This window comes from Parapedobacter sp. SGR-10 (assembly GCF_011030405.1).
GTDB lineage: Bacteria > Bacteroidota > Bacteroidia > Sphingobacteriales > Sphingobacteriaceae > Sphingobacterium.
In genome coordinates this window covers 57,672-115,342 of the sequence record NZ_JAAJTJ010000004.1, presented here as the reverse complement: position 1 = coordinate 115,342, position 57,671 = coordinate 57,672, and the positions used below count along the sequence as shown (strand labels likewise).

Annotated in this window: 40 protein-coding genes (2 of these 40 cut by a window edge); 23 read left to right on the top strand and 17 right to left on the bottom strand. The window is 43.9% G+C overall.

The features are described from left to right. Nucleotides 1–439: the 3' end of an NAD-dependent epimerase/dehydratase family protein gene (locus G5B00_RS05390; protein ID WP_205966814.1), read on the top strand. Its footprint begins 551 nt before the window's first position; only the last 439 of its 990 coding nucleotides appear in the window; the start codon falls outside the window, past its left edge; it ends in the stop codon at nucleotides 437–439. 5 nt (nucleotides 440–444) lie between these two features. Then, nucleotides 445–1,740 carry an HAD-IB family phosphatase gene (locus G5B00_RS05385; protein ID WP_163872242.1) on the top strand — a complete coding sequence of 432 codons (1,296 nt, stop codon included), beginning with the start codon at nucleotides 445–447 and terminating at the stop codon, nucleotides 1,738–1,740. Nucleotides 1,741–1,770: 30 nt separating this feature from the next. On the opposite strand, the gene uvrA is transcribed toward G5B00_RS05385, so the two are convergent. After that, nucleotides 1,771–4,566 carry an excinuclease ABC subunit UvrA gene (gene uvrA / locus G5B00_RS05380; protein ID WP_163872241.1) on the bottom strand — a complete coding sequence of 932 codons (2,796 nt, stop codon included), beginning with the start codon at nucleotides 4,564–4,566 and terminating at the stop codon, nucleotides 1,771–1,773. Between the two features lie 194 nt (nucleotides 4,567–4,760). On the opposite strand from uvrA, the gene G5B00_RS05375 reads away from it, so the two are divergent. The 8 genes from G5B00_RS05375 to G5B00_RS05340 all read left to right on the top strand — a co-directional run bounded on the left by G5B00_RS05375 (nucleotide 4,761) and on the right by G5B00_RS05340 (nucleotide 15,863). Continuing rightward, a complete protein-coding gene (locus G5B00_RS05375; RefSeq protein WP_163872240.1) occupies nucleotides 4,761–5,342 on the top strand; it encodes an RNA polymerase sigma factor in 582 nt (193 codons plus the stop codon). 78 nt (nucleotides 5,343–5,420) lie between these two features. Beyond that, nucleotides 5,421–6,569: a FecR family protein gene (locus tag G5B00_RS05370; RefSeq protein WP_163872239.1), complete on the top strand. Its 1,149-nt coding sequence runs from the start codon at nucleotides 5,421–5,423 to the stop codon at nucleotides 6,567–6,569. Nucleotides 6,570–6,802: 233 nt separating this feature from the next. Next, nucleotides 6,803–10,240, top strand: a complete 3,438-nt coding sequence (locus G5B00_RS05365) for a SusC/RagA family TonB-linked outer membrane protein (RefSeq protein WP_240894394.1) — start codon at nucleotides 6,803–6,805, stop codon at nucleotides 10,238–10,240. A gap of 8 nt (nucleotides 10,241–10,248) precedes the next feature. Continuing rightward, nucleotides 10,249–11,808, top strand: coding sequence for a SusD/RagB family nutrient-binding outer membrane lipoprotein (locus G5B00_RS05360; RefSeq protein WP_163872238.1), 1,560 nt, complete (start codon nucleotides 10,249–10,251; stop codon nucleotides 11,806–11,808). Nucleotides 11,809–11,844: 36 nt separating this feature from the next. Beyond that, nucleotides 11,845–13,416 carry a DUF5689 domain-containing protein gene (locus G5B00_RS05355; RefSeq protein WP_163872237.1) on the top strand — a complete coding sequence of 524 codons (1,572 nt, stop codon included), beginning with the start codon at nucleotides 11,845–11,847 and terminating at the stop codon, nucleotides 13,414–13,416. Nucleotides 13,417–13,483: 67 nt separating this feature from the next. Next, complete coding sequence (locus G5B00_RS05350) at nucleotides 13,484–14,356, top strand: endonuclease/exonuclease/phosphatase family protein (protein ID WP_163872236.1); 873 nt, start codon at nucleotides 13,484–13,486, stop codon at nucleotides 14,354–14,356. A 52-nt stretch (nucleotides 14,357–14,408) separates the two neighbouring features. Beyond that, complete coding sequence (locus G5B00_RS05345) at nucleotides 14,409–15,221, top strand: endonuclease/exonuclease/phosphatase family protein (RefSeq protein ID WP_163872235.1); 813 nt, start codon at nucleotides 14,409–14,411, stop codon at nucleotides 15,219–15,221. A gap of 384 nt (nucleotides 15,222–15,605) precedes the next feature. After that, nucleotides 15,606–15,863, top strand: coding sequence for a hypothetical protein (locus G5B00_RS05340; protein ID WP_163872234.1), 258 nt, complete (start codon nucleotides 15,606–15,608; stop codon nucleotides 15,861–15,863). 35 nt (nucleotides 15,864–15,898) lie between these two features. Here the strand turns inward: G5B00_RS05340 and xseB are convergent, their stop codons facing one another. Next, nucleotides 15,899–16,183 (bottom strand): exodeoxyribonuclease VII small subunit, encoded by a 285-nt coding sequence (xseB, locus tag G5B00_RS05335; RefSeq protein ID WP_163872233.1) that lies wholly within the window; start codon nucleotides 16,181–16,183, stop codon nucleotides 15,899–15,901. A 5-nt stretch (nucleotides 16,184–16,188) separates the two neighbouring features. Next, nucleotides 16,189–17,445: an exodeoxyribonuclease VII large subunit gene (gene xseA, locus G5B00_RS05330; protein ID WP_163872232.1), complete on the bottom strand. Its 1,257-nt coding sequence runs from the start codon at nucleotides 17,443–17,445 to the stop codon at nucleotides 16,189–16,191. A 983-nt stretch (nucleotides 17,446–18,428) separates the two neighbouring features. Between xseA and recG the strand changes: the two genes are divergently transcribed. Next, nucleotides 18,429–20,534 (top strand): ATP-dependent DNA helicase RecG, encoded by a 2,106-nt coding sequence (gene recG, locus G5B00_RS05325; RefSeq protein WP_163872231.1) that lies wholly within the window; start codon nucleotides 18,429–18,431, stop codon nucleotides 20,532–20,534. Between the two features lie 91 nt (nucleotides 20,535–20,625). Here recG and G5B00_RS05320 read toward each other — a convergent pair whose 3' ends face one another. After that, nucleotides 20,626–20,925: a GIY-YIG nuclease family protein gene (locus tag G5B00_RS05320; RefSeq protein WP_163872230.1), complete on the bottom strand. Its 300-nt coding sequence runs from the start codon at nucleotides 20,923–20,925 to the stop codon at nucleotides 20,626–20,628. A gap of 197 nt (nucleotides 20,926–21,122) precedes the next feature. On the opposite strand from G5B00_RS05320, the gene hflX reads away from it, so the two are divergent. The 3 genes from hflX to lipB all read left to right on the top strand — a co-directional run bounded on the left by hflX (nucleotide 21,123) and on the right by lipB (nucleotide 23,488). Next, nucleotides 21,123–22,313, top strand: coding sequence for a GTPase HflX (gene hflX / locus G5B00_RS05315; RefSeq protein WP_163872229.1), 1,191 nt, complete (start codon nucleotides 21,123–21,125; stop codon nucleotides 22,311–22,313). An 80-nt stretch (nucleotides 22,314–22,393) separates the two neighbouring features. After that, the gene (locus tag G5B00_RS05310; RefSeq protein WP_163872228.1) at nucleotides 22,394–22,750 is read left to right on the top strand and encodes a four helix bundle protein; all 357 of its coding nucleotides are present in this window, start codon (nucleotides 22,394–22,396) and stop codon (nucleotides 22,748–22,750) included. A 42-nt stretch (nucleotides 22,751–22,792) separates the two neighbouring features. Beyond that, nucleotides 22,793–23,488, top strand: coding sequence for a lipoyl(octanoyl) transferase LipB (lipB, locus tag G5B00_RS05305; protein WP_163872227.1), 696 nt, complete (start codon nucleotides 22,793–22,795; stop codon nucleotides 23,486–23,488). 18 nt (nucleotides 23,489–23,506) lie between these two features. Here lipB and G5B00_RS05300 read toward each other — a convergent pair whose 3' ends face one another. The 10 genes from G5B00_RS05300 to G5B00_RS05255 all read right to left on the bottom strand — a co-directional run bounded on the left by G5B00_RS05300 (nucleotide 23,507) and on the right by G5B00_RS05255 (nucleotide 39,969). Then, nucleotides 23,507–25,348, bottom strand: coding sequence for a carbon starvation protein A (locus G5B00_RS05300; protein WP_163872226.1), 1,842 nt, complete (start codon nucleotides 25,346–25,348; stop codon nucleotides 23,507–23,509). 17 nt (nucleotides 25,349–25,365) lie between these two features. After that, complete coding sequence (locus G5B00_RS05295) at nucleotides 25,366–27,360, bottom strand: FAD-dependent oxidoreductase (protein ID WP_163872225.1); 1,995 nt, start codon at nucleotides 27,358–27,360, stop codon at nucleotides 25,366–25,368. 11 nt (nucleotides 27,361–27,371) lie between these two features. Next, on the bottom strand, nucleotides 27,372–28,958 hold the full coding sequence (locus G5B00_RS05290) for a sulfatase (RefSeq protein WP_163872224.1): 1,587 nt from the start codon (nucleotides 28,956–28,958) through the stop codon (nucleotides 27,372–27,374). Between the two features lie 33 nt (nucleotides 28,959–28,991). Then, a complete protein-coding gene (locus G5B00_RS05285) occupies nucleotides 28,992–30,206 on the bottom strand; it encodes a hypothetical protein (protein ID WP_163872223.1) in 1,215 nt (404 codons plus the stop codon). A 7-nt stretch (nucleotides 30,207–30,213) separates the two neighbouring features. Then, nucleotides 30,214–31,575 (bottom strand): glycoside hydrolase family 2 TIM barrel-domain containing protein, encoded by a 1,362-nt coding sequence (locus G5B00_RS05280; protein ID WP_205966309.1) that lies wholly within the window; start codon nucleotides 31,573–31,575, stop codon nucleotides 30,214–30,216. A 2-nt stretch (nucleotides 31,576–31,577) separates the two neighbouring features. After that, nucleotides 31,578–33,242: an FAD-dependent oxidoreductase gene (locus G5B00_RS05275; RefSeq protein ID WP_163872222.1), complete on the bottom strand. Its 1,665-nt coding sequence runs from the start codon at nucleotides 33,240–33,242 to the stop codon at nucleotides 31,578–31,580. A gap of 72 nt (nucleotides 33,243–33,314) precedes the next feature. Then, entirely contained in the window at nucleotides 33,315–34,901 is a 1,587-nt protein-coding gene (locus G5B00_RS05270; RefSeq protein WP_163872221.1) for a RagB/SusD family nutrient uptake outer membrane protein, read from the bottom strand. A gap of 10 nt (nucleotides 34,902–34,911) precedes the next feature. Then, nucleotides 34,912–38,151: a SusC/RagA family TonB-linked outer membrane protein gene (locus tag G5B00_RS05265; RefSeq protein WP_163872220.1), complete on the bottom strand. Its 3,240-nt coding sequence runs from the start codon at nucleotides 38,149–38,151 to the stop codon at nucleotides 34,912–34,914. A gap of 43 nt (nucleotides 38,152–38,194) precedes the next feature. Beyond that, on the bottom strand, nucleotides 38,195–39,337 hold the full coding sequence (locus G5B00_RS05260; RefSeq protein WP_163872219.1) for a FecR family protein: 1,143 nt from the start codon (nucleotides 39,335–39,337) through the stop codon (nucleotides 38,195–38,197). 50 nt (nucleotides 39,338–39,387) lie between these two features. Next, complete coding sequence (locus G5B00_RS05255) at nucleotides 39,388–39,969, bottom strand: RNA polymerase sigma factor (RefSeq protein ID WP_163872218.1); 582 nt, start codon at nucleotides 39,967–39,969, stop codon at nucleotides 39,388–39,390. A gap of 316 nt (nucleotides 39,970–40,285) precedes the next feature. Here G5B00_RS05255 and G5B00_RS05250 point away from each other — a divergent pair, with 316 nt between their 5' ends. The 3 genes from G5B00_RS05250 (at nucleotide 40,286) to radA (ending at nucleotide 44,786) form a co-directional block, all read left to right on the top strand. Continuing rightward, the gene (locus G5B00_RS05250) at nucleotides 40,286–42,025 is read left to right on the top strand and encodes a serine hydrolase domain-containing protein (RefSeq protein WP_163872217.1); all 1,740 of its coding nucleotides are present in this window, start codon (nucleotides 40,286–40,288) and stop codon (nucleotides 42,023–42,025) included. Continuing rightward, nucleotides 42,025–43,185 carry a dipeptidase gene (locus G5B00_RS05245; RefSeq protein ID WP_163872216.1) on the top strand — a complete coding sequence of 387 codons (1,161 nt, stop codon included), beginning with the start codon at nucleotides 42,025–42,027 and terminating at the stop codon, nucleotides 43,183–43,185. The genes G5B00_RS05250 and G5B00_RS05245 overlap by 1 nt, the downstream gene beginning before the upstream one ends. A gap of 215 nt (nucleotides 43,186–43,400) precedes the next feature. Next, the gene (gene radA, locus G5B00_RS05240; RefSeq protein ID WP_163872315.1) at nucleotides 43,401–44,786 is read left to right on the top strand and encodes a DNA repair protein RadA; all 1,386 of its coding nucleotides are present in this window, start codon (nucleotides 43,401–43,403) and stop codon (nucleotides 44,784–44,786) included. Nucleotides 44,787–44,908: 122 nt separating this feature from the next. Here the strand turns inward: radA and G5B00_RS05235 are convergent, their stop codons facing one another. Further along, nucleotides 44,909–45,577 (bottom strand): TlpA family protein disulfide reductase, encoded by a 669-nt coding sequence (locus G5B00_RS05235; RefSeq protein WP_163872215.1) that lies wholly within the window; start codon nucleotides 45,575–45,577, stop codon nucleotides 44,909–44,911. Nucleotides 45,578–45,634: 57 nt separating this feature from the next. On the opposite strand from G5B00_RS05235, the gene G5B00_RS18275 reads away from it, so the two are divergent. The 4 genes from G5B00_RS18275 (at nucleotide 45,635) to G5B00_RS05220 (ending at nucleotide 51,813) form a co-directional block, all read left to right on the top strand. Then, entirely contained in the window at nucleotides 45,635–45,760 is a 126-nt protein-coding gene (locus G5B00_RS18275) for a hypothetical protein (protein WP_255453781.1), read from the top strand. A 93-nt stretch (nucleotides 45,761–45,853) separates the two neighbouring features. Continuing rightward, nucleotides 45,854–46,999: a methionine aminotransferase gene (locus G5B00_RS05230; protein WP_163872214.1), complete on the top strand. Its 1,146-nt coding sequence runs from the start codon at nucleotides 45,854–45,856 to the stop codon at nucleotides 46,997–46,999. Between the two features lie 196 nt (nucleotides 47,000–47,195). Next, the gene (nagB, locus tag G5B00_RS05225) at nucleotides 47,196–49,118 is read left to right on the top strand and encodes a glucosamine-6-phosphate deaminase (RefSeq protein ID WP_163872213.1); all 1,923 of its coding nucleotides are present in this window, start codon (nucleotides 47,196–47,198) and stop codon (nucleotides 49,116–49,118) included. A gap of 223 nt (nucleotides 49,119–49,341) precedes the next feature. Continuing rightward, complete coding sequence (locus G5B00_RS05220; RefSeq protein WP_163872212.1) at nucleotides 49,342–51,813, top strand: TonB-dependent siderophore receptor; 2,472 nt, start codon at nucleotides 49,342–49,344, stop codon at nucleotides 51,811–51,813. A 77-nt stretch (nucleotides 51,814–51,890) separates the two neighbouring features. Here G5B00_RS05220 and G5B00_RS05215 read toward each other — a convergent pair whose 3' ends face one another. Next, nucleotides 51,891–52,832, bottom strand: a complete 942-nt coding sequence (locus G5B00_RS05215) for a helix-turn-helix transcriptional regulator (RefSeq protein WP_163872211.1) — start codon at nucleotides 52,830–52,832, stop codon at nucleotides 51,891–51,893. Nucleotides 52,833–52,925: 93 nt separating this feature from the next. On the opposite strand from G5B00_RS05215, the gene G5B00_RS05210 reads away from it, so the two are divergent. Then, on the top strand, nucleotides 52,926–55,406 hold the full coding sequence (locus tag G5B00_RS05210; protein ID WP_163872210.1) for a TonB-dependent receptor: 2,481 nt from the start codon (nucleotides 52,926–52,928) through the stop codon (nucleotides 55,404–55,406). A gap of 4 nt (nucleotides 55,407–55,410) precedes the next feature. Then, nucleotides 55,411–56,820 (top strand): hypothetical protein, encoded by a 1,410-nt coding sequence (locus G5B00_RS05205; protein ID WP_163872209.1) that lies wholly within the window; start codon nucleotides 55,411–55,413, stop codon nucleotides 56,818–56,820. Nucleotides 56,821–56,883: 63 nt separating this feature from the next. On the opposite strand, the gene G5B00_RS05200 is transcribed toward G5B00_RS05205, so the two are convergent. Next, a protein-coding gene (locus G5B00_RS05200) for an FAD-dependent oxidoreductase (protein ID WP_163872208.1) crosses the window boundary here: on the bottom strand, nucleotides 56,884–57,671 show its 3' portion. 481 nt of this gene lie beyond the right edge of the window; 788 of the gene's 1,269 nt are visible here — the last part of the coding sequence; its start codon lies off the right edge, out of view — the gene reads right to left on this strand; it ends in the stop codon at nucleotides 56,884–56,886.

Sequence of the window (57,671 nt, the reverse complement as noted above, 5' to 3'; positions counted from 1 at the left end):
ATTTGAAATCGTAAACAAAGGTATAAAAATATATCCTCCCGGTTCCGTCGGGGTCGTGGATGTCGAAGACGTAGCCAACGTGATGATAGTCTTAATGGAAAACAAAGACATCTCTGGCGAAAGGTATATCCTGAACAGTGAAAACCTCACCAATAAGGAGTTGATGGAGCGCATTGCCAGACTATTGAACAAGAAAGCCCCAAGCATTGAAGCAAAACCCTATATGCTCAGCATAGGTTGGAGATTGGCTTACATAGCCGCGTTGTTCAAAGGATCAAAACCTAGCTTGACAAAGGAATCCGCCCAGGCGGCCAGTGCTAAACTGGCCTATTCCAACAAGAAAATATCAGAAACTCTTGATTACAAGTTCAAACCGGTCAATAAGACATTGGAAGATATAGCAAATACATACTATAAACAAACACAAACAATACTATAAACATCGTGAAGAATTATTATATCATTGATTTCGACAGTACATTTACACAAGTTGAAGCATTGGACGAGCTGGCTCGTATTTCTCTTAAAGGCGATCCCGATCAAGAAAAAATCTACAAAGAGATCGAACGCTACACCAATCTGGCCATGGAAGGTAAAATCTCGTTCCGTGAAAGCTTATCCGGACGTGTGGCACTCCTAAAAGCCAACAAAACCCACTTACAGAAACTCGTCAGCCATCTCAAAAAGAAGGTATCGAAATCTTTTGATCGCAATAGGGACTTTTTCAAACAACACGGTGATACGGCATGGATCGTATCGGGCGGTTTCAAGGAGTTCATCACACCTGTAGTTTCACCATACGGTATCAAAAAAGAAAACATTTATGCCAATACGTTTAAGTTTGATGAAGACGGCTACATCATAGGCTACGACGATACCAACCCACTCTCGGACGAAGGCGGAAAAGTCAAACTGCTTAAAGAGTTAAGAATAGAAGGTCGGATCTTTGGAATAGGCGATGGATATTCAGATTTCCAGCTCAAAGAATCGGGATTAATCGAAAAATTTTATGCCTTTACAGAAAATATCGCACGCCAGAGTGTGACAGACAAAGCGGATCATGTCACGCCAAGTTTCGACGAATTCCTATACGTCAACGATTTGCCCAGGGCAATCTCTTACCCGAAAAACAGAATATTGACATTGATCGTCGGTGATGTACCCGAGATCTCGGCACATATCCTCAAAAACGATGGCTTTTCCATCCGCGTAAAAAATACATTTGAAGAGAAATACACCAAGGATGTAGGTCTGTTGCTTTTGGGGCCCAATGTCAAGGTATCCGACGAACAATTGTCCAGAGCAGACAAATTAAAAACCATTGGATTTCTCGGTGATATCAAAGGTCACGTCAGCAAAACAATCTGTAACGAAAAAGGCATTGTAGTATTTGACGACAAAAAGAACAAAAAACACAACGCTGAATTTATTCCACGTCGTATGGCCGAATTTATCAACAACGGCGATACCGATCAGAGCCGGAATTTCCCAAATCTGATCTTACCAAAAAAAATAAAGGGCCATCGGCTGCTGCATATCCACCGAAATGTACCGGGTATCATGGCAAAGCTCAACAACGTCTATGCCGAGAACGAGATCAATATCCTATCCCAGTTTTTGATGACACGTGGAGATATCGGCTATGCCGTGACAGACATTGATTCAAACTATGACAAAAGCCTGCTCAAACAACTCAAGCAGATCGAGGATACGATCAAGTTTAGGATTTTGTATAAATAAAATAATGTAAGGGCGAAAGATGTTTCGCCCTTACAAATGCCCTTTCAAAAACTGCCCCGTATAGGATTCCTTGCACTGCACCAAATTCTCAGGGGTACCTGCAAAGACCACATTTCCTCCTTTATTCCCACCTTCGGGCCCGATATCTATGACCCAATCTGCCGATTTGATCATATCCATATTGTGTTCGATCACAAGGATACTGTTGCCCTGCCGGAGCAATGCATCAAAAGATTGCAACAACTTCTGGATATCGTGAAAATGCAGACCTGTCGTAGGCTCATCAAAGATAAACAACGTCTTCTTAGGGTTGTTTCCCTTGATCAAAAATGAGGCGAGCTTAATACGTTGGGCTTCTCCACCGGAAAGCGTACTGGAAGATTGGCCAAGTTTGATGTATCCTAAGCCTACATCGTGTAGAGGCTGTAATTTGGCCAATACCCTAGGTTGTTCCACAAAGAACGCCAATGCTTCATCTATGCTGAGATCCAGCACATCGGCCACAGACTTTTCTTTATACTGTACATCCAAGACATGAGATTTGAACCGCTTGCCTCCACAGGCTTCACAGGGCAGTACGATATCCGCCATAAATTGCATTTCAATCTTCACTTCCCCATCACCCTGACAAACATCACAACGTCCCCCCTCTACATTAAAAGAGAATGCCGCCGGCTTCAGACCTGCTGCTTTCGCTGCCGGAAGCCCTGCATACAGTGCACGGACTTCATCCCAAGCTTTCACGTATGTGACCGGGTTGGAACGCGAGGAGCGCCCTATGGGATTCTGATCGACCAATTCGATCTGCTCTACCTGTGCAATATCGCCTTCCAATTGGTCAAATTTACCTGTCTGCTCCCCTGAATAATTTCCTATGGCCTTTTGCAAGGCAGGATAAAGCACTCGTTTGACCAAAGAAGTCTTTCCCGAACCAGACACACCCGTAACGACGGTAAAGACATGCAATGGAAATTCAACGTTGATACTTTTGAGATTGTTCTCTCGTGCCCCTACTACCTTGATCTTGTCTGTCCATTTTCTACGTTGGGAAGGAACAGGTATCTTTTGCTTCCCGCTGAGGTATTGCCCCGTAAGCGATTTATTGTCTTTGATAATCTGGCCATAATTGCCCGCAAAAACCAATTCTCCACCATTCACACCAGCCTCTGGTCCAATATCGACAAGATAATCGGCGGCCTCCATCATCTCTTGCTCATGTTCGACGACGATCACCGTATTGCCCACATCCCGCAAGGATTTCAGCACTCCGATCAATCGTTGCGTGTCACGGGGATGCAACCCTATACTAGGTTCGTCCAAGACATAGATAGAGCCGACCAAAGAGCTTCCAAGCGACGTTGCTAAATTGATCCGTTGCGATTCTCCTCCCGAAAGCGTGTTGCTGAGACGATTCAAAGTCAGATAACTCAACCCTACATCGCAGAGAAACTGTACACGGTTGGTGATCTCTAACAACAAACGTTTAGCAATGGTCGCCTCATTTTCAGACAGTTCGATCTGTTGGAAGAAAAGCAACAGTTGATCAAGGGGCATCAGCACAAGGTCGATAATGGATTTGCCGGCAATCTTGACATAGGCGGCATCATGCCGCAATCTGCTGCCCTGGCATTCCGGACAAACCGTCTTACCCCTGTAACGGGAAAGCATGACTCGATACTGGATCTTATAGGTTTGTTCTTCCAATTCCCGAAAGAACTCGTTCAATCCTTGGAAGTATTTGTTTCCGGTCCAAAGCAGGGCCTGTTGTTCGGGCGTAAGATCGCTATAGGCCCGATGTATAGGAAAATCAAATTTCAACGCATTGCGCACCAATTGATTCAGCCAAGCGCCCATTTTTTCTCCGCGCCAAGGTGCTATGGCTCCGTCATACACCGACTTGCTCTTGTCCGGGACAACCAGATCAGGGTCTATACCGATGATCTTTCCATATCCTTCACAACGCTTGCATGCCCCAAAGGGATTATTGAAACTGAAAAAATTGGGTGACGGCTCTTCGAACGTCATGCCATCCAACTCAAACTTGTCGGAAAAATCCAGCCGTTGCCCGTCGATCTCAATCGTACATTGGCCTTTTCCCTCAAAGAAAGCCGTCTGCACCGAATCGGCAATACGATGTATGGTGTCCTCTTCTCCATCCCAACGGAGCCGGTCTATCACGATTTCTACCTCATCAGCATCAAGCTTTCCATTTGGTGTATGAGGATCTTCGATCAAGGTTTCGATCTTCTGGATTCCCCCCCGATAATTTACCCGGACAAATCCTTTGTGCAACAGCAAAGAAAGTTCTTCTTTCAACTTTCTGTCCTTGGAGGGAATCAAGGGGCAGACAACGGTAAATAGGGTATCAAGTGGATAACTTGTTATTTTTTCGACCACAGAAGTGACCGTATCCTTGGTGACCTGCTGTCCGGATACAGGGGAATAGGTCTTACCTATCCGGGCAAACAACAGTTTGAGATAATCGTAAATTTCGGTAGAAGTACCCACCGTAGAACGGGGATTGCTCGTGATGACCTTTTGTTCGATCGCAATAGCGGGAGCAATACCTTTGATATAATCTACCTCCGGCTTGTTCATCCGTCCCATGAACTGTCGGGCATAAGAAGACAGGCTTTCTACATAGCGACGTTGTCCCTCCGCATACAACGTGTCGAATGCCAACGAAGACTTGCCAGACCCGGAAAGACCTGTAATGACTACGAGGTTGTTTTTTGGAATATCGACATCTATATTTTTCAGATTATTGACACGAGCACCCTTGATCTGGATCAAGGATTTGGCATTACCCACCGATTTTTTTTGCATAACTTACAAAGTTAAGGATTTTTAAGGAGACGGTGCTCAGGAGAAAGGCAATTATCTACAGCAAAACAATCTATATAGAAACTTAATATTTGCATAATATTCAACACAGGACAAAGTCGTAGCTTTGAATGGTTTAATTTTTGAAATCAATAACTTTTTTCTAACTTTAACATAGCTGATTAAAAGCCTTTGTTTTGGACAATTATAAAACATATAGCGATGTAGAACTATTGGCTTTATGCAAGGCAGGGGACGAAACAGGATTTTCGGAAATATATGATCGATACTGGGCCGTATTGTACCGCCATGCCTATAAATTGCTCAAAGAAAAGCCAACAGCACAAGATGTTGTTCAAGAGGTGTTTGTCACGCTTTGGGACAAAATCCCCAATTTGGAACTGCAAAGTTCGTTGAGTTCCTATCTCTATACGACCGTCCGTAACAAGATACTCAACGTGATCCAAAAAGAAAAGATCCACGAAAGATATATCACATCCTTTGGCCATTTCATAGAAAGGTCCGAAACGGTCACCGACCATCGGATCCGCGAACAGATGCTCAGAGAAAGAATAGAACGGGAAGTGGCTCACCTCCCGACAAAGATGAGACATGTCTTTGAATTGAGCCGCACACAACACCTTTCCTACAAAGAAATCGCTCAGGAATTGAACCTTTCCGACAAGACAGTCAAAAAACAGGTCAGCAATGCGATTAAGATCCTTCGATTAAAATTGAGTGGATTTATTTCATTAGCCATTTGGCTTATCTTATGCTAAAAATATTTTTTCAAAAAAAATCTACTACCACCCTACCCTTAATATTGTCATACCCTATATAATAGCATAAGTATGCGCATGAATGATAGGGAAATACAGGAAATTTTAAAACGGTATCAAGAAGGTATATGCTCCGAAGAGGAGAAAGCATGGGTCGAATCGTGGTATCTGACTCTTCCAGAGGATTCGAACACAACTGAATTGCATGAACCTGAAATGGAATCAGCCAAGCGGAAAATCTGGAAAAGCATTGTTTCCCAACGACCAAATGTATCCCTCACAAGACGCCATATAATAAAAGCATATTATAAAACGGCCATAGCCGCAACAATCCTGCTGACCATGGGCATTACTGTCTATTTCCTAAACAATAACCGTATTTCTTCGGACAGCAAAAGGCCTATAACCGATACAGAAGCTATCGAGCCGGGGGGCAATAAAGCATATCTTACGCTCGCAGACGGCAAAAAGATCAATCTCAGTGACAAAGAAGATGGTACGCTGCTTGAACAGGCCGGAATACGCATCATCAAAAATACGAATGGAGAATTGGTTTACGAAGCCTCGAACATCGGACATACAGACCATCTCCCTACAGGCAACAATACCGTTGAAACCCCAATAGGTGGACAATATCAAGTCGTATTGCCAGATGGTACAAAAGTCTGGCTAAATTCTTCCTCTTCGCTGGAATATCCAATAAGATTTGAGGCACACGAAAGAAGAGTTACACTGCACGGTGAAGGTTATTTTGAAGTAAAATCCGATAAGAGAAAACCCTTTCGTGTAGTGTCAAAAGGACAGATTATAGAAGTATTGGGCACTAAGTTTAATGTCAACACGTATGAAGATGAACCTGCCATAAAGACCACCCTTTTGGAAGGAAGTGTAAAAATCTCTTTAAACAATACATCCAAGATATTACGGCCGGGAGAACAGGCTACTGTCGTAGACCAGAATATACGGGTCCATTCGGCAGATACCGAGCAGGCTACAGCTTGGTACAAAGGGGATTTTGCCTTTGACGGCGTGGAACTGAAAAATATCATGCGACAGATCAGCCGATGGTACAATGTAGAAGTAGTATACCAAGGTGACGTAGGCAACATTAAGTTTGGTGGTTCCATATCTAGAACCAAAGATATCAACGAAGTACTCAACGTACTTTCTATGACCAAAGGTGTCAACTTTAAACTCGAAGGAAGGAGGGTCTGGGTTATGCAGTAAATTACGATATAACGGCAGACTATACAAAAAAAACGGGAACGTTGGCGCGTCCCCGTCTTACAATAGGCTGCTTTGAAATACCAAGAGTGTCTAACAATGAGTATCAAAAACAAACCTAAAAACAAATGTATAAAAATTATGCAAATAGAAAGGGTAGGCAGTCTCTTTTGTCAGCATCCCGAATGTTTGTTTACAGCATGGCAAACCCTTTCCTGGATTTAAAACCTTTGATTATGCGGGTTAAGCTAATTTGTATCTTTCTGTCGGTTGCATTTTTACAGATTTCTTTTGCCGCAAAAGCACAATACATTACTTTATCCAAAAACAATATATCCCTGACCGAACTATTTAAGGAAATCAAAAGACAAAGTGGTTATGATTTTGTGTACAAGCACGATCTACTAAGCAAGGGTAAAAGGATAAGTATAGCCGTGCATAACAAGCCCCTAAGAGAAGTCTTGGACCAGAGTTTCAAAGATCAGCCCTTTAACTATACAATCGAGAGCAAAACGGTTGTGGTATTTCCCAAACCACTACCTCCGTCTACACAAATTTCCCAACCGGGAGCAAATATCAAAGGGCGTGTCGTAGACAGCAACAATGTGCCTTTGGAAGGTGTATCTATCAGTAACAAGCAGGGCAACGTCCTGGGAGTCACCAATGCTTCGGGAGAATATACGGTACGGGTGGATGACCGCAATTCCATTTTGGTATTCAGTGCTGTAGGTTATCAAAGCTTAGACATTGCTCTCAACAACCGAACAACCGTAAATATAGTGTTGCAGGAAAGTATAGAGACGCTGAACGAGGTGGTCGTCACGGCCCTAGGCATCAAACGTGAAGAAAAGGCACTAGGGTATGCCATTACCAAAATGGACAGTTCTGAATTTACCGATGCTCCAGCCGGAAACTGGTTGGATGCCATGTCAGGGAAAGTACCGGGTCTCAACATGATACGCGCCAACGGGGGGCCTACAGGTTCAAATAAAATCATACTGCGCGGCGAAAACAACCTTACTGGGGAAAACGAAGCCCTGATCGTAGTAGATGGTGTGGTGCTGAATAGTAGCAGTGGACGTAGAACGGCCACTGGCGGGAATGCTGCAGGACCTACAGACGGTATCCAACCTACGGATTTCGGTAGTGGAATCAACGATATCAATCCCGAAGACATCGAAAGCGTGACCGTACTGAGAGGTCCTGGCGCATCAGCTCTTTACGGTCAGCGTGGAGCCAACGGAGCTATCATCGTCACGACCAAATCGGGTAGTGGTAAACGTAAAACAGCTATACCTAGCATCACCTTCACCTCCAATGCTTCGTTTGAACAAGCCAATCGCTGGCCCGACCTGCAATACGAATATGGACAGGGATTAAACGGAGCGGCAACCTACACCTATGGCACGAATAGCGGTACCAGTTTGACTTGGGGACCGCGGTTCAATGGACAGTCTTTCATCCAGTACGATCCCGAAACACAACGGGCAGGAACAGAACCCACACCTTGGGTCCCCTATCGTAATCAGATACGTGAGTTTTTTGAAACGGGGAACACCTTTACCAACTCCCTAAGTATCAATGGAAATATCAAAAATACCAACTACCGGCTGTCTGCAACACATGGCAAGAATAGTTGGATCATTCCCAACACAGGGTATGAACGAACCCATATTTCTTTGTCGGCCAATAGCAAGATCACACCAAAGCTCGATTTGTCCGTCAAGGCAAACTATACCAACAAGTTCAGCAGCAATCTACCTGGAATGGGCTATGGAAACCAATCGGTCATGTATTGGTATGTATTTTGGGTGCCCAACGGCGACATCAACTGGTTGAGAAACTATTGGGTAAAGGACAAAGAATACGAAGAACTGCACGATATCTTTACGACAGCTCCCGAAAATCCCTATGCCATATCGTATGAGTTTATCAATGGATCCAACCGCAACGGTATCACGGGTAATGTACAGGCTAATTATGCCTTCTCAAAGGAGTGGAGCCTGCAAGTACGGGCCACATTGGACAAATCGAATGACGATAGGCATCAAAAACGTCCTTGGACGGCAGCCCGTCTACCCTTGGGTTCCTATCGTACACAGGACATCAATATAAATGAGACAAGCGCTGATTTCCTGCTGAAATACGACAAAGAATTAAATAAAGATATTCGTGTGACTTCCACATTAGGAGGTAGCATGCTGAGAAACCGCTATGATAGAGACGAAATACGGGCAGACGGTCTGACCGAACCGAATGTATACAGTTTTGACAATGCAGCGTATGCTCTGGTCGAGATTCCCTATATCTCCCGTTTCAATATCAACAGCTTGTATGCATTGATTTCTACCAGCTACAAGGACTATCTGTTTCTGGATTTGACAGCCCGACAGGATTGGAGCAGTATTCTAGCTACACCTACACGTAAAGATAATGTAGGTTTCTTCTATCCTTCAGCAAACTTGAGTTTCGTTGCGTCGGATTATTTCAACATGCCAAAGGCTTTCAATCTAGCCAAGATACGTGCCTCCCTCTCCCAAACGGGTAGCGGAGGCACGACGCCTTTTCTGACCGCCTATGCTTATCCATTGGCGGCTGACGGTATTTATCCGGACGGATCCTTGCAGAATCCAACAATTCTACCCAATCCCGATTTAAAACCTTTGTTGACCACGACGTTTGAAATAGGAACGGATATACGGATGTTCAAAAATCGCTTGGGATTGGATATTGCCTGGTATAGTGGAAATACCAAAAAGCAAATCCTAACAAGGATAGTAGACCGTTCGTCCGGGTACACTAGGCAGATCATCAACGCAGGACAGGTGAATAATACGGGATTGGAAATCGCTCTGAACGGCACGTTGGTACAGGCCAAAAATTTCAAATGGAAAGCCTTCTCCACATTCTCTACCAACAAGAATAAGATCGTGGCTATGGCCGAACAGGACAGCACGGTCATCTTACGTACGAGTGCAGTCGGAGGAGCACAGATCGTGGCCAAGGTCGGAGGCAGCATGGGCGATATGTACGGCATAGGCTTTCAACGTTCGCCAGATGGACAGGTGATATACGATGCGACATCCGGTCTTGCCCAATTGACTTCTGAGCCTATTTATCTGGGCAACACCATCCCCAGATACAAGGCCAGCATCGGTTCGGAATTTTCATTCAAGAGCTTTCGTCTGAAAGTCTTGTTCGACGGACAACAGGGAGGTGTAGCACATTCCTATACACACGGACGTTTGGCAGATTTTGGTAAACTAACTGCCACATTACCCGGAAGGTACAGTGGCATTATAGGTAATGGAGTAGTACAAAATTCCGATGGCACTTTTAGCCCCAATACCACCATTACCCGGGATATTACCTCTTTTTACAATTTTACTATGGGTACGGCCAATGCCGAAGGAGCGACCTATAAAACCGATTTCATCAAATTCAGGGAGGCGAGGTTAGATTATTCGTTGCCAAAATCTGTACTCGCACCCCTTAAGTTGTCAAGAGCCAGTATCGGTGTGTATGGACGCAACCTATTTATATGGTCTACCTGGCCCATGTTTGATCCCGAGTTTGGAACATTAAGCGGTACGGACATTGTGCAGGGATTTGAAGTGGGACAATTTCCCTCTACCCGCACATATGGGTTTAATTTAGTTGTAGGTTTTAAATAATCAGAAACATGAAAAAGATTCTAACTGTCATCTTAGCCTTATATACCGTTCTGTATTTCACGGCATGTACAAAAGACTTTGAGAAGATAAACACCGATCCTATCAGTATCATAAGTGCTGCACCTGAAAAATTGTTGGCACCGGCTTTGGTCAACATGCTGCGTACGAATATGGTACGCAATCGTAATTTCAACAACGAGCTCATGCAGGTTACAGTCACACGAAGTGAAGACGAAAACGCGGTATTCAGGTACGATTTTAGGCCCAATATAGCCGACTATACCTGGAACGGATGGTATTCCGAACTGACCAACTTCAGGGATATCTATGAAATCGCTTCTACCGAAGAATACCAAAACGATTCCTATAAAGGTATCGCTTTGATCTGCGAAGTTTGGGGCTTCTCTTTATTGACGGATACGTATGGTGACGTGCCATTTATAGAAGCCAATAAAGGGAAACAAGGTATAGTCGAGCCCGCTTTTGACAGCCAAAAGGATATTTATGAGGGTCTATTTGATAAATTGGAAGAGGCCAATACCTTGCTATCGAACAGTACAGCCAACGTGGTGGAATCCAGTGACCCGATCTATAAAGGTGATGTGGCCTCGTGGCAAAAATTTGGCAATAGCCTGTACCTGAGGCTACTGATGAGAGTGTCGGGCAAAGTAGATCTCTCTACGGATGTCCTTGCCAAAATCAAGGAAATAATCGAAGACAATCCGACCAAATACCCCACCTTCACTTCCAATGACGAGTCTGCTGTGCTCAAATGGACAGGCGATATCGTGACTACGGATCCGTTTACAAGCCCTTACGTTACTTTATTGCGCGAACTGGATTTTACGATTCCTTCCTTGTGCAATTTTTTTATCCTTAAACTAAGCGGTTGGAATGATCCACGGATCGATATGGCCACCCCTTACGGTAGCGGCACACGCAACCGCTTAGGAATAGCCCCTGGTTCGGGAGGATTCATCGGCATAGACAGCGGCTATGAGCCCGGGGCAGCAGAGGACAAGCAAGCTTACTTTTACGCTTTTGGTACTTCTGAATTCTCCCTGCACAAAAATCCACTGACAGGTATCCTCATGACATATGCAGAGGTCGAATTTATCAAGGCAGAGGCTGCGGCAAAAGGCTGGATAAGCAGTTCGGCTGCCGAGCATTACCACAGCGGAATAGCCAATGCAATCCACTATTGGGTGCCCACTTTTACGGCAGACATCTCTGATACCGAATTCACGGATTATGTGACAAATGCAGGGATTGAATGGAATGACGCACTGCCATTGGATGCACCCACAGGAGATAGTAAAATGGAACGTATACATGTGCAAAAGTATTTTTGTCTCTTTATGACCGACTTTCAGCAATGGTTTGAGCATAGACGTACAGGCCATCCGATATTGCCAAAAGGGCCTGGACTGAGAAATGGCGGTAACTTACCCGTAAGGTTGAATTATCCAATATACGTGCAGTCGGCCAATTCGCTCAACTATAGAAAAGCCGTAGAGAATATGGGAGGTGATAATATCAATACATTGGTTTGGTGGCAGAAGCCGTAGTTAATTGAATGTTCTATTTTTAAAATATTATTGTATATGAACAGGTTAATAGTAAACATCATGTCGCTGCTGTCCTTTCTCTGGATACTTGGAGCTTGCGACCAAACAGGGAACTTCCCCGGAGCCGAAGTTAACCCACACATTGCGATCTACGATTTACGCAGTTTTTATAAAGGATCAGACTATCCATTGACGGTAGAATCCATGATGGGAGCAAGAGGCATTACAGGCATAGTTGTCTCTGATCATAGCGGAAAGAATCTGCCTCCCGGACTGTTGATGGTACAGGATAAGATGCGGCTAAATGAACTGCGGGGGATTGCTATAACAATCGGAGCCGATGCGGCGCAATATGTTCCTGGAGATTCGGTCACGGTCGATCTAGTTGGTGGTGTGATGAAGCGTGTAGATGGAATTTTGCAGGTGACAGGTTTGGATGGTTCTATCGTAACCAAAATCGCTTCGGGAAGACCCATAGCGGTCAACAGGATACCGAGTAGTTATATTCTGGCAGATCCGGACAAATACGAAAGCACCGAGTTGGTTATTGTAAAAGGAGGGTTTGATCCTATACCCGAGCCGACCGATACATACAGTGGTGACAGACTCGTCAATGATGGTTTTGACAACTTTGTCCTGCACACGGAACCGGAAGCAACTTTTGCCAATGATCCACTACCGGGGATGGCCAATTTTTTTGGTGTGGTGGCTTACGGTAAGGACGATAATGGAAATCTTAAACCCCATTTGCGTATTCGTCGACCGGAAGACATTACGGTACTGAGCTCTACGGTTATCCGCTCGCCTATTGTCATTTCGGGCTATATAGGTGACGTACAGGGCACTGATTTGGACGGTGAGTATATGCAGTTTCTGGCGACACAGGACATTGATTTTTCGGAAACACCATTCTCAGTAGTCACGCACAATACCAGCTCGGGCTATCAGCCGACAGGGGTACCTCTACAAGGTTGGGCAACAGGAGGTACAACAGGGAAACGTGCGTACAAATTTGATCTAACCAGCGGCACGGTCAATAAAGGAGAATATTTTTATATCGGAAACTCGGCCAAACTCATCAATGGTGTAGGGTCTACTTCTATGGCCGACGGCAAATGGATGGTATCCCGCAAAACAGGATCGGTACCGGGCGATGGTATTGGAGCAGTTAGCACAGATCTGTTTCTCAATGGAACAAGTGCCTTTACAGATGCTATTGGGGTCTTCGAAGGAACAACGGTAGACGAATATTCCGTTCCTATCGATGTGATCGTGACGGGCTATAATGGTGCTATTTTGAATGTTGCACAACAGGCCGGACTGCGTATCACCAATACAGATTGGTATGATATGATCAATCCGGTCACATTGGAAGAGCAACCTTTCTATAAGCAAGGGTCCAATACGATTTATTTATCCCGTAAAGGAGCCGGCTATTTTTACAAACTGGGAGGAGAGTACAATATCCGTTTAGGTCGTTGGGTCAAAGCACGGATGGATAGAGCCTTGCTTTTGACATTGGAATCGACATTAGACGAGTTGGAGAAAGAATTTCCCTTGGCAAATGGTACGTCTGAAGGTTGGCTACCGACAAAGGTAGTGGAGTAGTGTATGTAAAAGGGTGTTTGCGAGATACTTCTCCGGACACTCTTTTCCCTTGACTAATTCAAATAAAATGAAGAAAAACCTGTTTTTTATCTTTTTACTATCTATATATCTGGTCAATGCAGGGAACACCTGCAAAAAAGAAAAAAGGGATTTCGAGACGACATTAGACATTATGTCGTTCAATATCCGGATGAACTATAAGGACGATGGCACAAACAACTGGCAGTTTCGGCGGGAGTATATGACAGACCTTATCAAGTCGTACAAGCCTGACCTATTGGGCACCGAAGAGAGTTATTATCCTCAATATAAGGATATGAAATCATTGCTTACCGATTACGGGACTTTTGGTCCGGCAGAAGGTTGGCAAGGTGCAGAGTCAGTCGCTATTTTTTACCGTAAAGAACACTTGACAAGGATAGATTCGGGTATATTTTGGCTGTCGGAAACACCCGATAAACAAAGTATAGGTTGGGACGCCAGTTTGAGGCGAACGGTCTGTTGGGGTGCATTTAAGGTCAGATCCAGCAACCAAAAGGTATATTTTTTCGTCACACATTTTGATCACAAGGGTAAAAAAGCCCAAGAAGAGAGCTCCAAACTCCTCTTAAAGAAGGTACAGGAAATAGCTGGAGATGCCCATGCTTTTATTGCAGGAGACTTTAACATGAGAGCAACGAGTCCATACTATAAGCTACTCACTTCCGGATATGATACTGTTCCTCCCTTGTACGACACCCGTATATTGGCCGAAACGTATCAAGGTCCTTCCTGGACGTTGCACGATTTTGGTTCCATACCGGTAGAAAAACGGCCAACCATTGATTATATCTTTACGAACAAAAAAGTGAAAGTAACACATTACGTCAATATTGCAGAGCAACGAGGAGATCTTTATCCTTCAGATCATAATCCACAGATGGCTACAGTTGTTTTTTAAAACAAATAAATATTATGACGTATATTCATCCTCATCAAATACCACAAATGATATGAAAATTTTCTCAGATTTACGGCTATTCGGCTTAATAGCAATATTTACCATGCTGCATACTGCTTGTAAAACGCAAAAGACCAACCATAACACGGATACAGACCACGAGTTTAAGATATTGACATACAATATCCATCATGCCAATCCCCCTTCCAAACCGGAAGCGATCGACATTGAGGCAATCTGCAAAGTGATCCAACAATCCGATGCAGACGTAGTCGCTTTGCAGGAAGTCGATATACAGACAGACAGGAGCGGCAAGATCGACCAAGCAAAGCTTATCGCTGAAAAGTTGGGTATGAGCTACCATTTTTTCAAAGCCATCGATTACGACGACGGTGAATATGGTCTTGCTTTTTTAAGTAAACTGCCGATCCGGAATCCGGAAAACATCTCCCTACCTCAAGTAGTAAAAGCGGAAGGAAGAACACTTGCTTTGTTACAGGTCAAAGTAAAGGATAAGTGGATATACATCGCCAATACACATCTGGACGCTTCCCGATCGGACAAGAACAGGGTAGCACAAATGAAGTTTATTCTGGAGAAGACCGCAGGACTAAATCTTCCGGTCATATTGTGCGGCGACCTAAACAGCATACCCACTTCCGAAACCATTCGCCTCCTCGATACGCAGTTCAAACGCACTTGTATGGACGATTGCCTTCCGACCTCTCCACAAGCAAATCCCCGGCGAACGATAGACTACATCGCGACCAAAAATCTATCGTGGAAACAGAAAAGCATAGAGGTCATCGCGGAGACTTATGCCTCTGACCATAGACCCGTCAAGGTCGTTTTTGGAATAGATTGATAATCAATACACAAACGTTGGCAATTGTTGATCGTCAGTACCATCTGATCACTGAAATATGCCGTTTCAATGTTACGTAACAAGGGTTCAAACGCAACTGCCTTTGTCAATAAGTCATTTGCTTTTTTGATAAACGCAGGGCACATTACGACGAACACAATCTCTTTTTTAGGGCAGTAAAATGCGTTTGTGTCAGACCGAAGTGCTTTTTTAGCGTTGTACATGTGTTTGTTGTGAAAAGTAACCAGTTTTGCGTCGAAGTATGATCGATCTGCTAGAACAGCAACATACATTATCGCAAGATACACTGTCATTGGCACAACTCAATTGTTCTTTGGAAGAAACTCATGTTCCTATGAAGTAAAGCTCGATTTCTTTAAAAGCATGTTACGTAGCGAGGGTATATTGTTGATGCAGATTGAGCCAAAGTATATACACTTAGGTTCGATGTATATAGACTTTGTCTTCATGTACGTAGACATCGTCAGTATGTATATGGACTTTGTCACCATGTATGTGGAGTTTGTCTTTATGTATACAACAGTTGTCCCCATGTCCGCATACATCGTCAGCATGTATGTGGACTTTGTGCCCATGTATGGGGAGCTTGTCTTTATGTATACAGCCGTTGCCTCCATGTAGATGGACTTTGTTACAATGATATAGGATGACTCTCTTTAACCTTCTTCATCCATAAACTTTTCCAAATCATCGTCATCCTCCTCGGTATCTTCCGGATCCTCTTCCGCATCTTCCTCTTTGTTACTTTGGGACAGTTGACTCAATAGACGATCTACTTCTTCTTCCGAAGCGGTCAGCTTGGCTTTACAGATGGCGATCAGCTGTGAAGCCCTCTTGATTTTCTCTGCAAGTACATCCACAGAAACCTCTCCTGTCTCGATGTCATGAACGATAGTTTGTAGCTCTTCGAATGCGTCTGTATAGGTATAATTCTGTTCCATATCCTCTAATTTTTGGAAGTCACTGTACTTATTATCCTGCCCTCAAAGAAAGTTGTTTCGATCTGATCCCCCTCCTGGACTTGTGCAGTATGCGTGAGGGCTCTGCCATTGAGATAGGTGATGCTAAACCCTCTTTTCAACAAAAGTGTGGGATCAGCCATCTTTACCATCCGGCTGAGATGCGCCAGGCTGGCATATTGTTCTTTCAAAAGATGTTGGCTGAACAGGTTCAGCCGTTGTATCAGTATCTGGATACTGTGGCTTTCATTCTTCAATAGTGCTTTACTGTTCCACGACATTTGTTGCGCAAAAAGCTGCAATTTCTCGTTTTCCTGCGAAAATTTGTTTTTGGCCGTCGTATGCAATCTCTCCTGCGCCTGATCCAATGGAATGGCAAAGTTATGGTATTTTTGGATCAGAAAATCGGCCAACTCACTAGGGGTGATCGCATTTTTGTACGATACCATTTCGCTGACCGTTTCGTTGGTCGAATGGCCGATTCCCGTCAATACAGGTATCGGAAAGATGGCAATTGCTTTGGCCAGATTATAATTATTGTAACTGGAAAGACCGACTTCTCCACCTCCGCCGCGGATAATAGCAACCGCATCATACTCCTCGATACGCTCGGCGATCACCGCCAGCTGCTTGATGATCGAAGGAATGGACTTGTCCCCTTGAAGGAGCGCAGGATAAAGTGTAGTTTCAAAATAATAATCCCAGGGATTGTTTCGAATGATCTTATAAAAATCAGATAGCCCTTTACTCGTTTCTACGGAGATAATGGCCAGTCTTTTCGGAATAAGTGGAAAGGGTAACCGCTTATTGGCATCGAAAAGTCCCTCTTCCTGCAACCGTTTGATACTCTCCTTCTTTTCTTTTTCCAATTCGCCCAATACGAAAGTGGAATCGATATCCACAATCCGAAGGCTCAGTCCGTGTAAAGGATCGTACGAAATTCCTGCCTGAAAAAGGATGGTAATACCTTCCCGCAAAGGTTCGTTCAACAGATTGATAAATTGTTGATTAATGCGTTCAAAGTCGTTACGCCATAAAATGGAGCGAATCTCGGCTACGATCTTGCCATCTTTCTTCTCGACCAGTTCCGGATAGCAATGTCCCGAATGTTTGTAATAATTGAGCTTGTTCATTTCCGCCTTGATCCAATATAGACTCCTATAACGATCGGCAATCGTCTTTTGGATACTCTTCGTGACCTCCAATAGCGAAAAAACAGTTCTATCATTGACAACTTCAGGCATAACCCAAACTTAAATAAATTTATCTTTAAATACAATTGAAAAATGGCTTTATCAGCAGGAGGTATAGCTAAAGGGGATTGATGGAATAAAACGAAGGTTTAATTTATACAGTTTTAATGCGCCTCTGTCGCCGGCGCATGGCGACTTAGTTATGTGTTCGTGTTTGTTTTCATAGGTACACATGCTTTCGCTTCGCTCAGGTTGGTTTGCCCCAAAGTAAGCAAAGGGCAAGACTGTGATTAATTTGTTCCAGCCGCCAAGCTCCAATCCCGAACCGCCATACACCGCGGAGCAGCCATCAGGGTCGAGTGCGGGCATGTGGGGCTGATGAAACGTCTCCGACACACAACCCTCCGCGCTGGACTGCGTATGGCTTGCATACTGCAAATTGTAAGGCCGTCAAGACGGGATCTTCACGGGCTTGCTGTCCAAATGAATCAAGGTCGATGGAGGATAGTGCTTCTTACTCTGGTTTGCAGACAGCGTATTGATGTGCAGGTAAAGCCAAGCGTTGTGGACTGCGCACGTCCATTTCACCAGCATCGGCAGGAATAGCCCTGCAACGGGAGGTTGTGCGGTGGGATGCCCCTAGCTCCGTTCAGTTTTGTCTATGGGATTGAGGGCAAAGGCCCTAGGGAGACAAAACCAAGGGCAGCAGTTGCAGGGCTATTGAGCAATGGGCCTGTGTGACAAGATGCATTGAAATGGACAAGCCTTTTGGTAGTTATGGATCAGTGTTTGTTTTCAATGGAATCCATGAGCTCGCTCCGCTCGGTTTTGGGCTTCAAAAGTCACGAGGCCGTCCGCCGGTGAGGACGGAAAGGCGGTGGAATGGAAAAAATACAAATCATCGATTAAATTAAACCTTCTATTTTTCACCTCAACACATTACCATAACATACCTATAAGTACATTTGTCTTGAAGGCGCATCGGTACAAATGCTTTTATTTACTAATATTTCGTAAATTGGCCTTCCATAGGAATGACTGCTTTATCACTCATAACACCCATAGAATACCTTAAAGGTGTAGGTCCTCAAAAAGCCGATGTGCTCAAGAAGGAATTGCAGATCTTTACAATAGGCGACCTATTGCAGCATTATCCCTTCCGTTATATAGATCGTACAAAATTCTACAAGATCCAACAGGTCTATCCCGATATGGTCGGAGCGCAGATCATCGGACGGCTCGTCTCCTTACAGGAAATCGGCGAAAAACGCGCAAGGCGGTTGGTAGGAGTCTTTAAAGACGATACCGGTCAGATGGAACTCGTTTGGTTCCAGGCTGTAACCTGGCTCAAAAAAAGCCTCAAGGTGGGAGGCGCCTATATCATCTATGGCAAGCCTTCTGAATTCAACGGGATGCTGTCCATGACCCATCCCGAAATGGAACTGTATCAAGCATCGGAAAAAAAGATCGGCAACATGACCATGCAGCCTGTCTATTCAACAACAGAAAAGCTCAAAAAGTTCAACCTCGACACCAAAGGATTGCAAAAGCTCCAACAAACAGCTTTAGAAGCTGTCTATCCTACTCTGACAGAGAGTCTGCCTGCTTATATTTTGGAGAAACACCGATTACTGGATTATCAAAAAGCACTCTTATCCATACACTTTCCCCAAAATACGCAGGAACTCGAGGCGGCGACACGTCGTTTGAAGTTTGAAGAACTCTTTTTCATCCAGCTAAGGCTATTGCGCAACAAACAGCTCAATACACAGAAATACAAAGGGCATGTCTTTGGGCAGGTAGGCGACAAATTTAATAGATTCTTCAACGAAAAACTTCCTTTTCCATTGACCAAAGCCCAAAAAAGGGTCATCAAGGAGATACGACAGGATACCCATACCGGAGCACAGATGAACCGGCTCGTACAAGGAGACGTCGGCTCGGGCAAAACCGTCGTTGCGTTGATGAGCATGCTACTGGCTATCGACAATGGCTATCAAGCCTGCATGATGGCCCCGACGGAAATATTGGCTACACAGCATTACCACGGTCTGAAAGAATTGCTGGGAGAGGATATCTGTCGCATCAAATTATTGACAGGCTCTACCTCCGCCAAAGAGCGGCGCATCATCCACCAGGAGCTGGAAGAAGGCTCCTTGGACATCCTCATCGGTACCCATGCCTTGATCGAAGACAAGGTTAAGTTTAAGAATATCGGTTTTGTGGTCATAGACGAGCAGCATCGCTTCGGGGTAGAGCAGCGGGCCAAGCTATGGCGCAAAAACCGCATCCCGCCCCACATGCTCGTCATGACGGCTACCCCTATCCCTCGAACCTTAGCCATGACCATGTACGGTGATCTGGATATTTCGATCATTGACGAGTTGCCCGCCGGCAGAAAACCTATCAAGACCGTACACTTTTTCGAAAACCAACGTCTACGCGTCTTTGGTTTCATGCGCGAAGAAATCGCCAAAGGAAGGCAGGTCTATATTGTCTATCCACTGATCAAGGAAAGTGAAAAAATGGACTTGCTCCATCTGGAAGCAGGATTGGAAAGCCTACAACGGGAATTTCCCCTACCCCAATACCGTATATCCATCGTCCATGGCAAGATGCGTGTCAAGGACAAGGATTTCGAAATGCAGCGTTTCGTCAAGGGCGAGACACAGATCATGGTGGCCACGACGGTCATCGAAGTAGGGGTCAATGTGCCCAACGCCTCTGTAATGGTCATCGAAAATGCCGAACGATTCGGATTGTCGCAGTTGCATCAGTTGCGGGGACGTGTCGGACGGGGCGCCGAACAATCGTTCTGCATTCTGATGTCCAACAATAAACTCAGCAAGGAAGGGCGAACAAGATTAGAGACCATGGTACGTACCAACGATGGTTTTGAAATCGCCGAAGTAGACCTACAACTACGTGGTCCCGGCGACATATCCGGTACCCAACAATCTGGTGTGCTAGATATGAAAATCGCTGATCTGGCCAGAGATCAGCAGTTGCTGGTGGAAGCCCGTCAATCAGTCATTGCCATCTTTACCGAAGACCCGACCTTGGCTTTATCACAAAACCAACTGCTTGTGGATTATCTAAACCAACGCTCGCCCGGTATCTCCTGGGATAAGATTTCGTAATTAATCGTCATCTTGAGCGGAGTGAAACGCAGTCGAAAGATCTCATCTAGGAATATTTCACTTATAATTAAAGTACCCCTTTCCTAACACCTTAAAAGTCCTTTATTTCATTCCACAAATCCTCCCATGCTGAATTCATGGATTCGATTAGCCTTATTTTCTTCTTTCGTGTCCAACCTTTTAGTTGTTTCTCGCGAGTAATAGCCTCTTCTATACTATTGAAACATTCATAATAAACACAAAACCTTAAATTATATTTGGCCGTAAAAGAATCAGGATATTCATGTGTTTTGTGTTCATACACCCGAGCACGCAGGTCTGAAGTAACACCAATATACAAGATGCTATTCTCTTTATTCGTCATTATATATACACAACCTCCTCGTTCCATATACTCAAATATATAAAAAAGAATTCCTCTGATGATGAGATTCTTCCACTCCACTTCGTTCCGGTCAGAATGACGTTGATGTTTTATTTTTCAGACAACTTCTACCCACAAAAACATTTATCTTTGTACGTTTGTTCCTAAACTAGGAAACAAAGAAGATTAATTGGGACTTTTCTCCCCTATCTTTAATATTATACATGGCAAAAACAAAAATATACGATACCGCTCCCAAACGCGAAACTGCTATTTTAGTCTCCGTCATCAGCCCGGCTGTGTCCGAGCAGATGGCAAAGGACTATTTGGAAGAGCTGGAATTTCTCGTGTCGACAGCAGGTGGTGAGACAAAAGCAATATTCACGCAAAAACTGCCCAAACCCGAACACGCAACTTTCGTTGGAAGCGGTAAATTGCAGGAGATCAAGGAATATGTGGAGGCGGAAGAAATCGACATGGTCGTCTTTGACGATGAGTTGTCCCCTTCACAATTGCGGAACATCGAGCGGGAACTTAAATGCAAAATCCTAGACCGTTCCAACCTGATTCTGGATATCTTTGCCAATCATGCGCAAACCGCACAGGCAAAAACACAGGTCGAACTGGCACAACTACAATATCTCTTACCGAGATTGACACGGATGTGGACACACTTGGAACGGCAACGTGGAGGGATCGGTATGCGGGGACCAGGGGAATCCCAGATCGAGACCGATAGACGTATTATCCTCAATAAAATATCCTTACTGAAGGAACGCTTAAAAATCATTGACAAACAGAACGAAACCCAACGCAAAAACCGTGGGGAAATGATTCGTGTGGCTTTGGTCGGCTATACCAATGTGGGCAAATCGACCATCTTGAATATGATCTCCAAATCGGATGTACTGATCGAAAATAAGCTCTTTGCCACTTTGGATACTACTGTGCGCAAAGTCGTCATCGACAACCTCCCCTTCCTGCTTTCTGATACAGTAGGGTTTATCCGCAAGTTGCCGCATCATCTCGTCGAATCCTTCAAATCCACCTTGGATGAAGTCCGCGAAGCAGATGTGTTGATCCATGTCGTAGACATCTCCCATCCCAATTTTGAAGACCATATCATAGCGGTCAACGAGACATTGAAAGACATCAAAGCATTGGACAAACCTACCATCACCGTCTTTAACAAGATCGATGCCTACAAACCCCCGGTCGAAACAGACGAATATGGCGAAGAGATCAAGGTTACCTTAGAAGATTTCAAAAACTCATGGATGGCCAAGAATTCAGATCCCGCCATATTCCTCTCTGCTACAAAAAAAACCAATGTCGAAGAGTTCAAGCAGAAATTGTACGAGATTATTTCCGAGCTACATACCGCACGATATCCGTATAATAATTTGTTGTATTAGCTATAGGCTATAGGCAATAAGCTGTAGGCCAATATAGCCTATTGCTTACGGCCTAAAGCCTATCTCCTAAAGTCAAAACAATGAGAGATTTTAAACGATATGAAGTATGGGAAAAGAGCCATAGGCTCACTTTGCATATATTCGAAGTGACTAAATCTTTTCCATCTGATGAAAAATTTAGAATAATATCTCAAATGCAACGTGCGGCTTATTCTATTCCAAGTAATTTTGCAGAAGGATGTGGAAGACGTTCTGACAAAGATTTCGATCGGTTTATACAAATAAGTTTAGGCTCGGCTCACGAATTAGAGTACTTTGTAATTCTATCGAAAGATTTAAACTTTATTGATATAACCGTATCTTCAACATTAATAGAAGAAATAAATATGGTTAAAAAGCAATTGTTTTCATTAAGTCAAAAATTAAAGCAGTTATAGGCTTTAAGCCTATCGCCTACAGCTTAAAGCCTACAGCATAAAATGAACAAAAAAACAACATTCATCGATTGGGGTTTGGTCGATTACCAAGAAGCTTGGGACAGGCAAGAAGAACTGTTTGCACAAACCGTAGCCATCAAAAATGCAAACAGAATCAATAATACGGAAGAGCCTACCCCCAACTTCCTTATATTTACCGAACATCCCCATGTCTACACATTGGGCAAAAGCGGTCATGAAGAATACCTGCTACTGGATGAAGCCGGGCTGAAGGAAAAAGAGGCCACCTTTTACAAAATCAACCGAGGCGGGGATATTACTTATCATGGTCCAGGGCAGATCGTTGGTTATCCCATATTGGATCTGGACAATTTTTTTACGGATATCCATCTATACCTGCGTACCCTCGAAGAGGCCATCATATTGACCCTCGCAGACTATGGCATTGCTGCAGGACGCTATCCTGGATATACAGGCGTATGGCTAGATGCGGACAACGAAAAAGCCCGTAAAATCTGTGCCATGGGTGTGAGAGCTTCCCGATGGGTCACCATGCACGGCTTTGCTTTCAATGTCAACGCAGATTTAGGTTATTTTGGTCATATCGTACCCTGTGGCATAGATGATAAAGACGTCACGTCAATGGAACGTGAATTGGGCCGAAAATTGGACATCAACGAAGTAAAGGACAAACTGAAACACCATATAGCCTCCTTATTCGCGATGGAGTTGGTATAAAGATGTCCATGCTATCTCCTACCTTTCTACTAATTCTTTGACCGGTTCGCCATATTCGTCCATTTTGTCTGCCTTCATGCCCATTAGTTGGAACCATTTACGGAATGCGAAAACAAAGACAATCGACATCAGCACTAATGCCAATACGGCAAGTGAAGCCAGCATATACTGTCCATTCGGAATATAGATGTCCACCACCTGAATATAACCTGCCCAATAGGTAATAACCGACATGAATACTCCCGGGATGGCTGAACACAGCGCATACTTCCCTCGGTTCAACCGCAAGAGCATCGTCGTACAGACAATCAAGCCACAGGCGGCCAACAGCTGATTACTGATGCCGAACAGTGGCCAGATGCTACTCACGTTGCCCGTAAAGACCAGATAACCCCATGCCGAGGTGAACAGAAAACTACTCATCATGACGCCTGGCCACCAGTTCTTGTCTCCAAATTTGGGGATGACCGTTCCCAGCATCTCCTGAAGGAAAAATCTGCCCACACGAGTACCCGCATCGATCGCTGTCAGAATAAACACCGCCTCAAACATAATGGCAAAATTGTACCAATAAGCCATCAACTCATCCATAAAGGGGATGCTGTTGAAGATGTGTGCCATCCCCACAGCTAAGGATACCGCACCACCGGTACGTCCCTGTAGTTCAACTCCAATCTTGTCCACATAGCTCTGCAACTCTACCGCATGAAGTCCGGGATTGCTCGCCAGAAAATTTTCATAAGCATCCGTGGGCACGTTGATCGCAAAATAATCGCCCGGCATCAGCGTACAGGCTGCAATCAGAGCCATTAGCGCAACGAATCCCTCCACCAACATCGCTCCGTACCCAACAAACAGAATCTCCTTCTCGTTGCCCAGCATCTTGGGCGTCGTACCTGTGGCAATGATCGCATGGAATCCGGAGATAGCACCACAGGCGATCACGATAAAAATAAAAGGCCAGACCGCTCCGCCGATTACAGGACCACCACCATGAATGAACTGCGTAAGCGCAGGCATTTCCAAGCTCGGATTGACGAATATGGTGCCCACGGCAAGCATCAGAATCGTGCCGATTTTCAAGTAAGTAGAGAGATAGTCTCTCGGCACGAGCAGAAGCCATACCGGCAGAACCGAAGCTAAAAAGCCGTATACTGCAATAGCGATAGAAATTGTCGGTACGCTCCAGTGGAAAAGATTGCCAATGTACTCGTGCTGCATGAGGTCATGTCCACCGATTATCCCGGCCAACAGCAACAAGCCTCCGAGTATACTGGCGAAGGTTACACTATCCCTATGATAACGCATAATGAGTCCCATGATCACAGCGATGGGCATCGTAATGATCACCGTAAAAAGAGACCACGAAGCCTCGTGCATCGCACTGATACAGGCTAAGGAAAGCCCGGCTAAGGTCAGAACAAGGATAAACAAAATAGCTAACCCTGCGATAAGACCCGTTCCTTTTCCGATCTCTTTACGCGCTATAGTTGCCAAACTTTCCCCTTTATGTCTTACCGATGCAAAGAGTACGACCATATCGTGCACTCCTCCGCCTAACACACAACCAATTAATATCCACAGGGCACCGGGAAGATAGCCAAACTGTGCAGCCAATACGGGTCCCACGAGCGGACCTGCTGCTGCAATCGCTGCAAAGTGATGGCCGAATAGTACGTTCTTATTGGTCACCACGTAATCTTTACCATCGGCAAACTCCACTGCAGGTGTAACATTCTTTGCATTGAGGCGCAACACTTTATTCGCCATAAAAATGCCATAAAAGCGGTAAGCGATCGCAAATAATAATAGCGCTACAAACACTAGGGTAAGGGCATTAACGCCGTTTAAATATTCCATGTATGTTTATTAATCAGTTATTCAACTGGAACCAACAAAATAGCATTCGCAGGAACCGTACCGTCTTTTTTACTCGAAAAAACCTTCACATACGGATTACGCTCAAAATGGAAGTCAAATTCTCCTACCTTAACCCAAGTACTCGTTGTCTGCCCCGAAATTTCAACTTCTTTTAGATTCAATGATACGGGTTTCGCTTCCCGCCCATTAAACAATTCCATGTTAACCAGCTCCACATCATCAACCGTTCTCGGGTAATAATAGTAAACATTATATTTTCCTACCGATGCTTCCGTGTCGAAGTTAAACTTAATAAATTCATTATCCGTAGCCAAACTATTTTTAAAATAATGTTTACCGTACCCTTTTAACGGTACCGTTTCCCATTCGCCAACTACTTCAATATTTTCCGTATCCGTGACCTGCACCAAAACGTCGGGTTGTCGATAATCTGCTTTTGGATTTTCTTTCAATACCTTTTTTATATCTGCTACTTCCACATCTTGAACCGCGATTTTTTGGTCTATGGCCAAGCTGGCCGCCACCGCAGCAGATTGTGCCAAAACCATAAATACAGGTTCCATGCGGATAGAACCAAAGGCAATATGCGAAGCGGAAAGGCAAACCGGCACCAACAGGTTATTTACCTCTGTTTTTTTCGGGACAATGGCGCGATAGGAAATCGGAAACGGTGGGAAACCTCCTACTTCTACGTTGCCTTCGTTCTTCACCATACCATCGACCACCAGTCGGTCGCAATTGTGCGAATCCATCGTATAAGCCGCATAGCCGATATCATCCGTAACGACTTCTCTGCCCTGACAATGGTGTTGCGTCATGACCACATCACTGATCATTCTCCTGGCTTCGCGGATATACAACTGTGGCGACCAATGCTTATTCTCTAAATACTCATCTTTTGGATATCCCCACTTCTTCATCTCTTTTCGGATAAATTCTGGGACAGCAGGATCATTCCCAACAAAATACAGCAGCCCTTTGGTATAGTCCTCATGCTCTTTAATGATCTTTTTACGGGTATGGTAATCTGCCTCCGGATATTCCCAATTGGCACCGATCATATCCGTCGACATGCCATTACGATTATTGATGTCCGTCTTGTTGTTGGGCATCAAACTCCAAATAAATACATCTTTTAGTTCTTTCCATGGATGGATTTCCTTTTGTCTTACCAAGAGCTCATATCGCTTCGGATCATAGTTGTCCGGCTCTGTAATCGGCACCATATTGTCCGGGTCATTCGTCAAAGCGATGCGGAAGTTATAAGCCTGTACTTTTTTGTCCCCTGTTCCGTTCGGCTTCAACGTTTCGTTGCTGATGCCCCACAACAGTCCACTGGATGGATCACCTTTGACTTTATAAGGGTCTATTCCATCTGGAAATTGATGTCCTTTTAGTAATTGCACACCGTTTAAGGTTTCATTATAGACGCTGTTATCTTCACGGCCTACATGATAGCTGACACCGGCCATTGCCAATAAATCTCCTTCATACGTACAGTCCATAAACATTTTGGCTTTCACGGTTAGCGTTGGACTATTTTGCTCATCCAGATTGGTGACGGTAATTTCTCGAATATACCCCTTCTCCTTCTTTACATTGATTAGCTGCCGGTTATAAATAACATTAATATTGGCGTTTCGGATGTACTCTTCAAAAACAGATAACGCCACTTTTGGCTCAAAAATCCAGTTTTCCAGATTTCCATAATAGGTACCCAATTTTCGGTAAAAATCCAGTGCCAAGCCGGTGACGACATACTTATTGCCAATATCTGTCATGCCCAATCCACCCGAGCTCAAACCTCCCAATCTCTTTCCTGGTTCAATAATGACCACTTTCTTGCCAGCTTTAGCAGCCGTGTAGGCAGCTATTACCCCTGCGGAGGTGCCACCATATATACAAATATCAACAGAGACCTCCCTGATTTCTCCAAAACCAAATACCGGTATTACAAATAATAAAAGAAAGAATGTCTTAATTTTTCTCATGTGTTATATCTTTAGCGCTGGTCATTATTGCCATCTATCCATTTAACAAATCCATCCGGTTGTCCATAATGTACCAACGTTTTGTGATGTGTCTCTTTAAACTGCTTCCGATGCTGCTTTAGGTGCTCGGTGTAGCTTGGGTCCAACGCATCATTCACCATTTGCAAAGGCCTTTTCCGCATGTCATATAATTGTTCGTTATTGTCTTTTCCGTTATAATATATTCCATAATAAAAATCGTTGGTAACAATTCCCAACCCTGTAGAAAATTCTATAGGAACAGCCTTTCTATCCATCCGAGCATTTGTCCGGTATAGTAAAGGAACAATGCTTTGGCCCTCTAGTCCAGGATCCTTATCTACTCCTGCAAGCTCAAAAATAGTAGGAATGATATCCAAGCCGTTAGATATGAGGTTCACGGAGTCTATGCGACCACCTTCTAGGTCAGGATGAATCACGACAAATGGAACATGACACACTTCATCGAAAAAGAGCCCTTTTCCGGCCATTTGATGACTTCCTAATGATTCTCCATGGTCGCTTGTGAAGATAATACAGGTGTTTTCTGCCATTCCACTCGCTTCCAGGCCATCTAATAAGAGACCGAGCTCTTTGTCAAACTCTTCGACAAACCTACAATACGCATAGCGGTGGAGCAGCCATTCCGTATCGCTGTACTGTCCCCTATATCTTCCGAAAGCGGGTGCCATTCCTTTCTCCTCTCCTATACCCGAGATGACACTCGGTTCATCAGTTTGAGGCAAATAATTATCTGGCAAAGGGGGTGCTTGACGCAGGTAGTAATCAACGGGCTCATATCCACCGGCACCCGGATGGCCGATAGGAATTTTAAGTGTCTCTAATACGGATGTCCTTAACTTTGCCTTCCAGCCCTCACCTTTTGTGCGTTGCAGAATTTTCTCCATATCAAATCCGTTGTTCTGAATATGTGCATAGCAGATATCATGCGGATTCATCAACGAAGTTACCATGAAAAAAGGGTGGTGTGGATAATTGCTTCGATGTCTTTGCAACGTGTTAATAGCTTGTGGTACACAATCCATCCCTCGATACTCGTATTCACCAGCGTACACCTCGAATCCCATATCTTCCGGTGTAAATTTGTACCCACGCGGGCCAAAATGCGTTTTACCTCCATAGTAGGTTTTATACCCTTGTTCCTGTATTTTATGCGCTATTTTCTTTTCTTTTGCATACGCTACCATGTCCGTTCGTTGTATGTCAATTCCTTTGGGTACATGCACACCAAACTTGCTCGGACGCCCCCCTGTAAACATACTTACTCGTGATGGAAGACACGCTGGATTGACAGTATACGCCTTGTCAAAGCGGATGCCTGCGTTTAACAACCGATCTATATTCGGTGTCCGGACATACGGGTTACCCATCGCCGACATATAATCCCAGTTCAGCTGATCACTGATAATCAGCAATATATTCGGCTTTTCCTTTTGCCTCGATGATATCGAACTTTCCTTTTGAGCGTGTCCGTCAAAAATGATCCCGATTAAAATCATCGTTGCTATGCCGGCTATTTTAAGCCGTTTAGTCAATGATGAGGTTTTCGTTTTTACCATATCTCTATATTTTTATCTCTATAGCCCATTCTCTTATTTCTGCATCTTAATATCTACGATTAGATAACCTGAATTGGCGTTTGCTGACCTATTAACAACATATAAAACACCATATTTTCCATCAGCCGTCTTGAACGGAGCAACGTGACCGTTCCCTAGTCCGCCAGAAGACTCACTCGCTGTCGCGCTTGATTCCTCATATACAGCTTCAATATCCGCCGCAGAGGCCAACAAATCAAATTCTTCACGGGTAAACGTGGTTATTTTCTTCAATAATGTTTGGTTCCGGACAGGCCAATTTTCTAGCCCATCATCACCAAATCTGGCGATAGTATAGATATTCGACGCAACCGTAGCCATCGTAGGTGAAGTTACGTTATACCCTGTACCTGAACTATAAAAGACGACCAAATCAACATCTGCTGATTTCGCAGCAATTCCTTCTGCCACATAAGTCTCCCCCGTAGCGGTGTTAAAAAAATGTCCGTGGACCGTATTAAATTGTGCTCCCATGTTCACGCCGTAGTAGGCAGTAAAATCAGCTTCCACAGACCGCTCGACGAACAAGGAATAGGGTTGTCGGTGAATATTACCCAACACATCCATCACCTCTATCGTAAAAGACAACGTTTTGTCTGCATCTGCTACTGTCGGCTGATAGGCAAAGTCGTAGTTATCCTCTTTCGGATCATCAAAAGTCTCTTTTGTTAAATCCGTCAATTCAGTTTGATCTAACAGCGTTTTGATATACCTGATTTCGTTCTCAGACGTCACTGACACTGTAAATGCGACCTCTTCGTTATCTTTCACCTCATTGGGTGCTTCCGCGGGAATGCTCACCTGGATATCAGCAGGAGCAGATTGTACATATATCGTAAAATCTTTATCTACCGACTTGCCTTCGGCATCTATTATGGTCAACCGGAATATTAAGCTCCTTCCGACATCCGCTGCTGTTACTGTGTACGTATATTTCAGATCTATCGCATTCGCCGTTGCCGACGCAGTCTCTAAATCCACCTCGTCAAGACGTAATATCGCTTCCTGAATCTTTGCTTCAGCTTTTGCACTTATCGTCAGGTCAAATACGATTTCGTCCTTTGAAGTCACCGCATACGGAATATCGACATTCTGTTCAACGTTCACCGCAAACCCATTCGGAAGTTGCAATTCGCCTTCATCTTTTTTACAGGCTCCTAGAGCCAGTACGAAGATAAGGACGTACCATTTTGTCAATGTGTTCTTCATAACTTCTTTAATTAACGTAAAATGGAATGACACCAGTTGCTACTTTCTTATTGGCATCGTCCCGTACAAATACGATAAGGCGGTAGCCCCCTGTGGCTGAAGGTGCCTTAAAAGAGATAGTTGCCGCAGTATGGTCGGTTATCAGTCCTTCCATTGGAGGTGGAAGACTTCCATCCGAACTAAATGTCCCTTCTTTCATAATCATCCAATCGTAGGTCAGTGGGTCCCCGTCAGGATCCGATGCGACTACCGAAGCCGTATTATCCGAATTTTTCGCTACTTTAATATTTTCCTCCGCCTTCTTCCCATTCATAAGGATATCATCTCTATCTTCAATAATAGGTGCGCGATTAGCCGGGTATGCCCCCGTCCACGCATATTGCATCGCATCTACGGCCGGGGATGTGTAGCCCTTCTTATCCAAGAGACTATACCAGGTCAATACTGCTCCATGCGTTTGATACCCCCATAAAAAGACAAAGGATCCAATACAGCCATTTGACTTGTTTGCAAAAATATGGTCTTGATACGACTGTAAATAGATCGTGGCCTTTTCTGTACTTGTCTGTTCGACAAGCCCGCCCCAGTCCAGTATTCGGGTTGGCTCAGGAGCCATCTGCCAGGTTCCTCTCGGACCAAATTCAGTAATCATATAGGGTTTTTCCCAACCGGCTGCTGCAAGGTTATTGATTACGTTGGGCAATGTGGGAGCATACACATTTATCGATAATATGTCTATTTCGGGTGCCATATCGATGATGTGTAGAATCTTGGCCGGGTCAGAATTAGACAAGGCAACCGTTGTCGGGTGATTTGGATCTACTTCGTGAATAAATTTTGCAACATCATTAATAGCTGACCATAGCTTTATATTGGTATAGCTTGCTTCGGCCTCATTACCAATCGACCAACACAACAATGCCGGATGATCTTTAAACCTGATCACATCATTTTTCATGGCTTCCAATTGCTGGGCGACGGCTTCTTCATTATCATAATCAAACCCATCTGCTTCTTTTTTCATATACAATCCGAAATTAACATACAAACCAGCCTCATAAGCCTCGTCCAATATTCTACGGCTATCATCACTAACGCCATAGGTTCTTATCACGTTAGCGCCAAATTCAGCAGGCATACCATAGAAACCATTTGTACAGGCTCCTTTTATATAAAACTCTTCGCCGTCCACAAACATTTTCCATTCACTGCTCTCCTTCGAGAGCGTTACCTTCACCGGTGGCGGGAGCACGGTCTCTTCAAAAGAAGCCGGAGGTATGGGGTAGTCGTAGCGGTCTGTACAACTACATAATAGCATAATCAATACAGAAAATACGGTAGTCTTTAGATGTATTACTAAATATTTCATGACTAATGGGGTTTAGTGTTTCCGGGTATAATAATCTGATCCAAATCGAGTAACTTTTGCTCAAGAAGTTCATAGGAAATGTCCTGAACCGATTGCCTTGCATCAATGGCCATAGAAGCAGCGACTGCTGCCGATTGTCCTAACACCATATAAACAGGCTCCATCCGCAGCGAACTGATCGCTACGTGGGAAGCCGACAAACAGACCGGCACCAATAGATTAGTGCATTCTTCTCGCTTAGGTGTGAGGGAGTAATAACTGATCGAATACGGTGTAACCGGTTCAAAAATCGTTCCCTCATACCTCAATTTTCCGTTTTCGTCCAGTACTTTCGACACATAATGGCAATCCAGGGGATAAGAGCCTACACCTATCGGATGAGATACACCCACTCTATTTTTCTTGGTCACGTTCTTCTCAACCATTACATATTCGCCAATCATTCTTCTTGCCTCACGGACATACATATGGTGCGGAAAATTGCCAGTTTCTTCAAACTCATCTTTCGCTAAGCCCCAGTCTTTCATTTCATACCGTATATGTTGAGGAATACGTGGGTCATGCTCCAGCAGCCACAACATACCCAGTGCATAGTCCCGGTGCAATTGCTCAATTTCTTTCCGCTGCTTATAATCCGCTTCCGCATAATCATAGCTCGCACCAAAGAAGTCGAGATGATTGGTATCCGTCTTGCGATTGGGCATAGGTGTCAACGTGATAATCTTTTGCAGCGTTAAATCGGGATTTGATTGAATGCGTCGTACCAATACTTCGTACCATAATGGATTATAGTTCTTCGGCTTTTGTACTTTAACCCTATTCGTCGGATCATCGGTCAATGTTACCCGATAACAATAAGCCTGAACTCTTTTATCCGCCTGTCCTTGTTTGATTGGTACGTTAGCGTCGATATACGGCAGCAAGCCCGAACTCTTATCACCGGGAACGACGTAAGGATCAATAGCCGTCAAATCCGTACCGTTTGTAAAGTTCACGTGATAGCCATTATATGTTTCGTCGTACGTATCATTGGATTCCCGGCCCACTGTATACGATACACCAGCCTTTGCTAACAAATCGCCTTCATAAGAAGCATCAATAAATACTTTAGCGCGAATTGTTTTCCCGCTCTCTAAAAAGATCTGTTTGATTTCCCTTCCACTTTTCTGGACACCTTTGTCCAGATCCAGGCGCTCGTTGGTCCAAAGTTTGGCACCCGCTTCTTCGAGCATATCCAGCATAATCTGTTCGGCTACTTTAGACTCATAGACCCATTGCATACGTCGTTCGTCATTTTTGCCCCGATACGTCCTTTTGAACGCTCTTTCGAAAAAGACCTCCCTGTTTTCATTTCGCCAAACAGCTGGGTTAAGATAATAATCGTATACACGTTGATAAAACTCGCGGGCAAGACCACCAACCATGTCGTTTCTATTCATGTCCGTCGCGGTAAGTCCGGAGGTGGCCAAACCACCCACATGCTTGTTTTTAGAAATCAATACGACACTTTTACCCATACGCGCTGCCTGAACGGCCGCGATAACGCCAGAGGCCGTTTCTCCATAAACACAGATATCAAAAACGTTTTCCTTGCTGGACGCGAATACCTGCATATTACTACCACATATTGTTACCCACACCAACATCAATACCGTTATTTTTCTCATTTCTATCTCAATTTTAGTTTGTTATCGTTTTAAATTATAACTGTCTTAGCTTTTATACATACATCCGATACGCTAATTATATCCCGGATTTTGTGCAAAATTCTCCGGTCCCATATTGATAATCTCCGTTTCGGGGATTGGCCAGCGTATAAAATGCGGGTTGGCAGGTAGATTCGTTCTTCCACCCAAAGAACTGGCTATCTCCGGATGTCCGGCGTAATTTTTAACCTGTGGGATTAGGATACCCAACCTCTTCAGGAAATACCAGCGCTCACTATGTCCTTCAAAGGCCAATTCACGCGCCTGCTCATCAATAATATCTTTGATGGTCAATGTGCCGGTAAACTCATCGTTCCCCGCCCTTTCCCAAGTTTTGTTGAAATATTTCTTTGCCAAAGCCTGGTCACCATTCATCAGTGCAGCTTCCGCGCCGATAATATACGTCTCTGCCAGCCTGTATAAGATGAAGTCTTTATAACTTCGGGTTTCTGCTGGATTGCTCCGGGTCCATATATCGCCCAGCTTCGTGCTGCCCGGGTAGACGAATCTATTCAGTGTTCCATTTTTATACAAAGGAAAATAATCGCCCGGTTGAACTGTAACAGATCCATAAGCGATGGGTTGGTCGGTTGTATTTTTATACCGATGGATATAATACGAATTGTACCTTTTATCCTTACTTTGGTCATATAAAGAAAACAGATACGGACTTGGCAAACACCGTCCGTAGGTATAACCCCAGTTTTCATAGCTACAGGCATACTCTGCTGTTCCACCGATTTCCTGCCGATAAGATGCAATAAAATACGCTCCAAAGTAGTTACCCAAAGGCGTACCTGTTGATAGATTTCCGCCCGGATTCCGACTCCATTGCTGCACCATCAGGGCCTCCCTATGGTTGAGATCCGCACCTCGGAAAACGTCATCGAGCGCAATCAATTCATAGTGCCCGGACCGGTCTATCTCATCGACCTGCTTCAATGCTTCATCCCAGTCCTTTATCCACAGCGCAGCCATGGCTTTGATATGGCGGGCAGTAGCCTGATTAAACCTACCTGGCTCTTCCGATTGCCAATCCAAATTTTCGATAGCATAATCCAGATCCCGATACAGCAAGTCGAACACCTCTGCCGTACTTGCTGCCCGATAGGTCTTCGGATCGTCGACATTTTGCCAGGTCGTAGGTTCTGTATTTAGCCAAATTCTGTCGTAGGTCCGGTATAGGATAAAATAGGCATGCGCTCGGAAGCACCGTGCTTCTGCAATCGTCGCCCGCAAAACATCCGTATCTGGCAGCTGTTCGCCGGCATGGATGATTTCGTTGGCTTTTCCGATAATACCATACATGGTTTTCCACATGAATGCGACCTGAGAAGAAGAGGGCCTGAGGTTGTTGGGGTCATAAATACCGAAATAGTTCCCTGTTCCGCCATTGGTCACAGCAAGGTCAGTGCCACGCTCCAGGGCAAGAACGGTAGGATCATCACTTCCGTAATCGCGCAACAGTGTGTATACCGCATTCACGGCCAACTTCAGACCGCCTTCCGTACTGTAAATATAATCCGAAGAATATTTCGTTCTATTTTCTTCCTCCAGCCATTTGGTGCAGGAAGTGAATAGCAGTGCTAACGATAAAATATAAAATATGTTCCTGTTCATTGTCTTGATGTTAGAATGAAAAATTTAATCCGAATAACCATGTTCTGGGCTCAGGATAAGCACCTGGATTTTGTTCGGGTCCGTACCCCTGTACTTCCGTCCATGTCCACACATTACTCATGGTGGTAAACAAGCGCAGGCTCTCCACGCCAATCCCCTTTACTACATTTGCCGGAAAAGTATAGCCCAACGATATATTCCGCAACCGGATATAGTCTGCCTTTTCATAGCCTAATGAACTCAAATACGCAGGTGGCTGTATAAAATTTGGTGCTGGTGCCTCATTGGACGGATTATTAGTCGTCCAATAGTTTCTACGCAGACCATTTCTTTTTCCCGTTAGATCTCCACCATTCCCAAACGCCGTCAGATAGGAATTATACAAATACCCACCCGCTAAATAATAGACATCCAAGGACAGGTTGAAATTTTTGTAATCAAAGCTCGTAATAAAAGAGGTGATGAACTTCGGATCCCTTGGAATGATTTCCCGATCGTCTACCGAGATGACATTATCCCCATTGATGTCCCGCACGCGGATACTACCGGGCGTAGCTGTGGGCATATGTGAATTCGCGATATCATCGTCCAATTGCCAGATGCCGTCGAAATGATAATCGTAATACACGTTCATCGACTGGCCGATGAACCAGTTGTTATTCAAGTCGTTCGCTGGATTTCCTTCTTCATCCAGCTTACCGTCAATTTTTTTGATTTTATTTCTGTTTGCGGTGAAATTCACCCCTACATTCCAAGTAAAATCATTCCTATCAATTGCAATCGTATTAATTGCAAGCTCGACACCCCGATTTTGCACATGCCCCAGATTAATCAACTGGGAGACATACCCGGAGGTTGTAGGTAATGAGCGCTCGACCAAAAGATCAGTCGTCTGCGTATCGTATAGTTCCAATGCTCCGGTAACCCGGCCCTTGAAAAAGCCATAATCCAAGCCAATGTTTGTCGAAGTTGACGTTTCCCATTTGAGGTTCGGATTAGTCAATTCTGTATTCGGCAGATAGCCGATGGCACTTTCTTCGCCAAATTCGGTCAGATATCTGGTCGCCAGACCCAATGTCGTATACGGACTGATTGCCTGGTTTCCCACCTGACCATAGCTCAATCGCAGTTTCAGATCCGATAGAAAACCGACATCTTTCAGAAATGCCTCTTGTTTCGCACGCCATGCAAAAGCTACCGACGGGAAATAACCGTATTTATTATTCGCACCGAAAACAGAAGAACCGTCGACACGTATTGCTGCTGTAAACAAGTAGCGGCTATCGTAATTATAACGCGCCCGCATCAAATACGACAACAATTTTCGATCTGAAAATTCATACACCGGAATAGCGTACTCATCCGCCGAAGCAATAGCATGATAATACAGGTCATCGTTGGGAAATCCAAATCCCGTATTCGCAATACGTTTCCATTGAATACCGTTCAAACTCGCCATAGCTGTTCCGTCAATATGGTGTACGCCAAAATCTTTTGTATAATTCAAGATATTCTCCACCAGATAGTCCGTGTACGTACTTTCCCCCAAAGTAGCCCTACCTCCGTTGTTTCGACCCGTAAAATGATTGATTCCCAGATACGAGTTCTCCTGCACTTTCCGTGTATTCAGACTCGTATTTAATCGATAAGACAACCCCTTTACTATTTTCCAATCGGCAAAAAAATTGAAGTTCAGTCGGTCTGTAATATTATCGTTTTTTGCATTCATATTGTTCCATAGCGGATTATAGTGTGATTCACCCGCCTCGGTGACATCTTCCCGTAGCGAACCGTCATCCTTATATACCTCCGCCAGTGGTGGCATGGTAATAAATGAACTAAATGTCCCGTCTGCAATCGTCCGAAACGACTTTGTATAGGCAATATTCGAACCTAACGTTATTTTTTCCGATAGCTTCTGGTCTATATTCAGTCTTCCTGTAAACCGTTTAAAATCCGATGAAGGGACTATACCATCTTGGTAGAAATGTCCTAAAGACAGGGCATATTTTGTCTTTTCATTTCCCGATTGAATGAGTACATCGTTTTTATTCTGCCAGGAAGGGCTAAGCATCACGTCTTCCCAATCCACATAATCCTTGGAATGATACACCTTCTGCATGAGACCCCGAAAAGCCTCACTTTCATTATAATAACCGTACGCATTGTAGAAAGCCTCTTTTCGATAAGCTGCCCATTGCTCGCCATCATAAAATTCAAAATTGCGATAGAGGTTCTGCACTCCTCCGTAGGAATTGACGTTCACTTTCGTCTCACCCGAAATACCTCTTTTCGTCGTCACTAATATGACGCCGTTGGCTGCCCGTGCTCCATAAATAGACTGCGCCGAGGCATCTTTCAAAATTTCAATAGACGCCACTTCGTTTGCGTTGATATCATCTATACTGGCCATGGGAACACCATCGACCACATACAAAGGGTCATTCCCTGCCGAGAGCGACCTGCGGCCCCGGATCAGTATATTAGAACTCCCGCCTGGCGCGGCACTTCCCATCGTCACCTGCACACCGGGAGCGGCTCCCCGTAACATCTCGTTGATGCTGGTTGTCGGCATCTTGTTGATCTGTTCGGTAGTCACCGACGATATCGCTCCTGTGATATCGCTACGCTTTTGCACGCCATAACCGACTACCACAATTTCATTCAGCGATTCAACAGACGGCATCAACTGTACCGTATATTCCGTATTCACACCTATTTTTATCGTTTCCTTACCAAAGCCCAACATACTGAATACAAGCTCAGTATCTTCATTGTCAATAGGAATGGAAAAATGACCATTCACATCAGTGGCTACCGTCTGATTGGAGGCGTTTGTTTTCACAACTACAGCTTGGATGGGCATGGACTTATCGTCAACGACGCGCCCCTGTAAAATCCGCTCCTGTTGCGCTTTTTTGATGATAACGGTATTATCACGGATGGTATACGATACCTTCAAGTCGGCTAAGACGCGCTCCATCACCTTTTCCAAAGGCACATTCTTAAACGTACCGGTCACCTTTTTGCTGTCGTTCAGATCGAGCGGAGAGTAGATAAACTTGAGCCCCGTCCGCTGATTTAACTCTTTGAATACCTCTTTGATCGTCAAGTTATTAAATGATATGGAAATAACTTGTTGATGAGCTGACACCGTCTGAAGATGAAGCAGAAATGTCAGCAGTGAGAGGCAAAAAAACCTCCCTACAGCTCCCGATAGAGCTGTTCCTATGCATTGTACTTTTCGCATTTGACTACGTTTTTAGATCGTTTTGTTTATGATGGTTACTATTTTATTCCACATATATCTTCCCTTCCTCCCTATGATATTTTACATTATTGGTCAGTTCGATAAGCTCTAACACTTCCTCGATACGTTTGTACCTACTGATCATACCGGTAATAGGTATATCTTTGATAGCCGGGTCGACCGTAACTGTCTGCCCGTACCACTGGGATATTTCGGCCATGACGTCTGCCATCTTTTCGTTTTCAAAATGGAAGAGTCCCTTATGCCAGGCTTCTATTTTATAGTTATCGGTTGATTTCGTTACTAATATGTTCGCTTCAGCTTCTTTCAACGATGCTTTTTGATTCGGTTTCAGGACAACGGCGGTCTTATATCTATTGTGTGTCAGACGTACCTTTCCTTCCAATAACAAAACATCCTCCAATGTATTCACCGAATTGACAATGAATTTGGTTCCTAAAACTTCTATCGTCTGTAAGGCTGTCTTCACGACAAAAGGTTTGTATCCCTGTTCTTCTTTAATCTTTTGTACATCAAACAACACTGTCCCTTCAATGCGGACCAGACGTTTTCCGTCTGTTTCAGGAAGAATATCTAAGGTGGAATTCGGATTCAGCCAAGCTGTCGTTCCGTCCTGCAAGCGGAAAGCAAATACTTTATCCGTCGGATTCTTGATCTGACTTAATTTTTGTCGGCTATCGTCTGTTATCGGAAGGTCATCCGGGAGTATAAATACACGCTCTCCATCGATAAGTTTATAGGACAGTCTTTCGAATGCACTGTCTAATAAGGTATAACTTTGTCCATCTTCCAATACGAAAACAGGTGTTTCCGGTGCTGTATTAATTTCCGTTGTACTGCTCTGCATGTCCTCAAGGGGGACTACGTTTGATTTCTGATTAAGGTTATTATAGATATAGAAAGAGGAAACGATCAGAACAACAGCCGCGGATGCTATTTTCAGGTACATCATCCGTCTTTTTAGCCTGTTCTCTTTTTTTATACTTCGGTCTATGCTGTCTTTCAAATCTCTTTCGATCGCGGAGAGTTTTGTCTCCGAAATATCTTCATCGGGAATGGAGTCATAGAAGTAGTCCACCATCTTCTCCTGCTCCACAGAAGACGTTCCTTTCAGATATTTATCGATAATAGATCGAAATCTATTTTTTAGAAATCTATTAGACATACACTTCAGATTTATAAATGCGCTCTATTACTAAGTCGTATTGCACAGGATCAAATCCCAAAAAAAATCAAAAAATAAATAAAAAGAGCTCGACGGAGAAGCCTGTGTAGTTCAGAGGAGGAGTTAAGAACTTGATTTTGAACGGTTTTTTGTGAAATATTCAACCGCATTGAAATCTCCTTATTAGATAACCCTTCTTCATATTTCAGGTGAAATATTTCTTTTCTTTTATGCGGTAAAGTATCGATCCAGTTATGTAAAGACTCAAAAAACTCTTTATCAGTCACTCTTGTATCGGTAAGATCGCTTGCTTTTATTTCTTCTACAAACTTATCTATCTCTACAAAGTCATAGCGTGCCTTACGGAATTCATCCAACACTTTGAATTTTACGGATTGCATCAAATAGGCTTTCACATTATGTATTTCGAGGGCAGCTCGCTTATTCCAGACATCTACAAATACGTCCTGTATGATGTCCTTAGCCAGATCCTCTATTTTTAACTTACTGTAGGTTTGAATATAAAGATCTTTCCAGGTTCTGGCATAGAGCTCATCAAATGCCTTGTTGTCATCAGCTTGTATGCGATGCCAAAGTTCCTCTAATGTACATAAGGAATACGGAAACTTCATAAACCAACAATCAACATTATAGTGTAATACAGGGTTTATAACTTTATAACAGACCTTACCTATATGGTCTACAACGGCTTTAACAAACTTATAAAAGTTTATCCAAACTCACAACTCAAAAAACTATTCTAACACATAAGAGTTCAATGGCTCATAACTTCCCTTCACATAGTAGTCGGTTGAGGTAAGCAAAACTCCCAAAATTATTTCAAAAAATTGTAAATTCCTGTTTTAACCTGAGCCCGATATAGGGAAAAATATTAAAAACACCGTTTTAGAGCTTAAAAAAAGCTTGATTTTTGCATATCTTTAACAAATGAAAAACACACTAAAACCATTCATTCTGCTTTTCGCAGGTTGGATCGTTTTGATAGGATCATCGTATGCTCAGCGACAACGTATCTCAGATAACCATACCATACTGCTGTACAACCGAAACGGTATTATCCCTTTCAAACGTTTGGACACCATGAAAATAGCGGTTGTGACACCAAACAAATCGGCTTATCCCTGTCTGGTGCGGATGTTACAGAAATATGGAGAAGTCACATCTTTCGATTTTTCAAACGATGCAGAAAACACCAAGGCCTTCAACACCATTATCCTTGTCGGCAGTGCTCAGGAACTTAACCAGAACATTTTGTTGCGCTATCGACAGCTAGCCAGCGCTGGCAAAAACGTTATCGTATGCTCCTTTCTAGAAAATAAATATGCCTTGTACGGTCAAAACCCCCGATTTGGAGGGCAAATGACGGAGATGGTATCGAACGGAAAAGACTGTGTAGCACAAGAAAACATGGCCATGAGTATATTTGGCGGCATGTCGATTACACAAGGGCTGTCCATCAACCGAACCGAACAAACCCGTTTGCAGTATGCGCAAACAACCCTCCATATCCGCAATAAAGAAGAACTGACAAAAAAGATAGATGCTATAGCAGCTGAAGCTATCCAGGCCAAAGCTACACCAGGCATGGTGGTGATGGCTTTAAAAAACAATCAGGTTCTTTTTGAAAAATCCTATGGATACCATACCTATGAGAAAAAACAGCCCACACAATTGGATGACATTTTTGATCTGGCCTCCATCAGCAAAATCGTGGGTACCACACCGGTCATCATGCACCTACAGGAGCAGGGAAAAATCGATCTGGAAAAGACCATAGGCGATTATTTAGAAGATGCCGCAGAGACTAACAAAGCCGATATTCCACTACGCACCGTATTGCTGCACGAGGCCGGATTCACACCCTTTATTCCTTTTTATAAGGATTTGAAGAAGGGAGATCTACAGACCTATTTCTCCGACACACATCAGACAAAGGTGGCCGATGGCGTCTACCTGCTGACCGACTACTACAAGAATGTCATGTGGCCCGAAATGCTAAAATCGAGCGTAAAATCAACGGGCAATTATGTCTATTCGGACATCAGTATGTATGTCATGAAAGAAGTGGTCGAACAGGTCAGTAGCACTCCCTTGAACAAGTACGTCTCCGATTTTCTATACAAACCCATAGGGATGAAGACCGCCGGTTATAATCCACGCGACCGTTTTGAAAGTAGTAGAATCGTCCCTACACAGCAAGATATGGTCTTTCGTAAAGTACTGTTGCAAGGGTATGTACACGACGAAGGAGCCGCCATGGCTGGAGGTATAGCCGGACATGCAGGGCTTTTTGCAACGGCCAACGATCTGGCTATCTATGGGCAGATGCTATTGAACAGAGGAGAATACGGTGGCGTACGATACTTTCAAGGTACAACGATCGACCTTTTTACTTCTCGCCAATCTTCACGTAGCAGAAGGGGGCTAGGTTTTGACAGATATGATCCAAACAGCAAAAACGGGTACCCTTCCAAACTGTCCAACAATTCCGTATATGGACATACTGGATACACAGGCACCTGTATTTGGATAGATCCCAAAAACCAGTTGGTCTATATCTTTCTGTCCAATCGGGTACATCCGCAGGTCACAAACAAATTGATCGACTTGAATATAAGAGGACGTATTCAAGATGCTATTTATGAAACCATTTTAAACAAAAGATAATGATGAAAACAATCCGTTTAGCTATTTTTCTTGGCCTTTCCTATGCAGGATTAGCAAATGCTCAAGATTACCAAAAAATTCATAAGGACATGATCGTCGTCGACGGACACAACGATGTGATATATAGTTCTGTCTTGAAAGGAAAAGACATTGGGAAAAAAATGTCCTCAGGTCATACCGATATCCCACGCTTGCAAAAAGGTGGTGTAGACGTGCAGGTATTTGCTGTATTTTCCAATGATGAAAGATGGAGAACAGGCGCTTTCAAACACGCCAACGATCAGATTGATTCGCTCGAAAGTGTAGTACGGCGCAATAGTTCCAAGATCGAGATAGCTAAATCTACACGAGATATCGAACGCATCGTAAATGAAGGCAAAATCGTGGCCTTAATAGGTGTGGAAAGTGGCAATATGATCGAAGAGTCCATCGAAAACCTCGAAGCACTGTACCAAAGGGGTACCCGCTACCTGACCCTCACGTGGAACTACAACCTACCTTGGGCCACTGCAGCAGCAGTAGAAGACAAAAAACCAGCCGATCTGCAAAAAGGTCTTTCAGAACATGGCAAAAAAATCATCAAGAAGATGAACGAACTGGGTATGATGGTCGATCTGTCACATGCCAGCAAAAAGACTTTCTACGATGTCATGGCTATTTCTACAAAGCCCGTATTGGCCTCCCATAGCAATGCAGCAGCCCTGACACCACATTTTCGCAACCTTGACGACGATCAGTTGGCCGCACTAAAGAAAAACGGGGGTGTTGTAGGCGTCAATTTTTATTCACCTTTTTTGGACACCGCCTACGATAGCCGTGTAAAGGATCTGTACCGGAAGCAATTTGGTCAAGAACCCGAAAAGAATAAGAGCGTATCTTTCCTTTATCGCAAATTAAACACCGAAAATCAACACTTGGCCAATACTCCTTTTGAGAGAGTTTTGGAGCATATCGACTATCTCGTCCAAAAAGCAGGTATAGACCATGTGGCTATTGGTTCGGACTTTGATGGCATTGAATCTCCTCCCCAACAATTGGAAGACGTATCCAAATTCCCGGTTTTGACGCAAGCACTATTACAAAGAGGATACACGGTGGAGGATGTATCCAAGATCATGGGGCTGAATTTTCTAAGGGTTCTGAAAGCAAATGAGAATTAAGGCACACGTGCACTAAGATTGATCTAGCGCACGACAAATTACCGTTATTGTGGAAATATATCGTCATTTCGACGACGTTAGGAGGAGAAATCTATGGACATATTCCTGTCTAACCATAGATATCTCCTCGTTCCTCGTCGATATGACGTGAACGGATTTTTGTCGTGTGCTTAAAATTTATCATGCATCAAGACGAAATTCCCTATTTTCGTAAAATGGCAAAATCAAAATCAGCATATTTCTGTCAGTCCTGTGGGTACGAATCACCCAAGTGGCTAGGGCAGTGTCCCTCATGCAAACAATGGAATACCTTTGTGGAGGAAGTGGTGGAGAAAACCTCTTCACGTGTACCCGAATGGCGTAGCACAGCTCCAGCCGGAACACAAAAACGTACCAACAAGGCCGCTATTATCCATGAGATCGTCTACCACGAAGAGCATCGTACATTGACCCCGGACAAAGAGTTCAACCGCGTATTAGGGGGCGGAATAGTTCCCGGATCGTTGGTGCTGATCGGAGGCGAACCCGGCATAGGTAAATCCACACTCATGTTGCAACTGGCCCTTTCCATCCCTCATATCAAGGTACTGTATATTTCGGGAGAAGAAAGTGAGCAACAGATCAAAATGCGGGCAGAACGCCTGTCGCAAAACTCAAAAGCCAATTGCTTCATCCTCACCGAAACCTCCACACAAAATATTTTCAAACAAGTGGAAGTGGTCGAACCAGACCTGATTGTCATTGATTCTATCCAAACATTGCATTCGGCGCAGATCGAATCAGCCCCTGGATCGGTATCTCAGGTCAGGGAATGTACAGCAGAGCTCTTGCGATTTGCCAAAGAGACAAATACGCCTGTATTCATCGTAGGGCACATTACCAAAGATGGTTCCATTGCAGGACCAAAAGTACTGGAACACATGGTGGATACTGTCTTGCAGTTTGAAGGAGATCGTCATCATGTCTACCGCATACTGCGTGCGATCAAGAATCGCTTTGGGTCATCGTCCGAACTGGGGATTTATGAAATGCAAGGATCGGGATTGCGTGAAGTATCCAACCCATCCGAAATCATGATCTCGCAACGTGATGCCCCCACGAGCGGTGTCGCTATTGCCGCAATGCTGGAAGGTATGCGTCCGTTGATGATCGAGGTACAGGCGTTGGTTTCCAATTCAGCCTTTGGTACGCCGCAGCGCAGCTCTACGGGCTTTGATACGAAACGTTTGAATATGTTGTTGGCCGTATTAGAGAAGCGTTTTGGCTTTCGGCTGAGTGTACAGGATGTATTCTTGAATATTGCAGGAGGCCTACGTGTAGAGGATCCAGCCATTGATCTAGCTGTAATTGCAGCCATTATCTCCTCCCAACAGGATATCCCACTAACCACCGGCACTGCATTTGCAGGAGAAGTCGGATTATCGGGCGAGATCCGTGCTGTCAACCGTATAGAACAGCGTATTTCCGAAGCCGAAAAACTGGGATTTGAAGGTATATTTATTTCCAAGTACAATACCAAAGGGCTCGATGCAAAAAAATACAATATCGCCATACGTCCGGTAGCGACGTTGGAGGATGTCTTTGGGGCTTTATTTGGGTAAGATTTCAATTGCCAGGGGCTTAAGCCCAATGCTGGCGCACGAATCCTTTCGTGTGCCATAAAAGAATAAGCACACGAAAGGATTCGTGCGCTAACATAAGAGAAAAAACAATACCACCCCTCTTACTTTACCAACTCCTGCAATTTATTCCGCAACACCTCACCTTGCAGATTTCTCGCCACAACAATCCCATTCGGATCCACAAGCACATTCTGGGGGATAGCTTTGATACCATAGCTCAATGCTGCCCCATTATTCATATTCTGCAAGTCGGAGACATGTTTCCATCCCAAACCATTGTCATCGATATATTTCTTCCATACCTTGAAATCACTGTCAAAAGATACGCCCAGAATCTCGAAGCCTTTATCTTTAAATGCAGCATAGATCTCTTTGTAAAAAGGGATTTCTTTACGGCTCTGTGCATTCCAGGAAGCCCAAAAACTGACCAACACATATTTCCCTTTAAGGTTTTGCAATCCATACGGCTCCCCTGCCAGATCAAATTGTGTGATGCCAGGAGCTTTTTTGCCGGGAGAACTTTTTTCCAAAGACGCTATATAATGTTGTAAAAACTTACCTTCGGTTGTTTTTCGTATTTTTTTATCCAACGTCTTGAACAGGTTATCAAGCTCTTTGTAATCCGGATTCTGCACATCTATCCGTTGGATCAAGCGGATACTCTCTTTTTCTCCGGGATTGGACTTTATCTGTTCGATGAGTTCCGCTTTTGTCTGTGCAAACAATAGGGAAGGCAATAACCCGATTAGGCAGACCAAAAATGTTTTCATATTCTGTATTTTTATTATTCAAAGATAAATTATTCTCCTACATTAGCTTTTTAAAACATGAAAAATTGCATGATAGATGGCAGGAACAACGTCAGAAGTTCTACTATTGTCATTCTGAGGCCTGCCGACTGCGAAGCAGGCATCAGGGTCGAGTGCGGGAATGTGGGGCTGATGCAACACTGAATCTGTAGACTGTATAGCAATTAGATTCTTCATTTCATTCAGAATGACAAATCGCAATCTATCGCACACCTTTATAAACAAGTTTGAGCACGTATGAAACCTTTTGTTTCCAAATTGCCGGCGACACCTGTCAGCATTTTTTCCCGAATGAGCCAGTTGGCACAAACGCATCAAGCCGTTAATCTTTCGCAAGGTTTTCCAGACTTTGATCTTGCGCCTGAGCTTATACAACTTGTGACTACCTATATGCAAAAAGGGTTTAATCAATATGCGCCAATGCCGGGTACATTCCCCTTGCGCGAATGTATCGCCAAAAAATATCAAGTCCTTGCACAGACCATAGTGGACCCTGAGACGGAGATTACGATTACGGCCGGAGGTACACAGGCTCTTTTTACGGCTATAGGTACGCTGATATCACCGGGAGATGAGGCGATCATCTTTGAACCGGCATATGATTCGTACCGTCCCAGTATCGAAGCCTTTGGCGGTAAGGTCATCCCTTTTTCATTACAGGCACCTGCATTCCGAATTGATTGGGAAGAGGTGGAACACAAAATTACAGAACGGACAAGAGTAATCATCATCAACAATCCGAACAATCCCACGGGCCGTATTTTGACAAGGGCAGATATTATTGCACTAGAACATCTGGTCGTCACCCACGGGCTTTTTGTCATCAGTGACGAGGTATATGAACATATCACCTACGATGGGCAATCCCATGAAAGTGTCCTCCAATCACCGATATTGCGTGAAAGGGCTTATGTTGTAGCCTCCTTTGGTAAGCTGCTACATGCCACAGGCTGGAAAATAGGTTACGTCGTCGCCAATACACATCTAACAGCAGAATTCAGAAAGATCCACCAATTCAATGTATTTTCTGTCAATACGCCCATGCAGATGGCCATAGCAGAATATTTGTCAGATATAAACTATTATTCCTCCTTACCCCTCTACTTTCAGGAAAAACGTGATTATCTGGCCAAAGCATTGGCACAAACACGATTTAAAGTATTGCCTTGCGAAGGTACTTATTTTATGCTATTGGATTATTCCTCCATCTCTGACCTCTCCGAATTGGATTTTGCAGTGCATTTGACCCAAACAGCCGGCGTGGCCATGATTCCGGTTTCTTCATTTTATACAGACAATCTCAACCAAAGTCTTTTGCGTATATGTTTCGCGAAGAAAGAAGAAACCTTGGATGAAGCAATCGACCATTTGTTGAAAATCTAAATCTAAAAGAGACACACGCAGCACGTCTACCTACCGGTAGGCACGTGTGCCGCGTGTACTTAAACCTAGTTCTTAATTTAGCGCAATGGTTTGCATTGAAAAAAAATTATTAAAAAATTTTAATAATTGTATCTTTGTTGGTTAGAGCCTGATATTATTTTACTTTTTTATAGATACACCTCAATCAACACATAACATGGCAAGATTAAACTTATTAGAAGAAACACGTTTTGAAAAAGTTCCTGTAAAGGTCTATCCAAATCAAAATACCGCTTCTGTCGATGTTGCCCATCGCATCGCTTCCATTATCAAGAATAAACAAGCTAAGGGGGAGACAGCCGTATTAGGTTTGGCTACAGGAGCCACTCCTGTGAAAGTCTACCAAGAACTTGTAAGATTGCATAAGGAAGAAGGACTAAGCTTCAGGGATGTCGTGACTTTCAATCTGGATGAATATTATCCTATGCAGCCGACAGATGATCAAAGTTATGTGAGCTTCATGAAGAAACACTTATTTGACCATATCGATATCCCGGCAGCAAACATCAATATTCCCGACGGCACATTGGCTCCCGAAGAAATACAAGGTTATTGTGAAGCCTATGAGCAAAAGATTTCCAATTTGGGCGGTTTGGATATACAGATTCTGGGGATCGGTCGTACCGGACATATCGGGTTTAATGAACCTGGCTCGGCACCCAACTCCGGAACCCGTCTAGTCACATTGGACGATTTGACAAGACGTGATGCTTCCCGGGACTTTGGTGGAAAGGAAAATGTACCAACCAAGGCTATTACGATGGGGGTGGGCACAATTTTCAAGGCCAAGGAAATCATTTTGATGGCCTGGAACGAAAAAAAGGCAGAGATCATCAAGAAAGCCGTCGAAGGCGAAATCTCTCCCGAAATACCAGCTACCTACCTACAATTGTCCGATCATGTGGAATTCATACTTGATCAAGATGCGGCAGGTATGCTGACACGCTTCGATACCCCTTGGTTGGCTCGTGATGTAGTATGGGACGAAAGCCTGACCAAAAAAGCTGTTGTCTGGTTGTCTTTAAAACTGGGCAAAGCCATCCTCAAGTTGACTGACGATGACTACAACAACAACGGTATGGCAGAGCTTGTAACCGAACAGGGGCCTGCTTACAGCATCAATATCAAGATATTCAACGACCTGCAACGTACGATTACCGGATGGCCTGGTGGAAAGCCGAATGTAGATGATTCCAACCGTCCAGAACGTGCCGAGCCAGCCCGCAAGAACGTAATCTTATTTTCGCCTCACCCGGATGACGATGTGATTTCGATGGGTGGTACGTTTATCCGTTTGGCGGATCAGGGACACAATATACATGTCGCTTACCAAACTTCCGGCAATACGGCCGTGTGGGATGATGATGTACTGCGTTACTTGGAGTTTGTCCAGGATTTTGCCATAGCGATCGACGATGATAAAGGGTTGACAAGCAAGATCTATGCTGAAGCACGTGAGTTTTTCAAGACCAAAAAACCCAACCAGGTTGATCCCGAAATCATTCGTATTGTCAAAGCATTGATCCGTAAGGGCGAAGCTATTGCCGGTGCTCGTTTTGTAGGTCTTCCGGACGAAAACATACATTTCCAAAACCTTCCGTTCTATGACAGAAGCAAATTTTCCAAAGACGTATCTTTTGAAGATGACATACAGCAGACTATGGAATTGCTACGTCAGGTAAAACCTCATCAAGTCTTTGCTGCAGGTGACTTTGCTGATCCACACGGCACGCACAAGGTTTGTTTTGACATTATACTGAAAGCTCTCTTACGCCTTCGCGAGACGGACGAATGGACCAGGGACTGTTGGCTGTGGCTGTATCGTGGCGCATGGCATGAATATCCGATTCATGAGATCGAAATGGCTGTACCGCTTTCGCCGCAAGAGGTCAAACGCAAACGTTTGGCTATCTTCAAGCACCAATCCCAAAAAGATGTTCCTGTATTTCCTGGTGATGATCCTCGTGAATTCTGGGTACGTGCCGAAGACCGTACAAGTGAAACGGCAGGACTTTACCACAAACTGGGGCTAGCCGATTATGAAGCTATCGAGGCTTTTGTACGGTGGAAGTTTGATTAAAAAAATGATCCTAGCGCACGCGTGTCGCGTGAACTTATAGAAACGTAGGCACCCCCGCGCCAGAATTATGTAGAGACGTTGCATATGCAACGTCTCTACAATTATTACCCTACCAAAAAAATTTCCGATTATAAACCATTTTTGACTTTCCGCGTCTTCCACGGTGTACACAATTGATCTACCTTTGCAACCAAATATTATTTATAATTAGTTTAAATAAGATATGGATTTAAAATTTTTACTATCTTGTGTAGGTATGGGCTTAGGAATGACGTTTGTCCACGCACAGACAAACCTCAAGGGCCGTGTAGTGGATTTGGAACATAAACCCATTTCAGCAATTACCGTCAGTACCGGAAATAAATCGGTGACAACCGATCAATCGGGTACTTTTGAAATTTATGTTGATAGACCGGGCCGTTTTAAGGTCTCCTTTTCCGCCGTCGGCTATCCGAAGAAACAATTGGTGATTGATCCGGCAGGTTCGGAAACAGTATTAGGCGAAGTCATCCTTTCCAAACAGGAGTATAATATTGATGAGGTAGAAGTGTTTGGCGAAAGGGGAAAACAACCCAAAGGTCTGGAAGATATCACCCGTATGCCGCTCAAACCCTCCGATCAGATTCAGAGTATATCAATCATTTCGCATAAAGTGATCGAGGACCAAGGCGCACTTACCTTGACAGATGCCGTACGCAATATTCCGGGCGTAACCCTATTCGGTAGCTACGGAGGGGTAAAAGAGTCCATGTCTACACGTGGATTTCGTGGTGTACCGGTATTGAAAAACGGTGTCCGTATGGATTCACAGTTTCAGACAGCCTCCGGTGTAGTCGATATGCAGGGAGTGGAATCTATACAGATGATCAAAGGTTCAGCAGCGATCACACAAGGCGTCATCAGCGACCTGGGCAATGCGGGTGGCGTCATCAACGTCGTCACCAAAACACCTAATTTCACCAACGAAGGTGAAGTCGGTGTACGTGCCGGAAGCTGGGGACAGTTCCGTCCGGTATTTGATGTACAGTCCGTTCTGGACAAAAAAGAGTCTTTGGCGATACGTTTCAACGGCTCTTATGAGCGTGCCGACAGCTACCGCAAGTACGTATCGTCGAATAGCGTATACTTCAATCCCGCTCTGAAATGGAAAGCGTCGGATCGTACCATTATTACTTTAGAGGGAGACTATCTAAATAGCAATAAGACACCGGTCACTTCGGCAGTCAACCTCAATAGCTCTCAAGGAGTGAATGCCCTGTATCTATTGCCCAATGACAGAATTATGGGCCTTGCATCGGACAATAACAATACCGTCATGTCCAGTTTCATGGCGACGATCAATCATTCGCTGACAGATCATTTTCGGTTGCGGGCAGCGTATGCATCGTCTTCGTACCGGGTAGACAACCAGTCTACAGGTGTCTCCCTACTGAGGGGGGATAATCCGAATTTCGAGCTTTTCAGCAGATCCATGTCCAGAAGCCTTCGCGACGATAAGAACAAGACCGTACAGTTTGACTTGATCGGCGAAGATCTCTACACCGGAAAAATCAAACATACCCTGCAAGCTGGCTTTGATTTTCGGATAGTAGATGCCAACACGACTTCCTATAGCGGGAAGCTCTCACCCATTGAAAGCGGTGTGGCGCTAGGCAATACAAATATAATTGATACCATAAATATACATGGAAACTGGTCTGCCGACCTGGCATCGGTCAGTTATTTAGATTTTAATGGTATCGCACGCACAGGAAAGAAAATTGCCTTTGTTGCAGGTACGCCGGTAGATGCAGACTACGATACATTCGGTATACTGGCACAAGACGTCGTGGAGTTTAACCCTTATATCAAAGTGGCTTTAGGACTCCGCTATTCGGAGATCAACACAAAGAATATGGGTGACAACAACTCGCAGAGACACTCTGCCTGGAACCCTAGCATAGGTTTTATCGTCACTCCGATCAAACATACCAATGTGTTTGCATCCTACACCAATTCCACCAGTCTCCGAAGTGCGGCAAACAAGATGGTCGGCGGCGCCGAAATAGGACCATCTTCGACCGAACAGTTTGAAGCTGGTATCAAGTCTGATTGGTTGGATGAGAAGCTCCGTTTTAACTTCACTTATTTCCATATCTATACGTCGAACCTGTCCAACGCCGAATACGAAGAGGGTACCACTACACAGACAGGTTACTATTTCAAGGCCGGGGATCTGCTTCGGGACGGTATAGAGGTCGAATTGAATGGTCGTATATTGGACAATCTGACCGTCATGGTTGGGTATGCCTATCTGGACGCACGTTACAAGAATTCTCCTTCGTATGTAGATGGCTCCGCGCCAATGAATGCTCCCGACCACACAGCAAACGGATGGGTACAGTATGTATTCAACCAAGGTTTTTTGAAGGATCTGAGTCTCAGTGCCGGTGTGTACTATGTGGGCAAGCGTCCGGTCAATGAGTATAGCAACAATTACGACGGACATACGTACAATCCGGGTATAGAACCGTTTGACATGCCAGCCTATACCACAGTGAATGCACAGTTGGGATATAAGCTCAATAAATGGCAGGCACGTGTATTCCTCAACAACCTAACGGATGAGGTCGGGTTAAACTCTTACTTCCGCGGGGGATTTATCAATCAAATCGATCCAAGAAATGCAGCATTTTCTTTGAGTTATAAATTCTAGGGATAAATCGTATTTAATACAGCTTCTCAACTCTTCCAAAGTTTTGAACTTTGGAAGAGTTTTCTGCTTTATAAATACTACATACTGATATACTGTTCCATCTCGGCAAAGAATTGCACCCCTTCCTGCGCTACCATGAAAGTATAGCGCAAGGAATTGGGGATAAAACCAAAAAATCTCTTGAATGCAGAAGAGAAATGCGTAGAATGCTTGTACCCCGTCATTCTCGCCACATCCGACACCCGATACTCCCCTGTCATGATGAGGTTTTTAGCATGTTCCATCTTTGCTTCGGTAATGTAACTCATGACCGTCTTGCCAAAATATTGCTTGAAATATTTCTTGAGGTACTGTTCATTTGTACCTACAGCCTTTGCCAATTCATGGATCGTATAATTTCGTGATAAATCCGTATCGATAATCTTTTTCGCCTGTAAAATCTTATCATAGTGATTTTTATTGACAATGATCTCGTGCTTCGCATTTTCGGCATAGAAGCCTTCAATCTGATGTATCAATATTTCTGTAATCAGAGACTGTATACGCAATCTTTCGAGATGACCTTGCTGTACGGAATGCTCCAAAATCTGCCTGGCCATGAGATTGATACGTTGATCGCTCTTGGTCAAGAAACCATGTTCAAACCGTTCCTCCTGTGTCAGCATCTTGACATAAAATTCTTCCAATACGACCAATGGCACAAACAAGAGAATGGCAACATTTTCTTCACACAGGTTCTTCCATTCAAAAAGCTGACCTTTTCGGATAGGGTGCAGTATATTCTCACAGCACCGGATGAGATAAGATGTCTGATCTACAAAATAAGTACTCGTGCCGGTCCCCTCAACCAATAGCACATTGACAAATCCATCGACCGGACTAGCATGGACTACGAAATCACTCCCCCTCAGAATTGTGTAGTGTGCTTGGAAATTGAAATTTGTCAAATCCTCCTTGTAGGACAAGGCAAGCGGTGTATTTATTTCCGAATTTGAATCTTTTTTTTCGTTTCCCGTCATCTTCGTATTTAGAATAATTCTAGATTTGCAGCGTCGAAATTTATTTAGACTTGTTCTAAAGAATATTCGAAGATAAAATATTAATCTGAGATAATGAAACAATTTTACCTGGTGCTGTTGTTATTTATGTTTTCTCTGCCGGTATTTGCACAAAATATCTTCAGCATAAAGGGGAAAGTGCATAAGGAAAATGGGGAGCCGGTATCGCATGTAACTTTAAAAATCGAGGGGACTTCTCTGGAAACCGTATCCGATGAAAGGGGCCGGTACACCTTTGAGAATGTGCCTCAAGGCAAATACAATCTACTCGTATCCTCAGTGGAGATCCAACCGAAAAAACTGGCGCTCCAAGTCAACAAAAACTATCCTGATCTACATATACACATCAGTCCCAAAGGGGATCTGGCCTTGGACGAAGTACGGGTACAGCGCAATACCGTGAAGCGGGAGATGGAGACCAGCGGATTTGCCGTAGCCGTGATCGAGACCAAAGAGGCTTCTTTAAGGAACCTCACCACCAATGAACTTTTGGACCGTGCAGTAGGTGTAAGGGTAAGGCAAAATGGAGGAGAAGGAGCACCGATCGAATACAACCTTAACGGAATGTCCGGAAGTACTATCGGTATTTTTATCGATGGAATCGAAATATCGACTTACGGGTCTTCTTTCAATCTGAACAATATTCCTCCGGCCATGATCGAGCGTATCGAGGTCTACAAAGGTGTCCTTCCGGCACATCTGTCTGGCAATTATATTGGCGGGGCGATCAACGTCATTATGAAAAAAGATGCTTCGGCCAATAATATTACCACCGCGGTTTCGTATGGATCATTCAATACGTATCGAGCAGACATAGGTGGACTATATCGTAATCAAAAAAACGGGTTAACAGCGCGTGTATCTGGATTTTACAGCCATTCCGACAATAACTACGAAATGTGGGGTAAGTTCTCCAAATATACGTTGTCAACGGGACGTGTCGAACGGTATAACAGAACCCGTCGTCCAAATGATAAGTTTGAAACGGTAGGCGGACGTTTTGAATTTGGTTTTACAGATGTGAAATGGGCCGATCAGTTTTTCTTGGGGTATAATATTTCGGATTCTTATAAAGAAATTCCACACGGACTAACAATGACAAAGCCCTATCTCGGTCGGTTTAACGAGTATCAGGCAAATGTCCTCAGTTTGAATTACAATAAACGTGACCTGCTGATAAAAGGTTTGTCGCTCAATGTCAATGCGGTACACAGCATGCGTAACACCTATCTGCAAGATACAGTCAGTCAAAAGTACAATTGGAGTAAAGAAGGTAGCGGCAGTGATCAATTAGAATTGATATTGGCTCCGCCAAATTCGGAGGGAGAAGTCAAACCTTATCCACATCAACCCGGCAAAGGACAGCAGGATGATGCTGTAATGTTGGATAGTTACCGGACAATTACAAATATTCGTTCGAACTTATCGTATACACTTTTTTCTGGTCATCGGATCTCATTAAATCATAAGCTGGAAAATTCGGGTAGAGACGATAAAGATCTGTTGAGGCCCGATCGTAGTAAATGGATCACCCAAAACGATGTCTTGACCAATATCTGGGCGATGAATTATGAGTTTGAGGCATTAAACAGGAAATTGAAAACGAATATATTCGGCAAACATGCCACTATTAAAACTACACAAAACAAACCTATCCGTGAAGTAAACGGTGTGATGGAGTACGAAAGACCTGTCAGCGAGAGAAGCAATCAAGGGTTTGGCGGTACCATTTCGTATCAGGCTATACAAGACGGCTTTATTATCCTGTCTGCAGAGAAGTCATTCATTATGCCGACCGACCGTCACATCTACGGAGAACCCGAAAACAACTTATTGCCCAACACCGATATTTTACCCGAATTGGCCATCAATTATAACTTAGGTGGAAGATACGGAATATCCCATACAGACAAACACAAAATCAATCTATACGGTAATTTTTTCTGGCGTAATGGCTATGATAAAATCACCTTACAAACTCGTGTCGATCCTGTCATAGAAGGACGGGAAGCACAGGTAGAAGATATACAGGTATCGCAATATGTCAACCTTTCTAAGACACAGTCTATCGGTTTTGAAGGCGAGATCAATTATATCTATGACAATAAGCTAAATGCGATGCTCAATTTTTCCAAATTCAACTCCTTATTTAAAGTAGCATTGGATGAAATAGGAAATCCACATAGCTTATACGATATGCAGATCCCGAATGAGCCTTTCTTCACGATAAATGCCAATATTCAATACAGATTGGACAATATTTTCCAACAAAAATCAGTATTGAATTTATATTACAATACAGGCTATGTAGCACCATTTAATACAATCTGGTTTGATTCGGATTGGTTCACGACACCTACACAATTTTCACATGACATAGGCGCGAGCTACCGATTCCCAAGTAGCAAGTTGGTAGTGAGTGCAGATGCCAAAAACATTTTGAACGCAGAGATGTACGACAACTTTGGTGTTCAAAAACCAGGAAGAGCTTTTTATATTAAATTAAATTACACAATAAATAATTTTAACAAATAACAAGATGAAAAATAGTTTTTTAAAAACAGTGCTATTTGGCTCCGCATTAGCTATGGGAACCTTGGTTGGGTGTAACAAGGATAATGGACCAGATACTATTCCTCCCTCCGGACCGGACATCTGGGACAGACAATATATCACACTGACAGCAACATTCCCAGATGATGAAGGAACTGCCGGAAATGGAGGCACAAGAGCGTATGCTATCACGCCTGAACAAGCGGCTAACCCTAATTTTGAAGTAGACGCATTAGGCAAAGGCTATACATTGCGGTCGCAACGTACAGCACGTGTACAAGGTTCAAAAAATGGCAACTTCCTCTACAACATTCAGTATGTAGGTAATGATGGTGGTATCTTTAACAAATACCGTGTGAATGGTGCTGCTGCATTTGAAGATACACGTGAAGAATTGGATACTGAACCTATTCTGGGTACTGCACCTCGTTGGGTCGTGGCAGCTGAGGGAATAGGTATCGGTGTATATGCCTCTTCCAAGATTGAAGCTAGCGGAGAAGGTGCCGATGCTGATTTTATTAATGTGAAAAGCACAGCATCAATTGCCGTTCTGAATCTGGACAATCCTGAAATAACTCGTCAAACACAAAATTTCACTATTCCTTTTACACCGGAACAAACACTCGACGGTTATCAAATCGGCCGTATAGATGTACCTGTGCTTAATGCCGCAAAAACTAAAATTTTTATTGGGTGTAACCTAACAAGAACGGATGTGACCAAAAAGTCTACATTGAACAGCCAAGGAAATCAGGCTTGGTCAACTGCTACAAATCAATTAGGTACAGCTACATTGGTGGTAGATTATCCTTCATTAACTAACCCTAAATTGATATATTCGTCAAATAGTATCGTCAATAATCACTCTTACCGTACAATGACCCAACATTTGGCTGAGGATGGTTATATTTATCAGGCTACAGCTAATTCCGGTTCACAAATTTTGCGTATCGATGGTGCTACCGGTCAATATGATAACACCTACAACTTTGATCTGAAAACGGATCTTGGCGGTGGCAGCAACATTTCTATCAGAGCATGGAGATATATCAAAGATGGAGAGGGCATCGTATTGTATACGATCACAGGAACAAACGGTGGTTTTGTCGCCCATGTGGATCTGAACAGTAGAACAGCTACAAAGCTGACAGGGTTTGACAACGAAACAGATTCCGGGTTTTCCGGACTTACTGCTGCACAAAACGGTGGTACAGCTTTGACAGGTACGTTTGCCCAATTCCAAAATATTGGTGTTGTCGGAAATAAAGCATACATCCCGTTGACACCGAACGGAAAAGATGGCAACCTATATATCATCGATGTGCCAACAAAAACCGTCACTAAAGGTGCTAAATTAAAAAACGCTTCCGGTAGTTTCTACTTGGGAGCTTACTAAGAACAGCTCACAAAAAAAGACATCCGAAGTTTGCGAAAAACTTCAGATGTCTTTTTTTCCCTCTTACCGCAAAATATCCCCTTGAAGGGTAACAGTCTTGGTATAAGGGCTGGCATAGCGATCCACTAAGACCATAAACTCATACCGAGTCACCTTACGCTCGGGATCATACACACCTTCAAATTTCAATTTCTTTGTCCAGTCTTTCTGCACCTGATCATCTACTTCCTTGCCTCGGAAAGATACAAACTTGACTAATGACAATACATCTTTTAAAGCAAAATAATCAGTCGCATTATCTGCAAACCACAACTGGCTTCGGGAATACAAACGGTTAAAAATAATTTTGACACTTTCTACCTGTACACTATCTCCCCTATCGAATAGCAAATTGTCTTCCTTACCTTCCAGTATCGTGGCCAGATAGCACCTTTGAACAGCTCCATAATGTGTATCCTGTTGAGAAACATCTTTCCAGGGCAACAGTCTTGCTCTAAAGCTCATCAACTCCGTCTGCAGCTTACGTACATCCACCTTATCTGCCGTAGTCTTGAAAAAAGCACAATACGCCGCTACAGCACCTACTGCCTGTCCCACATGTGCCCGAAAAGGGATACTTTCTGCTCCTTCGGTAGCCGGTACAAGTGCGTGTACAAAAAAAAGCTCATGAAAACTTTGATCCAGTACATCTTTTGCCAATACAGTATAATCTGTTCCCTCATATGATCCTAATGCTACCGTCGTTCGGATCTGTTCCGGAGTCAACATCTCCGTTTTCTGAAGGGTCACTTCTGCTACAGAAAATGCATCCTTTACGATCTTGGTACCCAATTCGCCCCCGGAAGAAGCAT

Bases quoted from the DNA above. Each gene is read 5' to 3' on its own strand.
- uvrA (WP_163872241.1), bottom strand. From the start codon at position 4,566: ATGCAAAAAAAATCGGTGGGTAATGCCAAATCCTTGATCCAGATCAAG.
- G5B00_RS05370 (WP_163872239.1), top strand. From the start codon at position 5,421: ATGAATGATAGGGAAATACAGGAAATTTTAAAACGGTATCAAGAAGGT.
- G5B00_RS05365 (WP_240894394.1), top strand. From the start codon at position 6,803: ATGCGGGTTAAGCTAATTTGTATCTTTCTGTCGGTTGCATTTTTACAG.
- G5B00_RS05360 (WP_163872238.1), top strand. From the start codon at position 10,249: ATGAAAAAGATTCTAACTGTCATCTTAGCCTTATATACCGTTCTGTAT.
- G5B00_RS05355 (WP_163872237.1), top strand. From the start codon at position 11,845: ATGAACAGGTTAATAGTAAACATCATGTCGCTGCTGTCCTTTCTCTGG.
- G5B00_RS05350 (WP_163872236.1), top strand. From the start codon at position 13,484: ATGAAGAAAAACCTGTTTTTTATCTTTTTACTATCTATATATCTGGTC.
- G5B00_RS05345 (WP_163872235.1), top strand. From the start codon at position 14,409: ATGAAAATTTTCTCAGATTTACGGCTATTCGGCTTAATAGCAATATTT.
- G5B00_RS05340 (WP_163872234.1), top strand. From the start codon at position 15,606: ATGTTACGTAGCGAGGGTATATTGTTGATGCAGATTGAGCCAAAGTAT.
- xseB (WP_163872233.1), bottom strand. From the start codon at position 16,183: ATGGAACAGAATTATACCTATACAGACGCATTCGAAGAGCTACAAACT.
- xseA (WP_163872232.1), bottom strand. From the start codon at position 17,445: ATGCCTGAAGTTGTCAATGATAGAACTGTTTTTTCGCTATTGGAGGTC.
- recG (WP_163872231.1), top strand. From the start codon at position 18,429: ATGACTGCTTTATCACTCATAACACCCATAGAATACCTTAAAGGTGTA.
- G5B00_RS05320 (WP_163872230.1), bottom strand. From the start codon at position 20,925: ATGGAACGAGGAGGTTGTGTATATATAATGACGAATAAAGAGAATAGC.
- hflX (WP_163872229.1), top strand. From the start codon at position 21,123: ATGGCAAAAACAAAAATATACGATACCGCTCCCAAACGCGAAACTGCT.
- G5B00_RS05310 (WP_163872228.1), top strand. From the start codon at position 22,394: ATGAGAGATTTTAAACGATATGAAGTATGGGAAAAGAGCCATAGGCTC.
- lipB (WP_163872227.1), top strand. From the start codon at position 22,793: ATGAACAAAAAAACAACATTCATCGATTGGGGTTTGGTCGATTACCAA.
- G5B00_RS05300 (WP_163872226.1), bottom strand. From the start codon at position 25,348: ATGGAATATTTAAACGGCGTTAATGCCCTTACCCTAGTGTTTGTAGCG.
- G5B00_RS05295 (WP_163872225.1), bottom strand. From the start codon at position 27,360: ATGAGAAAAATTAAGACATTCTTTCTTTTATTATTTGTAATACCGGTA.
- G5B00_RS05290 (WP_163872224.1), bottom strand. From the start codon at position 28,958: ATGGTAAAAACGAAAACCTCATCATTGACTAAACGGCTTAAAATAGCC.
- G5B00_RS05285 (WP_163872223.1), bottom strand. From the start codon at position 30,206: ATGAAGAACACATTGACAAAATGGTACGTCCTTATCTTCGTACTGGCT.
- G5B00_RS05280 (WP_205966309.1), bottom strand. From the start codon at position 31,575: ATGAAATATTTAGTAATACATCTAAAGACTACCGTATTTTCTGTATTG.
- G5B00_RS05275 (WP_163872222.1), bottom strand. From the start codon at position 33,242: ATGAGAAAAATAACGGTATTGATGTTGGTGTGGGTAACAATATGTGGT.
- G5B00_RS05270 (WP_163872221.1), bottom strand. From the start codon at position 34,901: ATGAACAGGAACATATTTTATATTTTATCGTTAGCACTGCTATTCACT.
- G5B00_RS05265 (WP_163872220.1), bottom strand. From the start codon at position 38,151: ATGCGAAAAGTACAATGCATAGGAACAGCTCTATCGGGAGCTGTAGGG.
- G5B00_RS05260 (WP_163872219.1), bottom strand. From the start codon at position 39,337: ATGTCTAATAGATTTCTAAAAAATAGATTTCGATCTATTATCGATAAA.
- G5B00_RS05255 (WP_163872218.1), bottom strand. From the start codon at position 39,969: ATGAAGTTTCCGTATTCCTTATGTACATTAGAGGAACTTTGGCATCGC.
- G5B00_RS05250 (WP_163872217.1), top strand. From the start codon at position 40,286: ATGAAAAACACACTAAAACCATTCATTCTGCTTTTCGCAGGTTGGATC.
- G5B00_RS05245 (WP_163872216.1), top strand. From the start codon at position 42,025: ATGATGAAAACAATCCGTTTAGCTATTTTTCTTGGCCTTTCCTATGCA.
- radA (WP_163872315.1), top strand. From the start codon at position 43,401: ATGGCAAAATCAAAATCAGCATATTTCTGTCAGTCCTGTGGGTACGAA.
- G5B00_RS05235 (WP_163872215.1), bottom strand. From the start codon at position 45,577: ATGAAAACATTTTTGGTCTGCCTAATCGGGTTATTGCCTTCCCTATTG.
- G5B00_RS18275 (WP_255453781.1), top strand. From the start codon at position 45,635: ATGAAAAATTGCATGATAGATGGCAGGAACAACGTCAGAAGTTCTACT.
- G5B00_RS05230 (WP_163872214.1), top strand. From the start codon at position 45,854: ATGAAACCTTTTGTTTCCAAATTGCCGGCGACACCTGTCAGCATTTTT.
- nagB (WP_163872213.1), top strand. From the start codon at position 47,196: ATGGCAAGATTAAACTTATTAGAAGAAACACGTTTTGAAAAAGTTCCT.
- G5B00_RS05220 (WP_163872212.1), top strand. From the start codon at position 49,342: ATGGATTTAAAATTTTTACTATCTTGTGTAGGTATGGGCTTAGGAATG.
- G5B00_RS05215 (WP_163872211.1), bottom strand. From the start codon at position 52,832: ATGACGGGAAACGAAAAAAAAGATTCAAATTCGGAAATAAATACACCG.
- G5B00_RS05210 (WP_163872210.1), top strand. From the start codon at position 52,926: ATGAAACAATTTTACCTGGTGCTGTTGTTATTTATGTTTTCTCTGCCG.
- G5B00_RS05205 (WP_163872209.1), top strand. From the start codon at position 55,411: ATGAAAAATAGTTTTTTAAAAACAGTGCTATTTGGCTCCGCATTAGCT.